At 72.1% G+C, this 57,671-nt stretch carries 51 protein-coding genes (1 of these 51 running past the window's edge); 32 read left to right on the top strand and 19 right to left on the bottom strand.

Translation table 11 applies throughout. The features are described from left to right. Positions 1-142: the 5' portion of an RNA-binding S4 domain-containing protein gene (locus tag H0H10_RS11605; protein WP_223179738.1), read on the bottom strand. It extends 518 nt beyond the left edge of the window; only the first 142 of its 660 coding nucleotides appear in the window; its start codon is at positions 140-142; its stop codon lies beyond the left edge, outside the window. A gap of 106 nt (positions 143-248) precedes the next feature. Between H0H10_RS11605 and H0H10_RS11600 the strand changes: the two genes are divergently transcribed. Both H0H10_RS11600 and pip read left to right on the top strand, forming a co-directional pair. Then, a complete protein-coding gene (locus tag H0H10_RS11600; protein WP_188180816.1) occupies positions 249-977 on the top strand; it encodes a uracil-DNA glycosylase in 729 nt (242 codons plus the stop codon). Positions 978-986: 9 nt separating this feature from the next. After that, positions 987-1,964, top strand: a complete 978-nt coding sequence (pip, locus tag H0H10_RS11595; RefSeq protein WP_188180815.1) for a prolyl aminopeptidase — start codon at positions 987-989, stop codon at positions 1,962-1,964. A gap of 27 nt (positions 1,965-1,991) precedes the next feature. On the opposite strand, the gene H0H10_RS11590 is transcribed toward pip, so the two are convergent. Continuing rightward, positions 1,992-2,486 carry a GNAT family N-acetyltransferase gene (locus tag H0H10_RS11590; protein ID WP_309141773.1) on the bottom strand — a complete coding sequence of 165 codons (495 nt, stop codon included), beginning with the start codon at positions 2,484-2,486 and terminating at the stop codon, positions 1,992-1,994. A gap of 639 nt (positions 2,487-3,125) precedes the next feature. Here H0H10_RS11590 and H0H10_RS11585 point away from each other — a divergent pair. From H0H10_RS11585 to H0H10_RS11565, 5 genes are all read left to right on the top strand, one after another. After that, a complete protein-coding gene (locus H0H10_RS11585) occupies positions 3,126-3,902 on the top strand; it encodes a nucleotidyltransferase domain-containing protein (protein WP_188180813.1) in 777 nt (258 codons plus the stop codon). Positions 3,903-4,120: 218 nt separating this feature from the next. Then, a complete protein-coding gene (locus H0H10_RS11580) occupies positions 4,121-6,001 on the top strand; it encodes an FUSC family protein (protein WP_188180812.1) in 1,881 nt (626 codons plus the stop codon). A 37-nt stretch (positions 6,002-6,038) separates the two neighbouring features. Continuing rightward, complete coding sequence (locus H0H10_RS11575; RefSeq protein ID WP_188180811.1) at positions 6,039-7,388, top strand: amidohydrolase; 1,350 nt, start codon at positions 6,039-6,041, stop codon at positions 7,386-7,388. Positions 7,389-7,496: 108 nt separating this feature from the next. Continuing rightward, complete coding sequence (locus tag H0H10_RS11570; RefSeq protein ID WP_188180810.1) at positions 7,497-8,186, top strand: DUF899 domain-containing protein; 690 nt, start codon at positions 7,497-7,499, stop codon at positions 8,184-8,186. A 155-nt stretch (positions 8,187-8,341) separates the two neighbouring features. After that, on the top strand, positions 8,342-8,527 hold the full coding sequence (locus H0H10_RS11565; protein ID WP_188180809.1) for a DUF8839 family protein: 186 nt from the start codon (positions 8,342-8,344) through the stop codon (positions 8,525-8,527). 21 nt (positions 8,528-8,548) lie between these two features. Here the strand turns inward: H0H10_RS11565 and H0H10_RS11560 are convergent, their stop codons facing one another. The 3 genes from H0H10_RS11560 to H0H10_RS11550 form a co-directional block, all read right to left on the bottom strand. Beyond that, complete coding sequence (locus H0H10_RS11560) at positions 8,549-10,477, bottom strand: ABC transporter ATP-binding protein (protein ID WP_188180808.1); 1,929 nt, start codon at positions 10,475-10,477, stop codon at positions 8,549-8,551. A 622-nt stretch (positions 10,478-11,099) separates the two neighbouring features. Then, positions 11,100-11,540, bottom strand: coding sequence for a hypothetical protein (locus H0H10_RS11555; RefSeq protein WP_188180807.1), 441 nt, complete (start codon positions 11,538-11,540; stop codon positions 11,100-11,102). Beyond that, a complete protein-coding gene (locus tag H0H10_RS11550) occupies positions 11,531-12,166 on the bottom strand; it encodes an ATP-binding protein (RefSeq protein ID WP_188180806.1) in 636 nt (211 codons plus the stop codon). Before H0H10_RS11550 ends, H0H10_RS11555 begins: the two co-directional genes overlap by 10 nt. 241 nt (positions 12,167-12,407) lie before the next feature. Between H0H10_RS11550 and H0H10_RS11545 the strand changes: the two genes are divergently transcribed. The 3 genes from H0H10_RS11545 to H0H10_RS11535 all read left to right on the top strand — a co-directional run bounded on the left by H0H10_RS11545 (position 12,408) and on the right by H0H10_RS11535 (position 14,482). Further along, positions 12,408-13,268, top strand: coding sequence for a Sco1979 family transcriptional regulator (locus H0H10_RS11545; protein WP_188180805.1), 861 nt, complete (start codon positions 12,408-12,410; stop codon positions 13,266-13,268). After that, positions 13,269-13,544, top strand: coding sequence for a DUF397 domain-containing protein (locus H0H10_RS11540; RefSeq protein WP_188180804.1), 276 nt, complete (start codon positions 13,269-13,271; stop codon positions 13,542-13,544). It begins immediately after the preceding gene. Positions 13,545-13,678: 134 nt separating this feature from the next. Further along, entirely contained in the window at positions 13,679-14,482 is an 804-nt protein-coding gene (locus H0H10_RS11535; protein WP_188180803.1) for an SAM-dependent methyltransferase, read from the top strand. A 144-nt stretch (positions 14,483-14,626) separates the two neighbouring features. Here H0H10_RS11535 and H0H10_RS11530 read toward each other — a convergent pair whose 3' ends face one another. Both H0H10_RS11530 and H0H10_RS11525 read right to left on the bottom strand, forming a co-directional pair. After that, on the bottom strand, positions 14,627-16,162 hold the full coding sequence (locus H0H10_RS11530) for a glutamate synthase subunit beta (RefSeq protein ID WP_188180802.1): 1,536 nt from the start codon (positions 16,160-16,162) through the stop codon (positions 14,627-14,629). Between the two features lie 175 nt (positions 16,163-16,337). Further along, positions 16,338-16,817, bottom strand: coding sequence for an anthrone oxygenase family protein (locus H0H10_RS11525; RefSeq protein ID WP_188180801.1), 480 nt, complete (start codon positions 16,815-16,817; stop codon positions 16,338-16,340). 192 nt (positions 16,818-17,009) lie between these two features. Here H0H10_RS11525 and H0H10_RS11520 point away from each other — a divergent pair, with 192 nt between their 5' ends. Beyond that, on the top strand, positions 17,010-17,642 hold the full coding sequence (locus H0H10_RS11520; protein ID WP_188180800.1) for a nucleoside/nucleotide kinase family protein: 633 nt from the start codon (positions 17,010-17,012) through the stop codon (positions 17,640-17,642). A gap of 139 nt (positions 17,643-17,781) precedes the next feature. Here H0H10_RS11520 and H0H10_RS11515 read toward each other — a convergent pair whose 3' ends face one another. From H0H10_RS11515 to H0H10_RS11505, 3 genes are all read right to left on the bottom strand, one after another. After that, on the bottom strand, positions 17,782-18,909 hold the full coding sequence (locus tag H0H10_RS11515) for a magnesium and cobalt transport protein CorA (protein WP_188180799.1): 1,128 nt from the start codon (positions 18,907-18,909) through the stop codon (positions 17,782-17,784). 217 nt (positions 18,910-19,126) lie between these two features. Then, positions 19,127-20,041, bottom strand: a complete 915-nt coding sequence (locus H0H10_RS11510; protein ID WP_188180798.1) for a carbohydrate kinase family protein — start codon at positions 20,039-20,041, stop codon at positions 19,127-19,129. Beyond that, the gene (locus H0H10_RS11505; protein WP_188180797.1) at positions 20,038-20,946 is read right to left on the bottom strand and encodes a pseudouridine-5'-phosphate glycosidase; all 909 of its coding nucleotides are present in this window, start codon (positions 20,944-20,946) and stop codon (positions 20,038-20,040) included. Before H0H10_RS11505 ends, H0H10_RS11510 begins: the two co-directional genes overlap by 4 nt. 100 nt (positions 20,947-21,046) lie before the next feature. Between H0H10_RS11505 and H0H10_RS11500 the strand changes: the two genes are divergently transcribed. Continuing rightward, complete coding sequence (locus H0H10_RS11500) at positions 21,047-21,475, top strand: VOC family protein (RefSeq protein WP_188180796.1); 429 nt, start codon at positions 21,047-21,049, stop codon at positions 21,473-21,475. 52 nt (positions 21,476-21,527) lie between these two features. Here H0H10_RS11500 and H0H10_RS11495 read toward each other — a convergent pair whose 3' ends face one another. Both H0H10_RS11495 and H0H10_RS11490 read right to left on the bottom strand, forming a co-directional pair. Beyond that, entirely contained in the window at positions 21,528-22,082 is a 555-nt protein-coding gene (locus H0H10_RS11495) for a methylated-DNA--[protein]-cysteine S-methyltransferase (protein WP_188180795.1), read from the bottom strand. A 75-nt stretch (positions 22,083-22,157) separates the two neighbouring features. Further along, positions 22,158-23,042: a glycerophosphodiester phosphodiesterase gene (locus H0H10_RS11490; RefSeq protein ID WP_188180794.1), complete on the bottom strand. Its 885-nt coding sequence runs from the start codon at positions 23,040-23,042 to the stop codon at positions 22,158-22,160. Positions 23,043-23,322: 280 nt separating this feature from the next. Here H0H10_RS11490 and H0H10_RS11485 point away from each other — a divergent pair, with 280 nt between their 5' ends. From H0H10_RS11485 to H0H10_RS11460, 6 genes are all read left to right on the top strand, one after another. Continuing rightward, positions 23,323-24,204, top strand: coding sequence for an MHYT domain-containing protein (locus H0H10_RS11485; RefSeq protein WP_188180793.1), 882 nt, complete (start codon positions 23,323-23,325; stop codon positions 24,202-24,204). 40 nt (positions 24,205-24,244) lie between these two features. Beyond that, positions 24,245-26,398: an excinuclease ABC subunit UvrB gene (gene uvrB / locus H0H10_RS11480; protein WP_188180792.1), complete on the top strand. Its 2,154-nt coding sequence runs from the start codon at positions 24,245-24,247 to the stop codon at positions 26,396-26,398. A gap of 142 nt (positions 26,399-26,540) precedes the next feature. Next, positions 26,541-27,119: a TerD family protein gene (locus H0H10_RS11475; RefSeq protein ID WP_188180791.1), complete on the top strand. Its 579-nt coding sequence runs from the start codon at positions 26,541-26,543 to the stop codon at positions 27,117-27,119. An 82-nt stretch (positions 27,120-27,201) separates the two neighbouring features. After that, positions 27,202-29,220 (top strand): TerD family protein, encoded by a 2,019-nt coding sequence (locus tag H0H10_RS11470; protein WP_188180790.1) that lies wholly within the window; start codon positions 27,202-27,204, stop codon positions 29,218-29,220. Between the two features lie 286 nt (positions 29,221-29,506). After that, the gene (locus tag H0H10_RS11465) at positions 29,507-30,505 is read left to right on the top strand and encodes a TerC family protein (protein ID WP_188180789.1); all 999 of its coding nucleotides are present in this window, start codon (positions 29,507-29,509) and stop codon (positions 30,503-30,505) included. A gap of 155 nt (positions 30,506-30,660) precedes the next feature. Beyond that, entirely contained in the window at positions 30,661-31,761 is a 1,101-nt protein-coding gene (locus H0H10_RS11460) for a calcium:cation antiporter (RefSeq protein ID WP_188180788.1), read from the top strand. Between the two features lie 36 nt (positions 31,762-31,797). Here H0H10_RS11460 and H0H10_RS11455 read toward each other — a convergent pair whose 3' ends face one another. Together H0H10_RS11455 and H0H10_RS11450 are read right to left on the bottom strand one after the other, a co-directional pair. Next, positions 31,798-33,069 (bottom strand): MFS transporter, encoded by a 1,272-nt coding sequence (locus H0H10_RS11455; protein ID WP_188180787.1) that lies wholly within the window; start codon positions 33,067-33,069, stop codon positions 31,798-31,800. A 90-nt stretch (positions 33,070-33,159) separates the two neighbouring features. Next, on the bottom strand, positions 33,160-34,203 hold the full coding sequence (locus H0H10_RS11450) for a S66 family peptidase (RefSeq protein ID WP_188180786.1): 1,044 nt from the start codon (positions 34,201-34,203) through the stop codon (positions 33,160-33,162). Positions 34,204-34,306: 103 nt separating this feature from the next. Between H0H10_RS11450 and aroQ the strand changes: the two genes are divergently transcribed. Continuing rightward, a complete protein-coding gene (gene aroQ / locus H0H10_RS11445) occupies positions 34,307-34,780 on the top strand; it encodes a type II 3-dehydroquinate dehydratase (RefSeq protein WP_188180785.1) in 474 nt (157 codons plus the stop codon). Positions 34,781-35,064: 284 nt separating this feature from the next. On the opposite strand, the gene H0H10_RS11440 is transcribed toward aroQ, so the two are convergent. Continuing rightward, positions 35,065-35,721 carry an MBL fold metallo-hydrolase gene (locus tag H0H10_RS11440; protein WP_188180784.1) on the bottom strand — a complete coding sequence of 219 codons (657 nt, stop codon included), beginning with the start codon at positions 35,719-35,721 and terminating at the stop codon, positions 35,065-35,067. 47 nt (positions 35,722-35,768) lie between these two features. Beyond that, positions 35,769-36,458, bottom strand: a complete 690-nt coding sequence (locus H0H10_RS11435) for a maleylpyruvate isomerase family mycothiol-dependent enzyme (protein ID WP_188180783.1) — start codon at positions 36,456-36,458, stop codon at positions 35,769-35,771. A gap of 223 nt (positions 36,459-36,681) precedes the next feature. On the opposite strand from H0H10_RS11435, the gene uvrA reads away from it, so the two are divergent. Further along, a complete protein-coding gene (uvrA, locus tag H0H10_RS11430) occupies positions 36,682-39,723 on the top strand; it encodes an excinuclease ABC subunit UvrA (RefSeq protein WP_188180782.1) in 3,042 nt (1,013 codons plus the stop codon). A gap of 332 nt (positions 39,724-40,055) precedes the next feature. Here the strand turns inward: uvrA and H0H10_RS11425 are convergent, their stop codons facing one another. Both H0H10_RS11425 and H0H10_RS11420 read right to left on the bottom strand, forming a co-directional pair. Next, positions 40,056-40,964: a carbohydrate kinase family protein gene (locus H0H10_RS11425; RefSeq protein WP_188180781.1), complete on the bottom strand. Its 909-nt coding sequence runs from the start codon at positions 40,962-40,964 to the stop codon at positions 40,056-40,058. Next, positions 40,961-42,013 (bottom strand): LacI family DNA-binding transcriptional regulator, encoded by a 1,053-nt coding sequence (locus H0H10_RS11420; protein ID WP_188180780.1) that lies wholly within the window; start codon positions 42,011-42,013, stop codon positions 40,961-40,963. The genes H0H10_RS11425 and H0H10_RS11420 overlap by 4 nt, the downstream gene beginning before the upstream one ends. 182 nt (positions 42,014-42,195) lie before the next feature. Between H0H10_RS11420 and H0H10_RS11415 the strand changes: the two genes are divergently transcribed. Beyond that, on the top strand, positions 42,196-42,621 hold the full coding sequence (locus H0H10_RS11415) for a Rieske (2Fe-2S) protein (protein WP_188180779.1): 426 nt from the start codon (positions 42,196-42,198) through the stop codon (positions 42,619-42,621). A gap of 263 nt (positions 42,622-42,884) precedes the next feature. Here H0H10_RS11415 and H0H10_RS11410 read toward each other — a convergent pair whose 3' ends face one another. Further along, a complete protein-coding gene (locus tag H0H10_RS11410) occupies positions 42,885-43,829 on the bottom strand; it encodes a hypothetical protein (protein WP_188180778.1) in 945 nt (314 codons plus the stop codon). Between the two features lie 327 nt (positions 43,830-44,156). Here H0H10_RS11410 and uvrC point away from each other — a divergent pair, with 327 nt between their 5' ends. The 11 genes from uvrC to H0H10_RS11355 all read left to right on the top strand — a co-directional run. Further along, complete coding sequence (gene uvrC / locus H0H10_RS11405) at positions 44,157-46,250, top strand: excinuclease ABC subunit UvrC (protein ID WP_188180777.1); 2,094 nt, start codon at positions 44,157-44,159, stop codon at positions 46,248-46,250. Further along, entirely contained in the window at positions 46,247-47,263 is a 1,017-nt protein-coding gene (rapZ, locus tag H0H10_RS11400) for an RNase adapter RapZ (RefSeq protein WP_188180776.1), read from the top strand. The genes uvrC and rapZ overlap by 4 nt, the downstream gene beginning before the upstream one ends. Continuing rightward, complete coding sequence (locus tag H0H10_RS11395; protein ID WP_188180775.1) at positions 47,260-48,351, top strand: gluconeogenesis factor YvcK family protein; 1,092 nt, start codon at positions 47,260-47,262, stop codon at positions 48,349-48,351. The genes rapZ and H0H10_RS11395 overlap by 4 nt, the downstream gene beginning before the upstream one ends. Further along, entirely contained in the window at positions 48,342-49,331 is a 990-nt protein-coding gene (gene whiA / locus H0H10_RS11390; RefSeq protein WP_188180774.1) for a DNA-binding protein WhiA, read from the top strand. The genes H0H10_RS11395 and whiA overlap by 10 nt, the downstream gene beginning before the upstream one ends. A gap of 150 nt (positions 49,332-49,481) precedes the next feature. Then, positions 49,482-52,436 (top strand): M14 family metallopeptidase, encoded by a 2,955-nt coding sequence (locus H0H10_RS11385; RefSeq protein ID WP_188180773.1) that lies wholly within the window; start codon positions 49,482-49,484, stop codon positions 52,434-52,436. 227 nt (positions 52,437-52,663) lie between these two features. Beyond that, a complete protein-coding gene (gene gap, locus H0H10_RS11380; protein WP_188180772.1) occupies positions 52,664-53,671 on the top strand; it encodes a type I glyceraldehyde-3-phosphate dehydrogenase in 1,008 nt (335 codons plus the stop codon). 135 nt (positions 53,672-53,806) lie between these two features. Continuing rightward, on the top strand, positions 53,807-55,018 hold the full coding sequence (locus H0H10_RS11375) for a phosphoglycerate kinase (RefSeq protein ID WP_188180771.1): 1,212 nt from the start codon (positions 53,807-53,809) through the stop codon (positions 55,016-55,018). Between the two features lie 6 nt (positions 55,019-55,024). Continuing rightward, a complete protein-coding gene (gene tpiA / locus H0H10_RS11370) occupies positions 55,025-55,801 on the top strand; it encodes a triose-phosphate isomerase (RefSeq protein WP_188180770.1) in 777 nt (258 codons plus the stop codon). A gap of 106 nt (positions 55,802-55,907) precedes the next feature. After that, on the top strand, positions 55,908-56,144 hold the full coding sequence (secG, locus tag H0H10_RS11365; RefSeq protein WP_188180769.1) for a preprotein translocase subunit SecG: 237 nt from the start codon (positions 55,908-55,910) through the stop codon (positions 56,142-56,144). A 214-nt stretch (positions 56,145-56,358) separates the two neighbouring features. Beyond that, positions 56,359-56,694 (top strand): RNA polymerase-binding protein RbpA, encoded by a 336-nt coding sequence (locus H0H10_RS11360; protein ID WP_003976875.1) that lies wholly within the window; start codon positions 56,359-56,361, stop codon positions 56,692-56,694. 132 nt (positions 56,695-56,826) lie between these two features. Beyond that, on the top strand, positions 56,827-57,671 hold an 845-nt coding region (locus H0H10_RS11355; protein ID WP_507227369.1), incomplete at its 3' end, for a phosphoglucose isomerase-related protein.

Genomic DNA, 57,671 nt, shown 5'->3' with positions numbered 1-57,671 from the left:
TCGGGTCCGTGGCCTGAGGAGCGGCCTGCCCGGCGGCCGTCTCAGCGGCCTGCTCGGCGGGGTTCGACCCGGCCGCCCCGGCCGCGGAACCCCGTGGGCCGCTCACCCGGTCGTCCCTGTCCTGGTCATGCTCGGAAGCCATGCCCCCGACCTTAGCTCCCCGGTCTCCTCAGGCGCGCCGGATGGCCGAGGGAAGAGGCAGCCGACGGCCCGGTCGGTGGTCTTACGGTTGGTCTTACGGTGGAGGAATGGACACCAGCGGCCTCCCCGGACTCGACCAGCGGATCGCGGGGTGCCGGGCCTGCCCGCGGCTGGTCGCCTGGCGGGAGGAGGTGGCCGCCACCAAACGGGCGGCCTTCGCCGACTGGACCTACTGGGGCCGGCCGGTGCCGGGCTTCGGCCCACCGGACGCCCGCCTGCTGATCGTCGGCCTCGCTCCCGCGGCCCACGGCGGGAACCGCACCGGCCGCATGTTCACCGGCGACCGCTCCGGGGACGTGCTGTACCAGGCGCTGTACGACGTGGGCCTCGCATCGCAGCCCACCGCGGTCTGCGCCGACGACGGCCTGGAACTGTACGGCGTGCGCGTCACCGCGCCGGTGCACTGTGCGCCGCCCGCCAACAAGCCCACGCCCGAGGAGCGCGACACCTGCCGGCCGTGGCTCGTCCAGGAGCTCAAGCTGCTGCGGCCGACGCTGCGCGCCGTGGTCGTCCTCGGCGCCTTCGGCTGGCAGGCCGCGCTGCCCGCGTTCGCGGCGGCCGGATGGCGCCTGCCGAGACCCCGGCCGGCCTTCGCGCACGGCACCCGGGTCCGCCTCGACGGACTCGACCTCTTCGGCTGCTTCCACGTCAGCCAGCGCAACACCTTCACCGGCCGGCTCACGCCCGCGATGCTCCGGGAGGTGCTGGGCGAGGCGGCACGGACGGCCGGCCTGCCGGCCGAAAACGGGGGGACGGCACCGCAGCAGGGCCGTTAGCGTGCCCGGATGAGCCTGTATCCCGAGATCGAACCGTACGACCGCGGCATGCTCGACGTCGGAGACGGCAACCGGATCCACTGGGAGACCTGCGGCAATCCGTCCGGCAAGCCCGCGGTGGTGCTCCACGGAGGGCCCGGGTCCGGCGCGAGCGCGAACTTCCGGCGCTACTTCGACCCCGCCGCGTACCGGATCGTGCTGCTCGACCAGCGCGGCTGCGGCCGCTCGACACCGCACGCGAGCGCCTACGACACCGACATGAGCGTCAACACCACGGCTCACGTCATGGCCGACCTGGAGCTGCTGCGCCGGCACCTGCGCATCGAGCGGTGGCTGGTGTGGGGCGTGTCCTGGGGATCGGTGCTCGGGCTGCGTTACGCCCAGACCCACCCCCACGCCGTGACGGAGCTGGTGCTGACGGCGGTCGCGACCGGCTCGAACCCCGAGGTCACGCTCATGACCAAGGGGCTCGGGAAGCTCTTCCCGGAGGCGTTCGCACAGTTCCTGGCCCCGCTCCCCGAGGACGAACGGGACGGGAACCTCGCCGCCGCCTACAACCGTCTGCTGGAGTCCCCCGATCCCCGGGTGCGGGAGAGGGCGGCGCGCGCCTGGACGGACTGGGAGACGGCCATCGCGTCGGCCCCGCCCCGCTCGGTGCCACGCTACGAGGACCCGGTGTTCCGCATGGGCTTCGCGCGCATGGTGACGCACTACTGGGGCAACGACCACTTCCTGGGAGAGGGCAACGACGAGGGTGTCGTGCTGCGCGACGCCCCGCTGCTGAAGGACATCCCCGGCACCCTGGTCCAGGGCGGACTCGACCCGGGGAACCTCCTCGGCACCGTCTGGCGGCTCCACCACGGCTGGCCCGGCAGCGAGTTGCTGATCGTGGACGAGGCCGGGCACAGCGCGAGCGCGCCGGGTGTGACGGAGCTGCTCGTCGCGGCGACGGACAAGTACGCCGCACGCCGGGGAGACGTGGGCTGAGCCGAGCCACCAAGGGCGGGCGCCGGATCAGGGACGCCAGACGTACCGCACGTCCGGCTCCCGTTCCTCGTTGCCACGCCCGTCCGTCCACTCCACGGCGACGAATCCGTGCCGCTCGTAGAAGCGGTGGGCGGGCCTGTTCACCTGGAAGGTCCACAGGCTCAGCCCCCGAGGGCGGCGCTCCTTGGCGAGCCGGACGAACCGGTCGCCGATGCCGCGCCCGCGCCGGCCGGGATCCAGATACAGCTGCGAGAGCACGTCGCCGTCGAGCACCATCACCCCGACGATCCCGTCCCCGTCCCGGTTCCTGTCCCCGTCGCCGTCCGCCTCCGCCGCATCCGCGACCCAGGTCTCCCGCGACGGCACCACGACGTCCCGGAAGTACGCGCGTACCTCGTCGTCCGAGCGTGGCCTGACGACCGTGGGCAGCGCGGCGGCGAAGGAGCGCAGCCAGACGTCGGCCGCGGCACGGGCATCGGCGGCCGTGGCCCGCCGCAGGACGACCGGTACCTCCCGGCTCACGGACGCACCTCCTGGGGCACGACGACGAGACCGGGAACGGTGACACGCGGGATCAAGGCGGCTCCTGGGACGGTGGGGACGGCGAGCGGCCGACGCCCCGATCGTCCGCTCCTCCACCGACCACCGCATCCGAATTTCCCGACGGCCCATCCGCCTGCCCTCCTGCCTGCGGCGGGACTCCTCCCTCGGACCGGGCTCCTTTCTGCGCCGGGATCCGAGCCGACAGCACCCGCCGTCTGCGCCGAGCGGTCGCGTCGGCCGCCGCGGACCGGCGTGCGGCAGCCGCCGACGCGGCCCGGAACGCGGCGTCGCGCTCCGCCGCCTCCACCCGCTCGACGGCATACAGACGAGTCGGCGGGCCAGAGCCGCCGTACGGGCGGGTACGCAGCAGATCGGGTTCACCGAGCAGCCGGCGCACCAGCCCGGCGGTCCAGCCCCTGGCCCGCAGCCCGGCCGCCGAGATGTACTCGCGCCCCTGCCTGCCATGGCTCTCCGGTGCCGTCATCACGACCTCCCCCTGTCCAACCGTGGCTACGCTCCGTGACTGCTTCATTGATAACGCCCGCCACTGACAATCACCCCTCACGGGGCCTGCGTAGGCTTGCGTGGCCAGCCCCCGACCGCCAGGAGCCCGCAGCCGTGCCCTCCCTCTCGGACCAGGTCTTCCTCGACACGACCGCCGACCGTCTCGCCGCCCTGCCCACCGTCCGCGCGGTCACTCTCGGCGGCTCCCGGGCCCAGGGCACCCACCGTCCCGACAGCGACTGGGACCTGGCGATCTACTACCGGGGCGCCTTCGACCCGGCCGACCTCCGTGCGGTCGGCTGGCCGGGCGAGGTCTCCGAGATCGGCGCGTGGGGCGGCGGCGTCTTCAACGGCGGTGCCTGGCTGACGATCGACGAACGCCGGGTCGACGTGCACTACCGCGACCTCGACGTCGTGGAACACGAGGTGACGGAGGCTCAGGCGGGACGGTTCGGCGTCGAGCCGCTGATGTTCCACCTCGCGGGCATCCCGACGTACCTGGTCGTCGCGGAACTCGCGATCAACGAGGTCCTGCGCGGCGACTTGCCCCGCCCCGCCTACCCGGACGCCCTGCGCGCCACCGCCCCCGAACGCTGGCACGGCACGGCCGTGGCCACCCTTGCCTACGCCAAGGCCGGCCACGCCCCCAAGGGCGCCCTCACCCAGGTCGCCGGCGCGATCGCCCTCGCCACGACACAGGCGGCCCACGCGGTGCTGGCGGCACGCGGTGAGTGGGTCACCAATGAGAAGCGCATGGTCGAACGCGCTGGCCTGGGCGCCGTCGACACCCTGATGGCGAATCTGACACCGGAGCCCGAGGCGCTGACCCGGGCGATCACGGAGACCGAGGGGATGCTCGGCGCGGCCGTGGAGGCGGCCAGGCAGCCGTAGGCGCCCCGAGCCGGACGCGTCCGTGCCGGAGCCCCCGTGGCGGACGCGCCCATGAGGAGCGCCCACACATCTCCGGCCCGGCGTCACACCCCGGAAACACGCCCGTTCCCTCCCCTCCAAGAACGCCCGTTACGGTGGACACCGTCCACACCACAGCCCGGCCACCGTCGCCCGATGGCTCACCCCGCCCTCGACGAGACGACAGGAGGCCGAGCCCCGTGTCCCGCCTCGCGCGTGCCGTGTCCCTCCCGCTTCCGCCCTGGCTCGCCCACGCCCTGCGTGCCCAACGCGGGCCCGTCCCCTGGAACGCGGTCACGCGGGGTGCGCTGGCCGCCGGGCCGCTGCTGGTCGCCGCCCTGGTCGCGGGGCGGGCCTCCCTCGGTGTCGTCGCCGCCATCGCCGCGATGCTGGCCGGGATCAACGACCGGCCGGGCAGCAGGCGGGCCTCCGTCAAGCGGATCGGCGTGCCCGCGCTGGCGGGGGCGGCCGGGCTGCTCGTCGGGACGTACGCGGGGCAGCACCTGGGAGCCCTGGCGCTGACCCTCGTCCTCACCGCGATCGGTCTGCCGGCCGGTGCCGTCAGCGCGGCCGGGCCCGTGGCCTCCGCGACCGGCACGCAGTTGCTGGTCGCCACCGCCGTCGGGGCCGGGATGCCGCTGCCCGACCCCGGGTGGCAGCGTGTTCTGGCCTTCCTCGCCGGCGCCGGATGGCTGCTCGCGCTGCGGCTGGCCCTGCCCACGCCCGGCTCGCTGACCGGCGACCTGCGGCTCGGCTTCCGGTTCGACGGGGAGCGGGCGGCCGTCGCCGACGTGTACGACGCCGTCGCCGCGCTCCTCGACGCGGCCGGCACGGAGCACGCCGTCACCCGCCGGGCCGCGCTCACCGCCGCCCTCGACCACGCCCAGGACGCGTTGTCCGGACCCCGGCTGCGGCGCCACGCCTCGTCCGCGGCCGAACGGCGGCTGCACGCCCAGTACGCCGCCGCGCTGCCCCTCGCCGAGGCCGCGACCGCGCTCGCCTGGGCGGGGGAGCCCGTGCCCGCACGGGCCGGTGCGGGGCCCCGCCGGCTCGCCGCCGCCGTACGCGGCGGCACCCACACCGGGCCGCTGCCCGCGCCCGACCGCTCGGCCCCGGGCCTGCGCGCCCTCGACGACGCCCTGCTGCACGCCGCCGTGGCCTTCGACCAGGGCGGGGGCGGCGACCTGCACACCCGCAGGCGGTCGCCGCGCGCCGTGCTGCGCACGGTCCTGGGGGCCGGCGGGCGGGAGTACGGACTGCGCGTGGGCCTCTGCTTCGGGGCCAGTGCCGCCGTCGCCCAGGCCCTGCACCACGGTCACTGGTACGGGCAGCACCAGCACTGGTACTGGCTGCCCGCCACCGCCGTCTTCCTCGTCAAGCCCGACCTCGGGCCGCTCGCGTCCCGGGTGCTGTGCCGGGCGGCCGGCACCGTGCTCGGGGCGCTGGTCTTCGCCGGGTTCGCCGCCGTGCTGCCACGGCCGGAAGGGCTCGTCGCGCTCGTCGCCGTCAGCGGCGCCCTCCTCCCCGTCGCCGCCCGGCACTTCGCCGCGCAGACCGCCGTCGTCACCGTCCTCGTCCTCGCCCTGGTCATGGTCGGCGGAGAGCCCCAGGCCTCGGCCGGCCGCATCGGCGAGACCCTGCTGGCCTGCGCGATCGTGCTGCTCGTCGGGCACCTGCCGATGCCGGGGCAGCGCGGCGGCGGCGTCCGCGCCCGGCTCGCCGCCGCTGGCGGTGCCGCGCACGCCTACCTCACCCACGTACTGGACGGGGCCGACGACCGGGCCACCCGCTGGACGCTGCGCAGGGAGGCCTACCGCGCGCTCGCCGAGGCCCGCTCCGCCATCGCCCTCGCCGCCGCCGAACTTCCCTCCCTGGCCCGGCACTCCACGGGCGCCGACGAGGTCGCGGCCGTCCTCGAACGTCTCGTCGACACCACCACCGCCTGCGCCGTGCACCTCGACGACACCGGCCGGCTCACGCCCCGGCACGTGAGGCGGCTGGCCGAACTGCGGGACGAACTCGCCGAGCGGCGCGAGCGGCTGGGGCGGCCGCGCCTGCCCGGGCAGCCGCTCGCCGGATAGCCGGCCGGGGCGGTTCGCGCTGCCGTACGTTGGCGGCATGACGCACCCCGCCGATCTCGTCATCACCGGCTGCACCGTGCTCGTCCACGACGACCGGGAAGGCATCGGCTTCTCCGAGGACGCGGCCGTCGTCGTACGGAACGGGGTCGTCGACTCCGTGACGACCGCCGCCGCCGTCGACGGACTCCCCGCCGCCGAACGCATCGACGCACGCGGACAGGCCGCCCTGCCCGGACTGATCAACTGCCACACGCACGCGCCGATGGCCGCCCTGCGCGGCCTCGCGGAGGACCTGCCCACCGAGGAGTGGTTCAACGACGTCGTCTGGCCCGTCGAGTCCAACCTCACCGAGCGGGACGTGGAGCTGGGCGCCCGGCTCGCGTGCGCCGAGATGATCCGCGGGGGCGTGACCTGCTTCGCGGACCACTACTTCGCCATGGACGCCGTCGCCGCGGTCGTCGCCGAGTGCGGGATGCGGGCGCTGCTGGGCCAGGCGTACTTCTCCTCCCAGGGAGCACAAGGCCGGGAGCAGTCCCTGGAGTTCGCGCTGCGGCACCGCGGCACGGCAGGCGGGCGCATCACGACCGCCCTCGCCCCGCACGCCCCCTACACCGTGGACGAGGCCGACCTCGCCGCCACCGCCGCCCTCGCCCGCGACCACGGCCTGCCGGTGCACCTGCACGCCGCCGAGAACCGCGACCAGACCGACACCAGCCTCGCCCGGCACGGGGTCACCCCGATCGAGGTCCTGGAGCGCACCGGGATCCTCGACACCGACGTGCTCATCGCGCACGGCACCGGCATCGTCGAGTCCGACCTGCCCCTCCTCGCGCGCGCGGGAGGCCGTACGGCCGTCGCGACCGCACCGCGCGGCTACCTGAAGTTCGCCTGGCCCACCACCACACCCGTGCGCGCCCTGCGGGACATCGGGATCCCCGTCGGACTCGCCACGGACGGCGCCGCCTCGAACAACTCCCTCGACGTGTGGGAGTCCATGGCCCTCACCTCCCTGATCCAGAAGTCCACCGAGGGCGACCCGCGCTGGCTGACCTCCCGTCAGGCCCTCCACCACGCCACCCTGCAGAGCGCCCGGGCGGTCGGGCTGGGTGACACGGTCGGCAGCATCGCGCCGGGGCGGCGGGCCGACATCGTCCTCGTCGACCTCACCGGCCCGCACACCCAGCCCGTGCACGACCTCGCCGCCACCCTCGTGCACAGTGCGCGCTCCGCCGACGTGCGCACGACGATCGTCGACGGACGGGTCCTCATGCGGGACCGGCAGCTGCTCACCCTCGACGTCCCGGCCGTGGTGGAGGAACTGGGGGAGCGGCTGCCCGCCCTGGTCGACCGCGGCCACGGCCGCCGGATCCAGGCGTACGACACCTGATCCGGCACCGTCCCGGAGACGCCGGAAAAAAATCTTGCCGAACCGCCGATGAGTTCCGCTCCTGCCGTCGGTCACCACCCCCGACGGACCGTTGCACAGGAGGAGCCCATGTCGCTTCCCGAGATCGTCTCGCGCGCGGAGTGGCGCGCGGCACGCGAGGCCTTACTGGCCAAGGAGAAAGCGGCCACACGCGCGCGTGACGCCCTCAACGCCGAGCGGCGCAGGCTGCCCATGGTGGAGATCGACAAGGAGTACGTCTTCGAGGGCGGAGACGGGAAGGCCACGCTGCTCGACCTCTTCGAGGGGCGGGACCAGCTGGTCGTCTACCACTTCATGTTCGCCCCCGAGTGGGACGCGGGCTGCCGCAGCTGCTCGGCGTTCCTCGACCAGATCGGGCACCTGGTGCACCTTAAGGCACGGGGCACGTCGTTCGCCGCGGTGTCCCGGGCGCCGTATCCGAAGATCCTGCCGTTCAAGGCCCGGATGGGCTGGACGCTGCCCTGGTACTCGTCCTACGTCAGCGACTTCAACACCGACTTCGAGGTGACCCTCGAACGCGAGGGCGAACTCGTCGAGCGGCCGGGCCTCAGCTGCTTCCTGCGGGACCGCGATCGCGTCTTCCACACCTACTCGACGTACGAGCGCGGCCTCGACGGACTCGGCTCGACCACCAGCCTCCTGGACCTGACCGCGCTGGGCCGGCAGGAGGCGTGGGAAGAACCCGAGGGGCGCGCGTCGGCTCTCGGGGCGCCCGCGGGAAGTGAGAGAGTCCGGTATCACGACGAGTACGACTTCTGACACCCCGAGTGACCCGAGGGCCCGAACGGCTGAGGCGCCGCTCACACTTTGCGGTGAACGGGTGTCAACTACGTCTCAGTGGCGTCACTTCCCGAGGCGTTCGCCCCATGGTTGGCGTTTAACTCTACGAGTACAGCGCTACATGGAGGTGCAGGGTGAACGGGCGAACGGTGCTCGAACGCTTTCCCGCCGGCGGGCCGCGCGGGTCCTGGCCGGCGGAGGAGTTCGCCCATGCGCGGCGTCTGGAGGGCCTGCCCGCCGAGGTCGTCATGGACCTCGCCACGGACATGTTCCTCGTCGTCGTCCGCAGTAGCGAGACTGCCGGGGACGCGGCTGCGTGAGGCGCGGGGCGAGCGGCGGGGTCAGCCCGCCTTCGGGGCGGGCACCGGCGCCTTGGTGAACTGCTCCGCCTGGAGGGAGTACAGCTCCGCGTAGAGCCCGCCGGTGGCGAGCAGCTCGTCCGGTGTCCCCGACTCCACGAGCCGGCCCTGGTCGAGAACGTGTACCAGGTCCGCGTGGCGCACCGACGCCAGCCGGTGCGTGATGAGGACGACCGTCTGGCCGCTGCCGGCCAGGGCGCGGATCTTGTCGAAGACCTCCAGCTCGGCGCGGGCGTCCAGGGCCGCCGTCGGCTCGTCCACGATGAGGATGCGGCCACGCCGGTACGCCGCCCGGGCGATCCCGATCCGCTGCCACTGGCCGCCGGACAGCTCGTGGCCGCCGCTGAAACTGCGGGCCAGCAGGGTGTCCAGGCCGCGCGGCAGATCCGCGACCAGGTCCTCGGCCCCGGCCTCGGCGACCGCCTCGGCCACGCGTTCGTCGCCGAGCGGCGCCGAGGAGCGGCCCACGGCCACGTTCACGCGCGCGGTGAACGGCCAGCGCTTGAAGTCCTGCGCCACCATCGCGATGCGCTCGGCGAGCGCGCGCCGGTCCGCCGTCGCCGCGTCGACGCCGTCCCACATGATGCGGCCCCGGTCCGGCGTGTACAGCCCGGCTAGCAGCTTGACCAGCGTCGTCTTGCCGGAGCCGTTCTCCCCGACGAGCGCCACGATCCGCCCCAGCGGGAGGGTGAGGGTGACGTCGTCGAGGGCGGGACGGGTGGATTCGCCCGGGTAGCGGAACGTGACGTTCTCGAAGCGGATCTCCTTGGGGTCGTCCGGCAGTGCGGCGCCGCCCGCCGGGATGGCCCGGCCGGCCGCTTCCACGTGCAGCCGCTCCAGATCACCGACGAACAGGGCCTCCTCGTGCAGGGCGTTGACCTCCACGACGAGGGTGCCGAGGCTCTGCGACCCGGTGCGGATCGCGATCACGGCCGTGCCCGCCACCGACAGGGCCATCGCGCCGCCCAGCAGCAGCCCGCCGAGCGTCGCGTACGTCGCCGCCGTCGCGAGCCCCGTCCACGCCGCCGCGACCAGTCCCGTACGGGCCGCCAGCCGGGCGAGCCGGGCCTGCTCCGCCTCGGCGGTCTCCGACATCGCGCGGAAGTGCCGCAACAGGAAGGGGCCCACGCCGTGCACCCGGATCTCGGGCGCCGCGGCCGGTTCGATGAGCAGGCTCGCCAGCAGGCGCCCCGCCCGCTCGTGCTGCACCCACGCGTGGAAGGACTCGTACCGGCGCCGGGCGAGGGTCAGCGCGCTCCAGGCGCTCGGCAGCGTCATGGTCACCAGCAGCGGCAGCAGCGCGGGGTGCAGCACGGTCAGGACGCCGGCCGCCGCGATCAGCGAGATCATCGCGTTCACCACGCGCGTGCCGTACTGGATCATGCGCCGGGCGGATGCGGCGCCGTACTGGGCGGTGTCCAGCAGCTTGTGGAAGGCGTGGTCCTCGATCGCGGCCAGCTCCACGGCCGCCGCCCGCTCCAGGTACTGCTCGGTGGCCACCCGCTCCACCTTGGGCTCCAGCCGCCCGGTGGCGTAGGTCGAAGCAGCCCGCAGCAGTGCCGCGACCATCATCACGGCGGCCACGGTGACCAGCGCGGGGACGGTTCCGCGCAGCCGTTCCTCGATCGGGCCGGTGGCCGTCAGCCCGCCCAGCACGCTGTTCACCGCCAGCAGGCTCACCGCCTGTGCCACGCCCCGGCCCACCTCGGCCGCCAGCACGGTGCGCGCGGCCCGGGCGTCGGCCTGCCGGGCGAGCCGCAGGCTGGACGCCAGCAGGGACGGCAGCCGGGTCACCATGGCCCGGAAGCCCAGCTCCAGGAACGCCTCCGCATGCTGGTTCCAGCCCGTGTCGTAGCGCAGCGGCCCGCCGAAGAGCAGCCGCTCCGACTCCGACACCCCGACCGGTTCCATGCCGCGCTTCCTGCGCACCGTCGGCCTCCCGCGAACGTGGACGAACGGCCACTATCGCGGGGGCGGGCGGCGTCCGGGCAGGGCGCGGGCGGGGGAGGCCGAAGCGCGCGGGCGCACGCCTGGCCGGGGCGGGCCGTAAGGGGCGTGCGGGGTGGAAGGTGGGGCGGGAGCGCCCGGAGGGAGCGCCTGGAGGGAGCGACCGAGGCGCGCGGCCGCCGTCGGGGACCTCTACGGGCAGGCTTGTGTGGATCGCCTGTGGCGATCGCGGGTGCCGGTCGCGGGGTGTCGGTCGGGGGGTGTCGTGTCGGTCGCTTGAGCAGGCCGCTTGATGCGGTCGCCGGTGTCGGGCGCCCGCCCCAGGGGCCTGCCTGTGCCGGTCGTCTGGGCCGTGGGTGCGCCTGTGGTGGTACGTCGGGGGCCGCTGTCAGGTCTGTGGTGGTACGTCGGGGGCTGCGGTCTGTCGGTGGCGGTACGTCCGGGGCCGCGCGGTCAGGTCTGCGGCGGTACGCCTGGGCGGCGTCCGGTCTGTGGCGGTACGCCCGGGCGGGTGCGCCCGCGCCGGCGGGCCCCTGTCGGCGGACCCGTGCCGGTGGGCCGGTCCCGGTGCGCCTGCTCCGTATCGCTACGCGCTCACCGGCCTCGACCACGTCGGCGTCGTGCCCGTCAGCCGGCACAGGGCCAGGTACAGCGGGATGGGCGGGGTGTACGGCACCGTGCCGTCGGGGCGGTGGATCAGGCCGGGGACGCCGGGGGCGTCCGGGACGACCGCGCCGGTGGCGTACCGCGCGGGCGCGGGCCACTCCAGCGCGTAGTCGGAGTCGGAGGGAACGATCCACCACCAGTGCGCCTCGTCGGCGTACACGCACCCGACGCGCGGCAGCCGCGGCATCACCAGCGGGCCGAAGCGGGCGGGCACCGCCACCGCGTCGCAGCCGAGCGGGGCCGTCATGCCGTCCGGCACGGGCAGCCTGTGGAGGGTTCCCGCACCCCGCAGTCCGCGCTGCAGGCGGACCAGCGTGTCCAGGGCGAGCGGGCGGGTGCCGGAGACGGCCCTCACAGCCATGCGGACCCCGTTCCGCGATGCACCTCTCGGTGGCTTCCCGGTGTCTCGTCCTCGCCCGTACCGTCAGAGGGGCCGGGCTTCGGGCGGGCGCCCCAGCCCAGGTCGTCGCGGGGCTCGGACGGACCGCGTGGCACATCGGCCCCGCGCGGCAGCTCGGCCCAGACCAGCAGTCCGGGACCGTGCTCATGGGCGCCCCAGGCATCGCACAGGGCGTCGACGAGGAGCAGGCCCCTGCCGTGCTCGTCCTCGGGCTGCTGCCCGGCCGTGGGGTGGGGCTGACCGGGCGCGCATCCCTCGTCACGCACGGCTATGCGCACCAGGTCGTCACCGTCGTGCAACTCGCACACTATGTGCCGGCTCGCGGTGTGCACGATCGCGTTGGTCACCAGCTCGGAGACCACCAGGGCGGCGGTGTCGCAGGTGTCCTCGCACACCGACCAGCCGGTCAGGCGGGCCCGTGTCAGGCGTCTGGCCTGTGCTGGAGAGCCCGGATGTGCGGCCAGCTCGAAACGGAACCGGCGCTCGGCGGGGACCCCCGAGGTGCCGGCTCCCATCGCGGCACCCAGACCCAGCGGGCCCGCGGTGGCGTCTGTTCCTAAGGGCGCGGACGGAATCACGCTTGCCACTATCGCCCCGCCGCGAACAACTTGGCAAGTGTCACTCTGAAAAATGCAGAGTGCTGTGTGACGGTCTGGGCGGGCGTGGCACACTGCTCGCAACAGCACGTCGAGCGGCGCCACTTCAGATCACCGCAAGGTCTGCCCAGGCTTTCGGACGGTCTTCGAATGGCGCCGCCGGGCTGTCCGCACACCGTCGCGGCCGGCCGCCCGGCGTGATCGGATCCAGGACTCTTCAGGAGGTGGAGCGTTGAGCGAACCGCGGTCCGCGCCGACGGTCGGCCAGGTCGTCCTCGGCCGGCGCTTGCTGGACCTGCGGGAACGCGCCGGGCTCAAACGCGAGGAAGCCGCCCGCATCCTGCGCGTCGCCCCGGCCACGGTCCGCCGCATGGAGACGGCCGAGGTCGCGCTCAAGATCCCGTACCTCCAGTTGCTGCTGAAGGCCTACGGCGTCGGCGACGAGGAGGCCGAAGCCTTCGTCCGGCTGGCCGAGGACGCCAACAAGCCCGGGTGGTGGCAGCGTTTCCACGACATCCTGCCGGGCTGGTTCTCCATGTACGTCAGCCTGGAGGGCGCGGCCAGCCTGATCCGCTCCTACGAGCCCCACTTCGTCCCCGGCCTGCTGCAGACCGAGGACTACGCGCGCGGGGTGCTGCGTTCGGGCGCCATCGGCCAGACCCGGCCCGACGACATCGAGCGCCATGTCGACCTGCGGATGCGACGCCAGGAACTGCTCACCCGCGAGGACGCGCCCCGGCTGTGGGTCGTGATGGACGAGACCGCACTGCGCCGCCAGGTCGGCGGTCCGGAGGTGATGCGTGCCCAGATCGACAAACTGCTCGACGCCACGAAGCTGCCCAACGTCACGCTGCAGGTCGCCCCGTTCGCAAGCGGGCCGCACCCCGGCACGTACGGGCCCTTCGTGCTGTTCCGATTCGCCATGCCGGAACTCCCGGACATGGTCTACAGCGAGTACCTGACCGGCGCCGTCTACCTCGACGCGCGCGCCGAGGTGGCGACCCACCTCGAGGTCATGGACCGCATGGCGGCGCAGGCCGCTACGGCACATCGCACGAAGGAGATCCTCCGGGATCTCCGCAAGGAGCTGTGAATGGAACGCATCACGTCCCAGCCCAAACCGCGGACCCGCGGCGAGCGGATCTACAACGGCATGCCGGCCCGTGAACTCGGCAGCGAGGGCTGGCACAAGCCATGGAGCGGCGGCAACGGGGGCAACTGCCTGGAGGCGATGAAACTCGCCGACGGCCGGATCGCCGTACGGCAGTCCACCGACCCCGACGGCCCGGCGCTGATCTACACATCCGCCGAGATGACGGCCTTCATAGAAGGAGCGAAGGCGGGAGAGGCGGACTTCCTGCTGTCCTGAAACGTGCCACCTGTTGCATCTTGTTTCTAAGCACCGTTCTTTCCGTAACTTCTCTTGTATGGCACCGAATTGACTGAATCGATAACTGAATCGATCACCCTCTGCCGCGGGCACTTGACCCCCTGGAGTCGCTTATGAGCGGGCAGCACCCCGTCGAGATCGACACGAGCAGGCCGCACCCCGCGCGGATGTACGACTGGTATCTCGGCGGCAAGGACAACTACCCGGTCGACGAGGAGATGGGCCGTCAGATGCTCTCCCTCGACCCGAGGGTGCCGGTGATGGCGCGGGTCAACCGCGCGTTCATGCACCGGGCCACGCGCTGGCTGGCAGGGCATGGCGTACGGCAGTTCCTCGATGTCGGCACCGGCATACCGACCGAGCCCAACCTCCACCAGGTCGCCCAGCAGGTCGCGCCCGACGCCCGCGTCGTCTACTGCGACAACGACCCCATCGTGCTGGCCCACGCGGCGGCCCTGCTGCGCGGCACGCCCGAGGGGGCGACCGAATACCTCCAGGCCGACGTGCGGGACCCGGACGCCATCCTGGACGGCGCCAGGAAGGTCCTGGACTTCGGCCGGCCCGTGGCGCTGTCGCTGGTCGCGCTGCTGCACTTCGTCTCCGACGAGGACGGCGCGCACGACCTGGTGGGCCGGCTGCTGTCCGAACTGCCCTCCGGCAGCCACTTGGTGGTGACCCACGCGACGGCCGACTTCACGCCCGAGGAGTCGGCGGCGGCCACCGAGAAGCTCAAGGCCGCCGGCGTCACGCTCGCCCTGCGCTCGCGCGAGGAGTTCGCCCGCTTCTTCGACGGACTCGACCTCGTCGAACCCGGCATCGCGGTACCCCACCAGTGGCACCCCGAGCTGGGCGAGCCGGTTCCCGGGCAGGAGGACGGGATCATTCCGGGATACGGCGCGGTGGCGCGCAAGCCCTGACCGGTGGATTCCGAGCGATGCCCGTGGGCCGGCTCCGGCGGCCCACGGGCATCACTTTTGTCCGACGGCGGCCGTGGCACCGCGTGCGGCCGGCCGCCTCGTGAGTCGACTACCTCATTTCGACTACCTCATCGATCGACTACCTCATCGGCCGGCCGCCTCATCGGCCGGCCTGTCGGCCGCCCGGGCATCGGCGGTCATCGGCCGGTCGTACGGGCCGATCGGCGCCGGCAGACGGCTGCTGCCGCCCGACAGGCGGCGGTCGACGGCCGCCGCCACCGCCCGGCCCTCCGCGATCGCCCACACGATCAGTGACTGGCCGCGAGCCGCGTCCCCCGCGGCGAACACGCCGGGGACGTTGGTCGAGAAGTCCGCGGCCCGGGCGATCGTGCCGCGCGGCCCCAGCTCCAGCCCCAGCTGATCGATGAGCCCGTCCCCCCGGTCGGGGCCCGAGAAGCCGAGGGCGAGCAGGACGAGATCGGCGGGGAGCGTCCGCTCGGTGCCGGGAAGCGGACGCCGCCCGGCGTCCACCCCGACCAGGTGCAGCGAGCGCACATGCCCGGCCGCGTCACCGGTGAAGCGGAGCGTGGACGCCGCGAACAGGCGCGCGTCCGCATCCGCCGCCGGCGCGGACCGCAGCTGCCGCGCCTCCTCGTGCGCGGCCGACAGCCGGTACAGCCTCGGATACGTGGGCCACGGGTCGGTCTCCTCGTCGCGCTCCGCACCGGGCTGGGCGTAGATGTCCAGCTGGGTCACGGAGGCCGCACCCTCCCGTACCGCGGTGCCCAGGCAGTCCGCGCCCGTGTCGCCGCCGCCGACGATGACGACGTGCTTCCCGGCGGCGGACAGCGGGGAGGCCTCCAGGTCGCCCTCGCACACCCGGTTGGCGAGCGGCAGATACTCCATGGCCTGATGGACGCCGGCCAAGTCGCGGCCCGGAACGGGAAGTTCACGCCAGGCCGTCGCCCCCGTGGCGATCACCACCGCGTCGTAGCGTGCCCGCAGCTCGGCGGCGTCGACGTCCCGCCCGACCGACGTCGAGGTACGGAATTTCGTCCCCTCGGCCCGCATCTGGTCGATCCGCCGCTCCAGATGCCGCTTCTCCATCTTGAACTCGGGGATGCCGTACCGCATCAGCCCGCCAATCCGGTCGTCCCGCTCGTAGACGGCGACCGTGTGGCCGGCCCGGGTCAGCTGCTGCGCCGCCGCCAGCCCCGTGGGCCCCGACCCGATCACCGCCACCGTCCTGCCGGACAGCCGCTCCGGCGGGCGCGGCGGAGTGAAACCCTCCTCCCAGGCCATGTCGGCAATGGCGCACTCGACGTTCTTGATGGTGACGGCGGGCTGGTTGATCGCGAGGACGCACCCCGCCTCGCAGGGCGCCGGGCACAACCGGCCCGTGAACTCGGGGAAGTTGTTCGTCGCGTGCAGCCGGTCGCTCGCCGCCCGCCAGTCCTCCCGGGAGACCAGGTCGTTCCAGTCGGGGATCAGGTTTCCGAGCGGGCAGGCGTGGTGGCAGAAGGGGATGCCGCAGTCCATGCAGCGATCGGCCTGCCTGCTGATGATCGGCAGCAGCGCCCCCGGGACGTAGACCTCGCTCCAGTCCCGGACCCGCTCCCCGACCGGCCTGCGCGGCCAGTCCTCGCGGGGCGTGGTCATGAATCCCTTGGGATCGGCCATGGCCGTCTTCCTTGCGTGCTTCGGCTGGACGGGCCGTGCGTCGCCGGGCGGCGCGGCGCCCTTCCGGTCACGATACGTCCGCTCGGCCCCGTACGCAGAGCGCCGTACACCGCCTTTTCCCCGGGCTTCCGCCGGCTCCCCCCGGCCTGCCGCCGCGGGCCGGGCGGGGTCCGGCTCAGGCGAGGGCCAGCACGTACGCCACCGCCGCCGCGGCCGACGCGACCGTGCGGACGTGGTTCCACGCAGTCCACTCGCGTATGTACGTGGGCCAGTGGGCCGCCGCCTGCGCCGAGCCCGGCTCCAGACGGAGCAGCGCCGTGTTGCGCGGCACGTTGGCGGCCGCGGTGACCCCGAACGACCCGAACAGGTGGAGCGCGCTGCCGAGCAGCAGCTCCACCGCGCCCTCGTCCGGCCACCGCACGAACGTCACCACGGCGATCACCGCGGCCAGCACCGCCGTCCCCAGGAACAGGATCATGAAGGCCGGCGTCACCGCGGCCGTGTTGATCGCGTTCATCGCGGCCACGCCCTGCGCGGGCGGCAGCGCGGCCAGCCCCCGCATGACGAACGTCGAGAAGCCGCAGAAGACCCCGGCCACCAGACCGGTCCCGAGCACGCCCAGCACCGTGAGGATGAAGTACGGCCCATCGATCATGTCGCGTCAGCTCCCACCCGCCGAGCCGGGGGCTGCCCGGCACCGTCCACCGTCGATCACGCAAGTCAACTCCCGCACGGACGCGGTGGCCATGGCCGAGGAGCGCGGCACCATGCGCGAGCGTCCACCGCGCACATCACCCACGGGCGGCCTGCCTCCGCCCTTCCTCGGCCGCTGACGCATCATGGCCCTGTGCGACTGGAGGCAATCACCTGGGACCGGCTCGGCGACCTGCTCGCCGAGCGCCTGCTCGACCTGGAGCCGGCCGACGGCGGCGCCTGGCCGCGCGTCGCCTTCGACGGAGCCCCGGCCGCCCGCCCGGGCGACCTCGCCGAACGGGTCTCCGAGGCGCTGCGCGTACGCGGCCGCCCCTCCCTGGTCGTGGCGACGGAGGGCTTCCTGCGTCCCGCTTCGGTCCGGCTGGAGTACGGACGCCAGGACGTGGAGTCCTACTACCAGGGCTGGTACGACACCGCCGCCCTGTGGCGAGAGGTCTTCGGTCCCCTCGAACCCGGCGGGGACGGACGCGTCCTGCCCGATCTGTGGGACCCGGCCACCGACCGCGCCACCCGAAGTTCCTATGTCCCCCTTCCGCCGGGCGGTGTGCTGCTGATGCACGGCCCCTTCCTCCTGCGCCACTGGTTCCCCTTCGACCTCAGCGTGCACGTCCTGCTCTCCCCGGGCGCGCTGCGCCGCCGCACCCCCGACGCGGAGCACTGGACCCTGCCCGCCTTCGAGCGCTACCAGAAGGAGACCGACCCCTCCGGCACCGCGGACGTCCTGGTGCGGTCCGACGACCCGCGTCATCCGGCGTGGAACGGCTGATGCGCGCACTCTCCGGCGTCCGTCGGATCGCCACGTTCCCGGCCTGAGCGGTTCGCGGGCGGGGCGTCCCGGGCCGGCCGGCGTCTTCGGGCTGCCTCGTCGCCGGGGGCCGTCTCGTCGTCGCGGGGGCGCCGGCCCGTCAGAGCCAGCCGTTGCGCCGGAAGCCCCGGTACAGCGCCAGGCAGGCGAGCGAGATCACGCCTATGACCAGCCCGTAGCCGTACCGCCACCGCAGCTCCGGCATGTGGTCGAAGTTCATGCCGTACACACCGCAGACCATCGTCGGTACGGCGACGATCGCGGCCCAGGCCGTGATCTTCCGCATGTCCTCGTTCTGCGCGACCGTGACCTGGGCGAGGTGCGCCTGGAGGATGGAGTTGAGCAGTTCGTCGAACGCGGCGATCTGCTCCGTCGCCCGCAGCAGGTGGTCGGCGACGTCGCGGAAGTACGCCTGTATCTCCGGGTCGACCGCCCGGACCGGACGGGTGGCCAGCTCCTCGAGCGGCCGGCCGAGCGGCACCACCGCCCGCTTCAGTTCGAGGAGTTCGCGCTTGAGCTGGTAGATTCGCCCCGGGTCCACCCGCGCGCCGTTCTCCGCGAACACGTCCGTCTCGACCTGGTCGATGTTCTCCTGCACCGCGTCGATGACGGTCAGGAAGTCGTCGACCACGTGGTCCGCGATCGCGTGGAGCACCGCCGACGGTCCCTTGGCGAGCTGTTCGGGGTCGGACTCCAGCTCCTCGCGCAACGGGCCCAGGGAGCCGTGCCGGCCGTGCCGCACGGTGACCACGAAGTCGGGGCCGAGGAACACCATGATCTCGCCGGTGTTCACCACCTCGCTCGTCGCGGTGAGCTCCTCGTGTTCGACGTAGCAGACCGTCTTGAAGACCGCGAAGAGCGTCTCGCCGTACCGCTCGGCCTTCGGACGCTGGTGGGCCTCGATCGCGTCCTCCACCGCCAGCGGGTGCAGGTCGAACAGCTCCGCGATGCCCGCGAACTCCTGGTCCGTCGGCTCGTGCAGACCGAGCCAGACGAAGCCCGTACCGCGCTTGCGCATCCGCTCCACGGCGTCGACCGGATCGCCGCCCGCGGAAGTACGGACACCGTCCCGGTAGGTCACGCAGTTCACCACCGAGGAGCCGAGCGGGGAGCGCGCGGGGTGACTCAGGTCGACGCGCGGGCGCCGGCGGGCCAGCCGTGCCACCTTGCGGAGGCCGCCGACCCTGCCGAGGCCCGTGACCTTCCGCAGATTCCCTGCCATGGACATCCGGATCTCCTTGCGTGGGTCCCCTCGCGCCGCGCTTCCCGCGCCCTGGCGCGCCAGTCTGCCAGCTCGACGTGAGCGGCGGACAAGCCTGTGGAAACGCGGGGTTCCGCTTAGTTCCCGGCTGTGGACGGGCAGTTCCAAGTTCCTGGAGCCGGCGGCAGCCGACCGCGCCCACTGCCGCCTCCTCTGCGTCGGCCAGGGCAGCAGCCCCTAGAGGTCAACTGCCCTGAGGAGGTCTGCCCCCCACCAGGCCGACCGCCAGTGCCCCCGCCCGGCACCCGTTCTCCGCCGCGGCCTCCGGTGTCGCGCCCGCGAGCAGGGCGGCGAGGAAGGCACCGGTGAAGGCGTCGCCGGCACCCGTGCTGTCCAGGGGCACCGCCGGGGCGGCCGGGACACGTGCGCACATGGTGCCGGAGCGGGCCACCAACGCCCCCTCGGCGCCTTGCTTGGCGACCACCAGCGGAACGTGCCGACTCAGTTTCGCCGCGGCGTCCGCCGTATCGGGCAGTCCGGTGAGCAGACACGCCTCGTCACGGCTGGGCAGCAGGACGTCCACCCCTTCGACGAGGGACAGGAAGCGGTCGACGCCGAGCTTCGTCAGGAACCCCGCCGAGGCCGGGTCCAGGCTCACCGGCACTCCCCGCGCGCGTGCCGCCCCCAGCGCGGTCGCCACCAGGGCCCGGCTCGGCTCGGAGAACAGCAGGTAGCCCGAGAGGTGCAGCCAAGCCACCCCGTCGAGCAGCCCGTCCGACCAGTCGCCGGGGTCGAGACACAGCGATGCCCCGCTGTCGGTGAGGAACGTCCGCTCGGCCGAGTCGCCGGCGTCGACCAGGCAGATCACCGTCCCCGTCGGCGCCGCCGCGTCGACGGCGAGGAGGGGGCGCACCCCGTGGGCCGTCAGCTCGCTCTCGTGCCAGGCCGCCGCGTCCGTACCGACCCTCCCGAGCAGCCGCACGTCCGCGCACCCCTCGTGCGCCGCCCAGCAGGCCACGTTCGCGCCCGCCCCGCCGGGCAGCCGACGGATCGAGGCGGCCGTGTCGGTGCCTGCCGCGAGCGGCCCCCGGTGGCGGGCGACGACGTCCGTGACGACGTCGCCGGCCACCAGCAGCGCGCCGCACGGTTCCGTGGTCACGCCCGAGTCCAGGCCGCCGCGATGCGTGCGGCCAGCCGTACGTTGCCGCGCACCGCCGCCAGGTTGGCGCTCAGCGAGGCGCCGTCGGTGTGCCGGACCAGATGGTCGAGCAGGAACGGAGTGACCGCCTGGCCCGTCACCCCCTGCTCCTCGCACGCCCGCAGCGCGTCGGCGAGCACGCGCGCGTGCAGCGCGGGATCGAGCTGCTCCTCCCGCGGCACGGGGTTGGCGACGACCAGTGCCGACGCGGGTCCGCCGAGCGCGTCCTGGGCCCGCATGACCGACGCGACCTGCTCCGGTGTGTGCAGTGTCCAGTCGACCGGAAGTCCCGAGTCGGACAGGTAGAAGCCGGGGAACCGGTCCGTGCCGTAACCGGCCACCGCGACGCCCAGCGTCTCCAGCCGCTGCAGCGTGGCCGGCACGTCCAGGATGGACTTCACGCCCGCGCACACCACCGTGATCCGGGTGCGGGCCAGCAGCCCCAGGTCGGCCGACTCGTCCTGCGTCACCGTCCACTCCCGGTGCACCCCGCCGAGCCCGCCGGTCGCGAACACGCGAAGCCCGGCCAGGGAGGCCAGCAGGGCGGTCGCCGACACGGTGGTCGCCCCGCTCGCCCCGGAGGCCACCGAGAGCGGCAGGTCGCGGTGCCCCAGTTTGCGGATGCCGTCCTCGTTCGCGACCCGCTCCAGCTGCTCCTTGTCGAGGCCGACGTGCGGCCGCCCGTCCAGTACGGCGATCGTGGCCGGTACGGCGCCCTCCTGCCGTACCGCATCTTCCAGCTCCCGGGCCACCAGCAGATTGCGCGGGCGTGGCAACCCGTGCGCGATGATCGTGGACTCCAGGGCCACCACGGGACGGCGCGCGTCGATCGCCTCCCGCACCTCTTCCGACACCACCAGCACCACGCGCCTGCCTCCTGTCCGTCGGCTTCTTCCTCATCTCTGGCGGGCGGGACACCGGACCAAACCCTTGCGGCCCGGGGGAGGGGCCGGGAGCCTGGAGGACATGACGGACAACACGGCACGCCTCGACCACGTCGTCCTCTGGGTGCGCGATCCGGTCGCCGCGGCCGACTTCTACGAGAAGGCCGTGGGGATGGAGCCGCTGAGGGTCACCGAGTACGCCGCGGGCACCGTGACGTTCCCCTCCGTACGCCTGAACGACGAGACCATCCTCGACCTCGCACCGCACTCCCTGGCCGAGCACATGCGGATGGTGCCCGGCGCGGCCGGGAGCGCGGGCCACCCGGTCAACCACATCTGCCTGTCACTGCCACGGCACGACTTCGACGCACTGCGCAGCCGCCTGGAGGAGCGGTCGGTGCCCGTCTCGGACTTCTCGCACGACTCCTACGGCGCCCGGGGCCTGGCCCGGCGCAGCTTCTACTTCACCGACCCGGACGGCAACATCTTCGAGGCGCGGCACTACGACTAGCCGATGACCAGCCGCTGGGGACGGCACCGGACGGCACGGCTGGAACAAACAACTAGAACAACGGCTCGGGCAGCACGCCCTCCAGCGCGAGCAGCTTCCGCTTGGTGTCCACGCCGCCCCCGAACCCGCCGATGCCGCCGTCGCTCTCCAGGACCCGGTGGCACGGCACGACGACCGGCAACGGATTGGCGCCCATCGCCGCACCCACCGCCTGGGCGGCGCCCGGCTGACCCACCCGTCCGGCGAGATCGCCGTAGCCGACGACCGAGCCGTACGGGACGCCGGAGGCCAGCTCCCGCAGCACCTCCCGGTTGAAGCCCGAGATCAGCGACCAGTCCAGCGGCAGGTCGAACGCGCGGCGCTCACCCGCGAAGTACGACTCCACCTGCCGTATCGCCTCCGCCAGCAACGGGGAGTCCGGGGCCTCGACGGGTTCCCCGCCCAGCCGTGACGCCAGCCGGCCGAGCGCCCGGTCGCGCACCGCCTCCGAGGCGTGGAACACGACGTTGACCAGGCCCTCGCGGGTCGCGGCCAGCAGCAGCGGACCGATGTCCGTGCCGACGACGGTCCACACGATCCGCTGCTCGTACTGCCCATCGCTGTCCATGCGCCCCACCGTACGACCCGCCACTGACAACGCCCGCCGAGGCGGACGCGGCGGCGCCCCGCGGAGGCGACGGAATCACTCGCCGCCGGCGTCCTTGCCGCGCAGGGCGTCCCGCACCACGTCGGGCTTGTTGGTGATGATGCCGTCGACGCCGTACCCGGCGACCCGCCGGGCCGTTTCCGCGTCGTCGACCGTCCAGGTGGAGACCTGCAGGGGCTTGCCGTGCGGCCCGGTGAACGCGTGGACGGAGGAGACGTAACCCAGGGACAGCGTGCCGTAGGAGGGGTTGATCTGGTCGGTGAACTCCGCGTACGCGGGCAGGTCCGACACGGGCGGCGTGCCGAGGAACCCGGTCCTGACGGCCGGCTTCAGTTTGTGGACGTTCCGCACGCTCTGTGCGCTGAAGCTCTGCACGACCAGCCGTCCGGTCACGTGGTGCCGGTCCAGCCAGCCCTCGTTGGACAGGACCTTCAGGGTCTGCTGCTCGATGCCGGGGTACAGCTCGGGATTCTTGATCTCCAGCAGGAGTTTCTGGTCGTGGCGCTCGACGCGCTCGACGTACTGCTCCAGCGTCGGCACGCGCGCGCCCGCGTAGGCGGAGCCGAACCAGCTCCCCGCGTCCAGCCGCGCGATCTCGGCGGCGGTGAAGTCCTTCACCAGCCAGGGCGCCCGGTCGGGATAGACCTCCTCGACGTCGGTCGTACGCCGGAGGCTGTCGTCGTGCAGCACGACGAGTTCGCCGTCCCGGGTCCGCTGGACGTCGTTCTCCACCCAGCGGATGCCCAGCTCGGCGGCCTTGTCGACGGCGGCCAGCGTGTTCTCCGGCGCGTACGCGGAGGCCCCCCGGTGGGCGATGACCGCGGGCCGATCGTCGCCGACGTCGGTCCGGGCATGAGAGGCGGGGGTCAGGAGGGCAGCCATCAGCGCGGTGGTCGTGACGGCAACTGTGCGCGCGTGCATGCGTACTCCTCGCGTCGAACGATCACGGACAGCACCACTGTGACAGCAGTGAGTCAACGGGAGAGGGGTACAGAATGGCCACAGACTGAATGGAGTCGCTCAACTCCGCTCACCGGGGCCGCACAACTGCGTCAGGGCCGTGATTCTTTGCCGGAGAATCGTTCGACCATTCCGGTGGCAGTCATACTCTCTGCCTCAACCCTGACCGCACTCCGCGGTCCTGGGAGGGGGCGCACATCAGGACACTCCAGGACGCAACAGGGCGGAAGGGTAGCCGCGCATGCAAGGCACGGTCGACGGATTCAGCTACGGACTCGTCACACCGCTGGTGGCCTACCTCATGGCCTGCCTGGGCGGTGCCCTCGGCCTGCGCTGCACCACGAGGTCCATGCTGGTCGCCCGGTCCTGGCGTCCCGGGTGGCTCGCCCTCGGCTCCGCGGCGATCGGCTCCGGCATCTGGACCATGCACTTCATCGCGATGATGGGCTTCACGGTCGAACACACGCCGATCCGCTACGACGGGCCGATGACGTTCGCGAGCCTGGCCCTCGCGATCGTGATGGTGGGCGTGGGGATCTTCATCGTCGGCTACCGGGGCGCCCGCGGAGCGGCCCTGTTCACCGGCGGCACGATCACCGGCCTGGGCATCGCGTCCATGCACTACCTGGGCATGGCCGGCATGAGCCTGGACGGAGAACTGGAGTACAACACGTTCACCGTGGCCGTGTCCGTGGTCATAGCCATGGCCGCGGCCACCGCGGCCCTGTGGGCCGCCGGACAGGTCCGCGGCTTCCTGTGGAGCGTGGGCGCGAGCCTGGTGATGGGGCTCGCCGTCACCGGCATGCACTACACGGGCATGGCGGCCCTGGACGTCCACGTCCACGGCACGTCCGAGCCGGCCACCGGCCAGTCGCCCGCCGAACTCCTCGCCCCGATGCTCATCGGCCCGCTCGCCTTCCTCCTCGTCGCCGGCGTCGTCGTGATCTTCGATCCGCTGCTGGTGGCGGGGAAGCCGGCCCTGGCACCCGTCGAGGACAAGCCGGGCATCCCCGCCCACACCGTCGTGCCGCGCCCGGCCCGCCGGCCGGCGGTGCACCAGTCCCCGCTCCGCCCGCGCCGCAGGCTCGCCCGCCGGCGTCCGCGCACCCCGCAGAACCGCTGACCCGGACCGGTTGTCAGTGCGGGGTCGTACGGTGGAACCCATGCGGCCCGTTTCCCAGATCGAACGCACGGTGGCGCCCTTCGAGGTCGTCAGCCCCTACCAGCCGAGCGGCGACCAGCCGGCGGCCATCGCCGAGCTCGCCCGGCGCATCGAAGCAGGCGAGAAGGACGTCGTCCTGCTCGGTGCCACCGGCACCGGCAAGTCCGCCACCACCGCGTGGATGATCGAGAAGCTCCAGCGCCCCACGCTCGTGATGGCGCCGAACAAGACGCTGGCCGCCCAGCTGGCCAACGAGTTCCGCGAGCTGCTGCCGAACAACGCCGTGGAGTACTTCGTCTCGTACTACGACTACTACCAGCCCGAGGCGTACGTCCCGCAGTCGGACACCTACATCGAGAAGGACTCCTCGATCAACGAGGAGGTGGAGCGGCTGCGCCACTCCGCGACCAACTCGCTCCTCACCCGCCGAGACGTCGTCGTGGTCGCCTCCGTCTCCTGCATCTACGGCCTCGGCACCCCGCAGGAGTACGTGGACCGCATGGTCCCCCTCCGGGTCGGCGACGAGATCGACCGGGACGAGCTGCTGCGCCGCTTCGTCGACATCCAGTACACGCGCAACGACATGGCCTTCGCCCGCGGCACCTTCCGGGTCCGCGGCGACACCATCGAGATCTTCCCGGTCTACGAGGAGCTGGCCGTCCGCATCGAGATGTTCGGCGACGAGATCGAGGCCCTGTCCACGCTCCACCCCCTCACCGGCGAGATCATCAGCGACGACCAGCAGCTGTACGTCTTCCCGGCCTCCCACTACGTCGCGGGCCCCGAGCGCATGGAGCGGGCCGTCAACGACATCGAGAAGGAGCTGGCCGAGCGCCTGGCCGAGCTGGAGAAGCAGGGCAAGCTCCTGGAGGCCCAGCGCCTGCGGATGCGCACGACGTACGACATCGAGATGCTCCGCCAGATCGGCACCTGCTCCGGAGTCGAGAACTACTCGATGCACTTCGACGGCCGCTCGCCCGGCTCCCCGCCGAACACGCTGCTGGACTACTTCCCGGACGACTTCCTGCTCGTCATCGACGAGTCGCACGTCACCGTGCCGCAGATCGGCGCCATGTACGAGGGCGACGCCTCCCGCAAGCGGACCCTGGTCGACCACGGCTTCCGGCTGCCCTCCGCGCTCGACAACCGCCCGCTGAAGTGGGAGGAGTTCCAGGAGCGCATCGGGCAGACCGTGTACCTGTCGGCGACCCCCGGCACCTACGAGCTGTCCCGCTCCGACGGAGCCGTCGAGCAGATCATCCGCCCCACCGGCCTCGTCGATCCGGAGGTCGTGGTCAAGCCCACCGAGGGCCAGATCGACGACCTGGTGCACGAGATCCGCAAGCGGACCGAGAAGGACGAGCGCGTCCTGGTCACCACGCTCACCAAGAAGATGGCCGAGGACCTCACCGACTACTTCCTGGAACTCGGCATCCAGGTCCGCTACCTCCACAGCGACGTCGACACGCTGCGCCGCGTCGAACTGCTGAGGGAGCTGCGCGCCGGTGAGTACGACGTCCTGGTCGGCATCAACCTGCTCAGGGAGGGCCTCGACCTCCCCGAGGTCTCCCTGGTGGCGATCCTCGACGCCGACAAGGAGGGCTTCCTGCGCTCCGGCACGTCCCTGATCCAGACCATCGGCCGCGCGGCGCGCAACGTCTCCGGCCAGGTCCACATGTACGCCGACAAGATCACCCCGGCGATGGAGAAGGCCATCGAGGAGACCAACCGCCGCCGCGAGAAGCAGATCGCGTTCAACAAGGCAAACGGCATCGACCCGCAGCCGCTCCGCAAGAAGATCAACGACATCGTGGCGCAGATCGCCCGCGAGGACGTGGACACCGAGCAGCTGCTCGGCTCCGGCTACCGCCAGTCCAAGGACGGCAAGGGCGCCAAGGCCCCCGTGCCCGCCCTCGGCGGCAAGGCGGCGGGCGGCAAGGCGGCCAAGGGAGCCAAGGGAGCCAAGGGCAAGGCCGCGGAGAAGATGCCGACCGACCGCCCCGCCGCCGAACTCGCCGAGCAGATCGAGGAACTCACCGCACGCATGCGGGCGGCCGCCGCGGACCTGCAGTTCGAGATCGCGGCCCGGCTGCGCGACGAGGTCTCCGAGATGAAGAAGGAACTGCGCCAGATGAAGGAGGCCGGCCTGGCCTGACGGCCCGGGCGGGCACGCGCTGTGTTGCAAGACCGACACAAAGTACGGCCCTGGGTACGGCACTGTCGGTGCCCCTGCGTAGTGTTCGGGTCAACCGCGGGCGCCGCGGCAACAGGGGACAGTTCGAGAGGGGAATCAGCGCGTGACCGTCAACATGACCAAGGGTCAGGCCATCAGTCTGCAGAAGAACGACGGCGGCAGCCTGACGTCGGTGCGCATGGGTCTCGGCTGGCAGGCGGCTCCCCGGCGCGGCCTGTTCGGTTCCCGGACCCGAGAGATCGACCTCGACGCCTCCGCCGTCCTGTTCGCGGACAAGCGGCCGGTCGACGTCGTCTTCTTCCGCCACCTGGTGAGCGACGACGGCTCGGTGCGCCACACCGGCGACAACCTCGTCGGCGGTGTCGGCCAGGGCGGCGACGACGAGGCGATCCTCGTCGACCTGCAGCGCGTCCCGGTCCACATCGACCAGATCGTCTTCACCGTGAACTCCTTCACGGGCCAGACCTTCCAGGAGGTGCAGAACGCCTTCTGCCGTCTGGTCGACGAGACCAACGGCCAGGAGCTCGCCCGCTACACGCTGGCCGGCGGCGGCGCCTTCACGGCGCAGGTCATGGCCAAGGTGCACCGCGCGGGCCAGGGCTGGTCGATGACCGCGCTCGGCACCCCGGCCAACGGCCGCACCTTCGAGGACCTGATGCCGGCGATCCTCCCGGTCCTGTAGGACGGCACGGACCGGCCGGTCCCCCGGGCGGGGACCGGCACGCGGCACACGAGACGACACGAGTGACACAGGGGGACAGGCGATGACGGCGGAGCTGGTGCGGGGGCAGAACCACCCGCTTCCCCAGGCCCGTCTGGAGATCCGGGTCTCGGCCGGCACGCCGGTCGTCGCCGGAGCCACGCTCGGCGACGAGAACGGCAAGGTCCATGGCGTGGAGTGGGTGGCCCACCCGGGCGCACCCGTCCTGCCGGGCCTGGAGGTCTCCAAGCAGGCCGCCGCCGACCATCGCCTCGCGGTGGACCTGGAGGCCGTGCCGGACGCCGTGCACCGCGTCAGCGTGCTGCTGGCCCTGCCCGCCGCCGACGGGAGGGGCCCGGTCCGCTTCGGCGCCGTCGCCGCCCCGTTCGTCGCCGTCACCGGCCTCGACGGCACCGAGGTCGCCAGCTACACCATCACCGGCCTGGAGGCCGAGTCCGCCGTCGTCGCCCTGGAGCTCTACCGCCGCCAGGGCGCCTGGAAGGTGCGCGCCGTCGGACAGGGATACGCGGGCGGCCTCGCCGAACTCCTCGCCGACCAGGACCTGCCCCAGGCCCACCAGCTCGCCGGCAGCATTCACGAAGCGGTGGCCCGGGGCCTGGCCCGTTCGGTGCCCGCGCCCCCGCAGCGCACGGCAGACGGCGACCGCTCCCCGCAGCCGGCCGCCCCCGCGCCCGGCCCGGACCACGGCGCCACCGCACCCCAGGGCGCCCCCGGCCCCGTGCCGCCGGCATCCCCGTACGATCCCCACGGCGCGGCCGGGCCCGGCCCCCAGTCCGAGTACCCGGGCGGCCCCGGTGCGGCCGACCCCGCCTCCCAGCCGTCCCCGGCCGGCTCCGGCGGGCCGATCGACTACAGCCACCCCCGCCGGCAGAACGCGGCTCCGCCGCCGCCTCCGCCCACCGCGCCCCCCGCCGAGCCCGGGCAGCCCGCACGGCCCGTCGCGGGCGACGCGACCGGCTGGTCCATGGACGAGCGGCTCTACAACCAGGTGTGGGGCATGTTCGAGGACCTCGCCCGCACCACGGCCGCGTACCGCAGCGCCGTGGACTTCGCCGAGTCCCGGATGGAGAAGGAGCTGGACCAGGTCCTGTCCGACCCGCGCAGCCGGATCGGCGGACAGGGCGACGCCGCCCGCGAGGCCGCCCGCGCCCGGCACGGTCAGCTCGTGGCCCGGGCGAGGGAGGCGTTCGACCGGGACCTCGCCCAGCTCATCGCCGAGGCCGACGTCGTCGAACCCGCCCTGCCGCCCGCCTACGCGCGCTGGGACAACCCCGCGTGGCACGCCTACCGGGTGCCCATGGAGATCCCCATGGCGCTGCGGCTGGGTGACCTGCACCTGCCCGAGGCCGACCGGATACGCATCCCCATGCTGGTCCGGCTGCCGCTGGAGCGCGGTCTGTGGATCGACAGCGGGCGTTCCGGCTCGCCCGGCGATACGTTCGCCGACTCCCACGACATGCGGCGCCTCGCTCTGGAGACCGCGGTCGCGCACGCGGCCCGGCTGCTCGCCGTCTACCCGGCGGGCGAGTTCACGGTGCACGTCATCGACCCGGCCGGATCGGGAGCGCAGGCACTCGCGCCGCTGGTGCAGACCGGAGTGCTGGCCGCCCCGCCCGCTCTCGGCGCCGCGGGGACGGCGGACGTCCTCGCCCGGCTCACCCAGCGCGTCGACCTGGTCCAGATGGCGCTGCGCGGCGGCGCCGCCGACTCGCTCCCGCCCGGCCTCGACACGGCCCAGCAGCTCCTGGTCGTCAACGACTTCCCGCACGGATTCGACGACCGGGCCGTGAACCAGCTGCGCTACCTCGCGGACGAGGGTCCGGCCGTCGGCGTCCATCTGATGATGGTCGCCGACCGTGAGGAGTCCGCCGGGTACGGTCCGCTGCTCGACCCGCTGTGGCGCTCGCTGCTGCGGCTCACCCCGGTGGCCGACGACCATCTCGCCGACCCGTGGGTCGGGCACGCCTGGACGTACGAGCCGCCGCTCGTGCCGCCCGGCAGTCAGGTGCTCCAGCAGGTGCTCACCCAGGTCGCCGCGGCCCGCCGCTCGTGGGACCGGTGACCGCCGCGCGCTTTTGCCAAGCGTGTGTAAAGCGCCACTGACCAGCGGCTTTGGTTCGTCCTTTACCCTCCCCTTTACCGTTCCTTGGTGATTGGGGTACTGTCTTCCGTACGGAGGGGAGTACTCCCTGTCTGCTGCGGCGTACCCGTCAATACGGATCAGGCCAGATCCCGGGGCGTCGGCCCGCGGATTCCGGACGTGCCGAGCACGCCGGATGCGCGGGTGGAAGAGACCTCCGGCAGCGACGACGCTGACATCTGCCGTGTGACGTACTGCCGGAGGCGTAGTGGAAGTTTCCTCGACCCTGTGGGTCCTGACCATCCTGGGGCTCGCCGCCCTCATCGCGGTCGATTTCTTCATCGGCCGCAAGCCGCACGACGTATCGATCAAGGAAGCCGGAATCTGGACCGGCGTCTGGATCCTCCTCGCCTGTCTCTTCGGTTTCGGCCTGCTCGTCTTCGGCGGCGGCCAGCCCGCCGGCGAGTTCTTCGCGGGCTTCATCACCGAGAAGTCCCTCAGTGTGGACAACCTCTTCGTCTTCGTCCTGATCATGGCGAAGTTCGCGGTTCCCTCGCAGTACCAGCAGCGAGTGCTCCTCATCGGTGTGCTGATAGCCCTGGTCCTGCGGGCCGTCTTCATCGCCGCCGGTGCCGCGATCCTCGCCAGCTTCTCCTGGGTGTTCTACCTCTTCGGCGCCTTCCTGATCTGGACCGCCTGGAAGCTCATCCAGGAGGCCCGGGCCGAGGAGCAGGACGAGGAGTGGGAGGAGAACAAGCTCCTCAAGACCGCCGAGCGCCGCTTCGGCGTCGCCGACCGCTACCACGGCACCAAGCTGTGGATCGAGGAGAACGGCAAGCGGGTCATGACCCCGATGCTGGTGGTCATGCTCGCGATCGGCACCACCGACGTGCTCTTCGCGCTCGACTCGATCCCGGCGATCTTCGGCCTGACCCAGGACCCGTACATCGTGTTCACGGCCAACGCGTTCGCCCTGATGGGTCTGCGTCAGCTGTACTTCCTCATCGGCGGCCTGCTGAAGAAGCTGGTCCACCTGTCCTACGGCCTGTCGGTCATCCTGGGCTTCATCGGTGTGAAGCTGGTGCTGCACGCGCTGCACGAGTCCGGGGTCCACGTGCCCGAGATCAGCATCCCCGTCTCGCTCGGCGTGATCTGCTCCGTCCTAATCGTCACCACGATCACCAGCCTCCGGGCCACCCGGAAGCAGGCCGAGGCGGAAGCGGCGGCCGGCGGCGAGGGCGCCTCGAAGGACAGCGTCGAGGCCTGATCCCGACCGGTACGACCCGAGCCGGGAACACAAGCCCACCGGGAGCGGCGAGCGGCACATGGACCGCCCGCCGCTCCCGGCGCGCGTGCTCCGGGCGTGCTCCCGGCCGCCCGTGACGGAGTGCGAGCTCCGGTCACCTCTGCGAACATCGCTGCATGATCACTCGGTCGAGGGCGCTCCTGGCGCAGTGGACGACCGTCATGCCCGTGGTCGCGGTCGTGCTCCTGGTCCTCACCTGGGGGCGGGATCTGCCCGGGGCGGTCGTCGTGCTGATGACGGTCGTCCTCGCGGTGGCCGTACTGGCGGCCGTGCACCACGCCGAGGTGGTCGCACACCGGGTCGGCGAACCGTTCGGCTCCCTGGTCCTCGCCGTCGCCGTCACGGTCATCGAGGTCGCCCTCATCGTGACCCTGATGGTGGACGGCGGCGACAAGAGCGCGACCCTGGCCAGGGACACGGTGTTCGCAGCCGTGATGATCACCTGCAACGGCGTGGTCGGACTCAGCCTCCTCGTCGCCTCGCTGCGGCACGGCACGGCCGTCTTCAATCCGGAGGGCACCGGCGCCGCCCTGGCGACGGTCGCGACCCTGTCGACGCTCAGCCTCGTCCTGCCGACGTTCACCACCAGCAAGCCGGGCCCGGAGTTCTCGACCATACAGCTGACCTTCGCCGCGCTCTCCTCGCTGATCCTCTACGGCCTGTTCATCGCGACCCTGACCGTGCGGCACCGCGACTACTTCCTGCCGATCACCCGGCAGGGCCAGGTGATCTCCGTGGAGACCCACGCCGAAGCCCCGTCCCTGCGTACGGCCCTCATCAGTCTTGTACTGCTGGCCCTGGCCCTGATCGGCGTGGTGGGCCTCGCGAAGGGGGTGTCGCCCACCATCGAGGACGGAGTGGACGCCGCCGGGCTGCACCACGCCGTCGTCGGTGTGATCATCGCCCTGCTGGTGCTGCTTCCCGAGACCATCGCCGCGCTGCGCTCTGCCCGCCGCGACCGCGTGCAGACCAGCCTGAACCTCGCGCTCGGCTCGGCGATGGCCAGCATCGGCCTGACCATCCCGGCGGTCGCCCTGGCCTCCGTCTGGCTCTCCGGGCCACTGGTCCTCGGCCTCGGCTCCACCCACATGGTGCTGCTCGCCCTGACCGTGGTGGTCGCCTCCCTGACGGTCGTGCCCGGCCGGGCCACGCCCCTGCAGGGAGGCGTCCACCTGGTGCTGTTCGCGGCCTACCTGGAACTCGCCATCAATCCCTGACCCGCCGCCGACCCCCGGCCGCGCCCATGCCGCCCCTCATCCCGAGGCGGGCTCCGCCGCCGCGACCGGAACCGGACGGGTCTCCGGCAGCAGCGCGAAGCATCCGAGGCTGAGCAGTCCCACCGCCGTCAGATAGGCGGCCACGCCCCAGGGCACCCTGCCGCCCTGCTCGGCCAGAGCCGTCGCGGCGATCGGCGTCAGCGCGCCCCCGACGACCCCGCCGAGGTTGTAGCCGACCGCCGCGCCCGTGCAGCGCACCCGGGGCTCGTACAGCTCGGGGAGGTAGGCGGCGATCACCGCGAACATGGTGATGAACGCGATCATCGCGCCCAGGAAGCCGAGGAACATCGGCAGGGGCTCACCGGTCGCCAGGAGCGCGACCATCGGGAACATCCACAGGACGGCCGCCGCGCACCCGGCCAGGCACAGCGGCCGCCGGCCGTAGCGGTCGCCGAGCAGCGCCGCAAGCGGGGTGAGCGCGCCCTTCACCACCACCGCGGCCATGATGCAGGAGAGCATCACACCCCGGTCCACCCCGAGCCGTTCCGTGCCGTACGCCAGGGACCAGGTCGACACCGCGTAGAAGATCGCGTACCCGATGGCCAGCGCCCCGGCGGTCAGCAGGACCAGCCGCCAGTGGTCGCGCACCACCTCGGCCAACGGCACGCGCGCGTGGTCGTCGATCTCCAGGAAGCGGGGGCTCTCGGTGAGCGACGACCGCAGCCACAGCCCCGCCAGCGCCAGCACCCCAGCCATCCAGAACGGCACCCGCCAGCCCCACTGCGCGAACTGCGCCTCGGACAGCGACGCCGACAGGGCGAGCACCACACCGTTGGCGAGCAGGAAGCCGACGGAGGGACCGATCTGCGGGAAGCTCGACCACAGCCCGCGACGGCCGGCGGGCGCGTGCTCCGCGGTCAGCAGCACGGCCCCGCCCCACTCGCCGCCGAGCCCCAGCCCCTGGAGGAAGCGCAGGGCGACGAGCAGCAGGGGAGCGGCCACGCCGATGGAGTCGTAGGTCGGTACGCAGCCGACCGCGACCGTCGACGCGCCGGTCAGCAGCAGCGAGGCGACGAGGACCGGACGGCGTCCGTGCCGGTCCCCGATGTGGCCGAAGAGCACCGACCCGAGGGGGCGGGCCACGAAGCCGACGCCGAAGGTGCCGAAGGCCGCCAGCGTCCCGGCCACCGGCGAGAACGTCGGGAAGAACAGCGGCCCCAGCACCAGCGCCGCCGCGGTGCCGTAGACGAAGAAGTCGTAGAACTCGATCGCCGTCCCGGCGAGTGAGGCGGCAGCGAGCCGCAGCATGGAGGGCGCCCTTACAGCGCGTACATCGTGCACGCAGGGTCAACTACCCACAGTGACAGCTCGTTACGGGGGCGTGCGGAGGTGAGCGGGTCAGTACGTGACGGTGATGCGCCGGGCGGGGCCGTCCACGCGGACCGTCCCCCCGTAGGGGATGACGACCTGGGGATCGGTGTGGCCGAAGTCCACATCGAAGACGATCGTCGTGTCCGGAGCGTAGGTCCGCATGGCACGGAGCACCGCCTCACGCTGCTCCGCCGCGTAACGGGCGCCCTCCTCGGGACCGTTGGGGCGATCGAACGACCAGGTCTTCGGACGGCCCGTCAACAGCGCGGAGAAACGGCGCAGCAGCCCGCGCTCGCCCATGTTGCGCAGGGTGCGGAAGACCTCCGCGGCGCTCGGCATCTCCTCGGAGGTCTCCAGGAGCAGCACACCGCCGTCGTACTCCGCCGGATCGGCGATCTCGCGGTCGGCCATCAGCAGCCAGCCGAGGATCTCCAGACAGCCGCCCCAGCCGCGGCCTTCGACCACGCGGTCGGGGTTGACCCAGGTCCAGCCATTGCCGGGCCGGGTCTCGGGCTCCGCGTCGAAGGTCGCCGGGTCGGCCCAGTCCCGGTCGACGTCACGCCAGCGCTCGGCGGGCGCCAGTTCGTACGGACCGGAGCTGAACAGCGCCGCGCGCAGGGAGTCCGCGGTCTGTGGGTGCATGGCGCCCGGGCGGCCCAGTTCACACATCACGGTCGCGCCGTGGTACCCGACGATCCCGGTGTTGTACAGGTAGGCGAGAAGGCTGGTGTTGTCGCTCATGCCGAAGAAGGGCTTCGGGTTCGCCCGGATCAACTCCCGGTCCAGGTGCGGCAGTACGGTGAGCTGGTCGTCACCGCCGATCGTCGCGATCACCGCGCGGACGTCCGGGTCGGCGAAGGCCGCGTGGATGTCGTCGGCGCGCTCGCGCGGCGTCGCCCCCATCTTCCGGGTCGCCGGGTACTCGACCGGCTCCAGCCCGTACTCCTTGCGCAGTCGCTCCAGGCCCAGCTCGTAGGGGAGCGGGAACAGCCCGGGCAGGCCGGAGGAGGGCGAGATCACCGCTATGCGGTCGCCGGGGGAGGGCTTGGGAGGGTACGAGATCGTCGTCATGCCGGGAGGGTAGGGCCCGAAGGGCTGCCGTCGCACCGTGATAAACCGGGTGCCAGCAGCGGTCGCTCGCGGACCGCCCCACGCCGAACGGACCGGAGGAACCGTGCCCCGCACCCTCGCCAACGCCCCCATCATGATCCTCAACGGCCCCAACCTGAACCTGCTCGGCCAGCGCCAGCCGGAGATCTACGGCTCCGACACCCTCGCCGACATCGAGGCCCTGTGCGTGAAGGCGGCGGCGGCGCACGGCGGCACGGTGGACTTCCGCCAGTCCAACCACGAGGGCGAACTCGTCGACTGGATCCACGAGGCACGGCTGAACCACTGCGGCATCGTGATCAACCCCGCTGCCTACTCGCACACCTCCGTCGCGATCCTGGATGCGCTCAACACCTGTGACGGTCTTCCGGTGGTGGAGGTCCACATCTCCAACATCCACCGACGTGAGCCGTTCCGGCACCACTCCTACGTGTCGCAGCGCGCCGACGGGGTCATCGCGGGGTGCGGTGTGCAGGGGTACGTGTTCGGCGTGGAAAGGATCGCGGCGCTGGCCGGAGCCGGACGGGCCGGCGCCTGAGCAAGGCCGGGGGCCGCCGGCCGAGGGCGGGGATCGAAGACCGGCGGCCCGTACCGCGCAGGTTCCCTGGCCCCGCGCGGGCGCACTCCAGTTGACCGCGTCGCCAGGAGTGCCGGGAGCGCGTGTGCGAGGCCGGTGCGTGTGAACGCATCACACGGGGCGCGCGCGACGGGACGCCCGCGGCCCGCCGCCCGTCGTCCGCCCCGGCATCCGGGCAGGCGGGGCCCGGCGCCCCCGCGCCACCCGGTCACGACGGCCGGATCACCGGCGGTGTCCGGCCGCGGTCACCAGCCCCGCGCGTGCCACTCCGGCAGATGCGGCCGCTCCGCGCCCAGGGTGGTGTCGTTGCCGTGCCCGGGGTAGACCCATGTCTCGTCCGGGAGGACGTCGAAGATCTTCGTCTCGACGTCGTGGATCAGGCTCGCGAACGCCTCCGGATCCTTGTGCGTGTTGCCCACGCCGCCGGGGAAGAGACAGTCCCCGGTGAACACGTGGGGGTGGCCGTGCGGGTCGTCGTAGACGAGGACGATCGAGCCCGGGGTGTGCCCGACCAGGTGGCGCGCGGTGAGCTCCACGTTCCCGACCCGGATGGTGTCGCCGTCGTCCACCAGGACGTCGGTCCGCACGGGGATGCCCTCGGCGTCGAACCGGCCCGCGTACGTGCGGGCGCCGGTGGCCGCGACGACCTCGGCGAGCGCCTGCCAGTGGTCGCCGTGCCGGTGCGTGGTGACGACGGACGCGATGCCGTCGTCACCGATCGTGCCGAGCAGCGCCTCGGCGTCGTTGGCGGCGTCGATCAGCAGCTGCTCGTCGGTGGCCCGGCAGCGCAGCAGATAGGCGTTGTTGTCCATCGGGCCGACCGCGACCTTGGTGATCATCAGATCCTTGAGCTCGTGCACGTCGGCGGGTCCGCCGACCCTCACCTCTCCGCTGTACGTCATGGCGGCCAGCCTAGCGCCGGGAAGGGTCCGCAGGCGGCGGCCGACGGCTACAACGGCGGCAGCGCCGGCAGCGTGCCGCCCGTCACGGTGAGCGCGGATCCGTCGCGCCGTCCCGCGAGCCAGCCGAGCAGGTCCGCGGCCGTTCCCCCGACCTCGACCGGACCCCCTCCGGCACCGCCACCGGTGGTCCAGGACCGGCCGTCGGCGGTGGCCAGGCGGGTCGGCGGTACGGTCGCGTGCCCGCGGAACCGCTCCGCGAGGAAGTCGATCTCGCGTTCCGTGAACCGAGCCGGAAGATCCTCCAGCTCGTACCCGATCCCCAGGTCCACGTGGTGCAGCTCGACCTCGACCCACCGCCGGAAGGGCACCCGGGACGCCGAGTCGGTGACCCCGTTGCGCAGCTCCACCGTGCGCGACCAGTCCGCCGGGGCGGCCCCCGTCGCCTGGAAGCGGGCGGCGCTCTCGCGCAGGTCGGAGAGGTGGACGTCGAGGGGGCGCGGCGCGTCCCGCTCGATGTCGGCGTCGCGGGCCTCGCCGGAGACGTACATGGGACGGCCTTCGAGGACGTTCACGAGCGCGTCCGCGTTGCGGGCGAGATGGGCGAGGACGTGACCGCGGGTCCAGCCGGGAAGCCGTGACGGGTGGGTCACGGAGACGTTGTCCAGTTTGCCGACCGCGGTGAGCAGTCGGTCGGTCGCCTCACGTACAGACGCCAGGTCATGGGCGTGATCAATCATGGTGCCGACCCTAGACCGCGCCACACGTTCGGGTGAAGAAGGCGGACCGCGACCGTAAATCGAATGCACGTGCTATATGGTCGGGTGCGGCGTCGGGCATGCTGGAAAGCCGGGGTTTGTTGACAACCGGTGAATCCGACCGGCGTTGTCAGTGGCTCCCCCTAGTCTGAGAAAGACGGGGGCCCCGCCCCTGTCACTTCTCTCAAGAAAGGTGCGGACCGGCGTGGCCGACCGTCTCATCGTCCGTGGCGCGCGCGAGCACAACCTGAAGAACGTCTCGCTCGACCTGCCTCGTGACGCGCTCATCGTCTTCACGGGCCTGTCCGGGTCGGGCAAGTCCTCCCTGGCCTTCGACACGATCTTCGCCGAGGGCCAGCGGCGCTACGTGGAGTCGCTCTCCTCGTACGCCCGGCAGTTCCTCGGCCAGATGGACAAGCCGGACGTCGACTTCATCGAGGGCCTCTCCCCGGCGGTCTCCATCGACCAGAAGTCGACCTCGCGCAACCCGCGCTCCACGGTCGGCACCATCACCGAGGTCTACGACTACCTCCGTCTGCTCTTCGCGCGCATCGGCAAGCCCCACTGCCCCGAGTGCGGCCGCCCGATCTCGCGCCAGTCCCCGCAGGCCATCGTCGACAAGGTCCTGGAGCTGCCGGAGGGCAGCCGCTTCCAGGTGCTGTCGCCGCTGGTGCGCGAGCGCAAGGGCGAGTTCGTGGACCTCTTCGCCGACCTCCAGACCAAGGGCTACTCCCGCGCGCGTGTGGACGGCGAGACGATCCAGCTCTCCACCCCGCCGACCCTGAAGAAGCAGGAGAAGCACACCATCGAGGTGGTCGTCGACCGCCTCACGGTGAAGGACTCCGCCAAGCGCCGGCTCACCGACTCCGTGGAGACCGCGCTCGGCCTGTCCGGCGGCATGGTCGTGCTCGACTTCGTCGACCTCCCCGAGGACGACCCCGAGCGCGAGCGCATGTACTCGGAGCACCTGTACTGCCCGTACGACGACCTGTCCTTCGAGGAGCTGGAGCCCCGCTCCTTCTCCTTCAACTCGCCCTTCGGCGCCTGCCCCGACTGCACCGGTATCGGCACGCGCATGGAGGTCGACCCGGAGCTGATCGTCCCGGACGAGGAGAGGTCCCTCGACGAGGGCGCCATCCACCCCTGGTCGCACGGCCACACCAAGGACTACTTCGGCCGCCTGATCGGCGCCCTCGCGGACGCGCTGGGCTTCCGGACGGACATCCCCTTCGCGGGCCTGCCGCAGCGCGCCAAGAAGGCCCTGCTCCACGGCCACAAGACCCAGGTCGAGGTCCGCTACCGCAACCGGTACGGGCGCGAGCGCCGGTACACCACGGCCTTCGAGGGCGCCGTGCCCTTCGTCAAGCGCCGGCACAGCGAGGCCGAGAGCGACGCCAGCCGCGAGCGCTTCGAGGGCTACATGCGCGAGGTGCCCTGCCCCAGCTGTTCGGGCACCCGGCTCAAGCCGATCGTCCTGGCCGTCACGATCATGGGCAAGTCGATCGCCGAGGTCTCCGCGATGTCCATCAGCGACTGCGCGGACTTCCTGGGCGAGCTGAAGCTCACCGCCCGCGACAAGAAGATCGCCGAGCGCGTGCTGAAGGAGGTCAACGAGCGGCTGCGGTTCCTGGTCGACGTCGGCCTGGACTACCTCTCGCTCAACCGCGCGGCCGGCACGCTCTCCGGCGGCGAGGCCCAGCGCATCCGGCTGGCCACCCAGATCGGCTCCGGACTCGTCGGCGTCCTGTACGTCCTCGACGAGCCGTCCATCGGCCTGCACCAGCGCGACAACCACCGGCTGATCGAGACCCTGGTCCGGCTCCGCGACATGGGCAACACGCTCATCGTCGTCGAGCACGACGAGGACACCATCAAGACCGCCGACTGGATCGTCGACATCGGCCCCGGCGCCGGCGAGCACGGCGGCAAGGTGGTGCACAGCGGCTCCCTCAAGGAGCTGCTCGACAACGCCGAGTCGCAGACCGGCCTGTACCTGTCGGGCAGGAAGGCCATCCCGCTGCCCGACATCCGGCGCCCGCGCGACCCGTCCCGGCAGCTCACGGTGCACGGCGCCCGGGAGAACAACCTGAAGGACATCGACGTGTCCTTCCCGCTGGGCGTGTTCACGGCCGTCACCGGCGTGTCCGGCTCCGGCAAGTCGACGCTGGTCAACGACATCCTGTACACGCACCTGGCCCGCGAGCTGAACGGCGCGCGGAACGTCCCCGGACGGCACACGCGCGTGGACGGCGACGACCTCGTCGACAAGGTCGTCCACGTCGACCAGTCGCCCATCGGCCGCACCCCGCGGTCGAACCCGGCGACGTACACCGGCGTCTTCGACCACATCCGCAAGCTCTTCGCCGAGACCACCGAGGCCAAGGTCCGCGGCTACATGCCGGGCCGCTTCTCCTTCAACGTCAAGGGCGGCCGCTGCGAGAACTGCGCGGGCGACGGCACGATCAAGATCGAGATGAACTTCCTCCCGGACGTCTACGTCCCGTGCGAGGTCTGCCACGGCGCCCGGTACAACCGGGAGACCCTGGAGGTCCACTACAAGGGCAAGTCCATCGCCGACGTCCTGAACATGCCGATCGAGGAGGCGACGGAGTTCTTCGAGGCGGTCCCGGCGATCTCCCGGCACCTGAAGACGCTCAAGGACGTCGGCCTCGGCTACGTCCGGCTCGGGCAGTCCGCGACCACCCTGTCCGGCGGTGAGGCCCAGCGCGTGAAGCTCGCCAGCGAGCTGCAGCGCCGCTCCACCGGACGCACGGTCTACGTCCTGGACGAGCCGACCACCGGTCTGCACTTCGAGGACATCAGCAAGCTGCTGACGGTCCTGGGCGGCCTGGTCGACAAGGGCAACACGGTCATCGTCATCGAGCACAACCTCGACGTGATCAAGACCGCCGACTGGGTCGTCGACATGGGGCCCGAGGGCGGCGCGGGCGGCGGCCTGGTCGTCGCCGAGGGCACCCCGGAGGAGGTCGCCGGTGTTCCGGCCAGCCACACAGGCAAGTTCCTGCGGGAGATCCTCGGAGCCGACCGGATCAGCGACGCGGTGGCGGTGAAGGCCCCGCGCAAGGCGGCGGCGAAGAAGGCGGCCAAGACGGTGGCCGCCAGGTCCACGGCCAAGAAGACCGCCACCGAGAAGGTCACCGGCACGGCGGCCGGCAAGACCGCCGCGAAGGCGGCCAAGGCCACGAAGTCCGCCGCGAAGAAGACGACGCGGGCGCGGCAGTCCTGACCCAGCCGGGCGGCCGCTCGCGGCCGCCCGCGCTGCGGCGGCCGGCTTCGGACGCCGCCGCCCCCATCGGCACCGCCCGGCGGCACACGGAGGCGCCGTGTCCCACAAGACCCGTGGGACACGGCGCCTCCGTGTCGTCGCCCGCCGAGCCACCCTGCGCTCAGGCGTCCGCCGGCTCCACGAACCGCATGTCGAGCTGGATCTTCGCCACCTCGCCGCCGACGCGTTCAACCTGTCCCTGAAGGACCGGATGCTGCTGCGCCGCCTGACCGAGAGGCCCCGGCGCCCTGCGGGCCGTACGACCCGCCGGCTGATCCCTGGGCCGAGCGGCGTCAGCCGGCCAGCTCGTGGGCGTACGGCGGTTCCGCGCCGGCCCGCGAGCAGGTGACCGCCGCCGCACGGGCCGCGAAACGCAGCAGCCCCGTCCAGCCGTCCGCGCCCAGGGCCGTCAGCGCCGGCTCGCTCAGCGCGTCACGCACGGCGAGGCCGTGCAGCAGGGCCGCGTTCACCGTGTCGCCCGCGCCGATCGTGTCGACCACGTCGACGCGCTCGCCCGGCACGGAGTACTCGCCGCCGTCGCGGGTGAAGGCGGTCAGTCCCTCGCCGCCCCGGGTCACCACGACCGCGGCCGGGCCGGACGCCAGCCACTCCCGGGGCGTGCCGCCGAGCCACTCGGCGTCCTCCGCGGACAGCTTCAGCAGCGACACCGACGGCAGCCAGCTCTTGAACCGGGCCCGGTAGGCGTCCGGGTCCGGGATCAAACCGGGCCGGATGTTCGGGTCCAGCGCCGTGAACACGCCCCGCGCGGACGTCTCGCGCATCAGCTCCTCGTACGCGCTCGCCCCCGGCTCCAGCACCAGCGAGCAGGTGCCGAAGGAGACCGCCCCGGTGCCCGGCGGCAGCGCCGCGGGCGGCGCGAACAGCCGGTCCGCCGTCCCCTCCACGTAGAAGGAGTACGCGGCCGAGCCGTCCGCGCCGACACTCGCCACGGCGAGCGTCGTCGGCTCGGTCCCGCGCTGCACCGGCGAGACGTCCACGCCGGTCTCCCGCAGCCGGTCCAGCAGGGCCTCGCCGAAGGCGTCGGACGAGACCCGGGAGCAGAAGGCGGTCGGGGAGCCGAGCCGGCCCAGTGCCACGGCCGTGTTGTACGGGCCGCCGCCGAGCGCCGGGCGCAGCGCGGCGAGGGCGCCCGTGCCCTGCGGTACCAGGTCGATCAGTGCCTCACCGGCGACGACGATCACGGGAGGGTCCTTTCGTGGGCGGGCTGTTCGGACGTTTCGGGGCAGCCGCACGAGGTGCGGTGGGCGAAGACGCAGGGCAGTCGCACGGTCCGGGCCGGCCGGTCCGGCGAGGCGAGGCGTTCCAGCAGCAGCCGGACGGCCTCGGCGCCGAGCTCCTTGCTGGGCTGCGCGACCGCCGTCAGGCGCGGCGAGAAGAGGTCGGCCCAGGGGAAGTCGTCGAAGCAGCACAGCGCGATGTCGCCGGGTACGGACAGGTCCCGGTCCCGCAGGGTGCGCAGCGCGCCGATGGTCATCGCGTTGTTGGCGGTGATCAGCGCGGTGGGCGGTGCGGCCAGGGACAGCAGGGCCGCCGTGGCGCGTGCGCCGCCGGCCGCCTCCGAGTCGCCGTGCGCCACGAGCCGTTCGTCGTACGGCAGCCCGGCGGCCGCGAGGCCGTGCCGGTACCCGGTGATCCGCTCGTGTGTCGTGCTGAGCCCCGGCCGGCCCGCGACCAGCCCGATCCGGCGGTGGCCGAGCCCGGCGAGATGCGTGACCAGCGCGGTGGTCGGTCCGGTGCTCTCGGCGCAGACCTGGTCGAAGCGCGGGCCGCCGTCCTCCGGGCCGTCGACGACCCGGTCGAGGAACACCGCCGGTACGCGATGGCGCTCCAGGTAGGCGACGAGCGCCCGCGGGTCGGCGGAGGGCGCGACGATCATGCCGTCCACGCGCCGCTCGTGCAGCAGCTGGACGACCCTGCGTTCGTGGGCGGGATCGTCGTGCGGGTCGGCGATGAGCAGGCCGTAACCGTGCGCCACGGCGCCGGCCTCGACGCCCTGGAGGATCTCCGTGAAGTAGGGGTTGCTGATCGCGGACACGGCGAGCCCGATCGACCGGGTGCGGGACGTCACCAGCGAGCGGGCGAGGCCGTTCGGCGTGTAGCCGAGCTCCTCCACGGCGTCCAGCACCGCCCGGCGGGTCTCGGGCAGCACCGGCCGGGTGTTGTTGAGCACGTGCGAGACGGTCGCCACGGAGACGCCGGCGCTCCGCGCCACATCGGCCATCGTCGCCAACGGATGCCCCTCTCCCTGCCTCGCGCTCCCGGCCTGCGGGGGCGTCCGGCCGGGACCGTATCCCATCCGGAGGCGGGCGTAAACGCTTGCGCAAGCGTTTACGTCTCACCGACCCACCCCGCCGGCCGGGCCCCGCCGCCGGATATCGTCGCCCTGCACACCCCCTGACCAGTGGAGACCCTATGCCCGGCCGTTCCGCCCCGAGCCGTCGTACCGTCCTTCGCTCGACGGCCCTCACCCCCGTCGCCGGACTCGGGCTGGCCGCCTGCTCGCCGGGCGACGACGGCGCGGCGCCCGCCAGGCCGACGGCGCCCGTCGACCTCGGCGCGGACAGCGAGGTCGCCAAGGGCGCGGCAAAGCTCTACCGCGACCAGAACGTGGTGGTCAGCCGGGCGGAGGACGGCTCCCTGAAGGCGTTCAGCACGGTCTGCACGCACGCGCGGTGCCCCATCAACAAGCTGGAGGGGACGAAGCTCGTGTGCCCCTGTCACGGCAGCGAGTTCGACGCCCGCACCGGTGAGGTGCTGCACGCCCCGGCGAGCGTGCCTCTCATCGAACTGCCGGTCGAGGTGAAGCAGGGCCGCATCGTCGCCGGCCCCGGCGTCTGACCGACCCGCGCGACCGCCCTCCGGGCCGTGCGTGCCGTCTTCCGTGGTCCGGTTCCGCCGGGGCCACGCGCGCCCCTCCGGGCCGTGCGTGGTGTCCCGGCGTTTCCCCCCGGCGCCGTCCCGGCGTCTCATCCCCCGTGGTCCCGGGCGTCGTACTCGCGGCGGTCACGGGCGTGGCATTCCCCTCCGCCGGGACCGCGCGTCTCGTCCCCGGGAGCAGACCCGCCCTGGCCCGCCCGGTCCGCTCCGTCAGGCGCGCCCGCTCACTCCCACTCCCACGCGATCCCCACGATCCCGGACCGCACCCGCGGCTCCACGAGGTGCACCGAGTGGTGCAGCGTGCTCAGGGGCAGCTCCTGCCGGCCGCCGCGCGGCGCCGCCACGGAGTGCTGTGTGAACCGGTGACAGCGCGCCGGCAGGGCGGCCTCGAAGCACACCTGGAGCGCGTACTGCCCGCCCGCCGACCCGAACCCCCGCACGTACTCGCGCGACGTGCCGGCGGTGCCGTCCTCGACGCCGTAGCGGAAGAGGTACGTCTCGCCGGCCCGCAGCCGTCGGTCGAAGAGCAGCTCGGCCACGAGCACACCGGTGTCGTGGTGCATGCGGACGCGGCCCGTACGGCAGTTCTCCAGAGCCTCGACGGCCATCCGCGCGGGCGCGCAGCCGGGATCGCCGTGGTGGACGGCGACGAAGCGGTCGACGCCGTCCCGGTGTGCGCGGACGATGTGCTGCGACTCGCGCCCCGCCAGCTCGCGGTGCGCCCCGATCCGGACCCGTTCGTGGAGCCCGAGGGTGTGCAGCCCGCCGTCCGCCGGGTGACCCAGCTCGGCCAGCAGCCGGTCCAGAGCGCCCGAGGCCTCCATGCAGGAGCGGTAGGTGCGGGCCGCGGGCCGCTGCGCCGACGGATGGCCGTCAGCCTCGGTGAGCAGGCGGATCAGCGACTCCTCGGGGAGCCGGAGGATCTCCTCCAGGGCCCGTACGGCACGCAGCGACTCCGGGCGCCGGGGGCGACGGGCGCCCTGCTGCCAGTAGCTGAGACTCGTGACGCCCACCTTCACCCCATGGCGCGACAGATGGTGCTGCACACGCTGCAACGGCAGTCCGCGAGCGGCGATCGCGGCGCGCAGGGCGACGTGGAAGGGGCCACCGCGCAGGGCCGAGTCCAGGTCCGCGGTGGCGACGTCCGCGTGCTGTGTGGCGAGCGGCATGCAGGGGCCTTTCTCTGAGGGGTCACGACGGCTGGTCAGACCGTCGGCGCGGATCCGTCGGGGCCGCCCCGGATGCGGCGCAGGCGCGTCTTCACATCCGTACGCCGCGGTTCAGGCCCCGAGTTCCCCCGCATTGAAGCGTGTTGACCAAGCCCCGACAACACCTCGCGCCCGGCGGTGACGCGGTACTGGCCGAGAACGCACCGGGCTGTCTCCGGGAGGGGCACGGAAGGTGATCCACGGGTCGGCGTGCGGTCGTCCACAGGCTTGCGGCCGGTCGTCCACAGCCTCGCCGGAGTGTCGGTCCTCGCCAGTAGGGTGTGAGTCATGGCCGACCCCTCCAGCTACCGCCCCAGGCCGGGTGAGATCCCGGACTCCCCGGGGGTGTACAGGTTCCGTGACGAGCACCGCCGGGTGATCTACGTCGGAAAGGCGAAGAGCCTGCGCCAGCGCCTGGCGAACTACTTCCAGGACCTGGCGAACCTCCACCCCCGCACCCGCACGATGGTCACCACGGCCGCGTCCGTGGAGTGGACCGTGGTGTCCACGGAGGTCGAGGCGCTGCAGCTGGAGTACTCCTGGATCAAGGAGTACGACCCCCGGTTCAACGTGAAGTACCGCGACGACAAGAGCTACCCCTACCTCGCGGTGACGATGAACGAGCAGTTCCCGCGCGTCCAGGTGATGCGCGGCCACAAGAAGAAGGGCGTGCGCTACTTCGGGCCGTACGGGCACGCGTGGGCGATCCGCGACACGGTCGACCTGCTGCTGCGCGTGTTCCCGGTGCGCACCTGCTCGGCCGGCGTCTTCAAGAACGCCGCCCGCACCGGCCGCCCCTGCCTGCTCGGCTACATCGGCAAGTGCTCGGCGCCCTGCGTTGAGCGGGTCTCCGCCGAGGAGCACCGGGAGCTGGCGGAGGAGTTCTGCGACTTCATGGCCGGCCGCACGGGCACCTACCTGCGCCGCCTGGAGAAGCGGATGACCGAGGCGGCCGAGGAGATGGAGTACGAGCGGGCGGCCCGGCTGCGCGACGACATCGAGGCCCTGAAGAAGGCCATGGAGAAGAACGCGGTCGTGCTCGCCGACGCGACCGACGCCGATCTGATCGCCGTCGCCGAGGACGAGCTGGAAGCGGCCGTCCAGATCTTCCACGTGCGCGGCGGCCGGGTGCGCGGCCAGCGCGGCTGGGTCACCGACAAGGTGGAGGAGATCACCACCGGTGCCCTCGTCGAGCACGCCCTCCAGCAGCTGTACGGCGAGGAGACCGGCGACGCCGTCCCCAAGGAGGTCCTCGTCCCCGCCCTGCCCGACCCGGTGGAGCCCGTCCAGCAGTGGCTGACCGGCCGCCGCGGCTCGGCCGTCTCGCTGCGCATCCCGCAGCGCGGCGACAAGCGGGCCCTCATGGAGACCGTGCAGCGCAACGCCCAGCAGGCGCTGGCCCTGCACAAGACCAAGCGCGCCTCCGACCTGACCACGCGCTCGCGCGCGCTGGAGGAGATCGCCGACGCCCTGGAGTTGGACAGCGCCCCGCTCAGGATCGAGTGCTACGACATCTCCCACCTCCAGGGCGACGACGTCGTCGCCTCCATGGTGGTCTTCGAGGACGGGCTGGCCCGTAAGAGCGAATACCGACGCTTCCAGATCAAGGGTTTCCGGGGTCAGGACGACGTCCGTTCCATGCACGAGGTGATCACCCGCCGCTTCCGGCGCTATCTCGCCGAGAAGGAGAGGACCGGCGAGTGGGCGGACGGCGAGGAGCCGGGGCACGCGCAGCAGCCGGCGGACGCGCGGCAGCCGGTGGACGTCCCGGCGCTCAAGGACGACGACGGCCGCCCCAAGAGGTTCGCGTACCCGCCGCAGCTCGTCGTCGTCGACGGCGGGCAGCCGCAGGTGGCCGCGGCCCGGCGGGCCCTGGACGAGCTGGGCATCGACGACATAGCGGTGTGCGGTCTCGCCAAGCGCCTGGAGGAGGTGTGGCTGCCCGGCGAGGACGACCCGGTGGTCCTGCCGCGCACCAGCGAGGGCCTGTACCTGCTGCAGCGTGTCCGTGACGAGGCCCACCGCTTCGCGATCACCTACCAGCGCACCAAGCGGGCCAAGCGGTTCCGGTCGAGTCCCCTGGACGACGTTCCCGGACTGGGGGAGACCCGCAAGCAGGCGCTGATCAAGCACTTCGGTTCGGTGAAGAAGCTGCGGTCGGCGACGATCGACCAGATCTGCGAGGTACCCGGCATAGGCCGCAAGACGGCCGAGACCATCGCCGCGGCCCTCGCCCAGGCGGCCCCGGCCGCGCCCGCCGTGAACACGGCGACCGGAGAGATCATGGAAGACGAGGACGGGGCGCCCGAGACGACGGCGGACGCCCCGGGGGAGCCCGTGTCCGCGGGCGCCCCGGAAGAACGACGGGGGCAGGAGAGATGACCGACCACGAAACACGACCCACAGCGGCACGAGATCAGGCAGGCGGCACGGCCGGCGAGGGCACGGGCCCGCAGAGCGCGGTCCCCGACGGGCGCAAGGACGACGGAGCACAGGTGAGTACGCCCAAGGAAGCAGCCGGGGTGCCCGACACGGCCATCCCCGAGCTGGTGATCATCTCCGGCATGTCCGGGGCCGGCCGCTCGACGGCCGCGAAGTGTCTGGAGGACCTCGGCTGGTTCGTCGTCGACAACCTCCCTCCCGCGCTGATCCCCACCATGGTGGAGCTCGGCGCCCGCTCGCAGGGCAACGTCGCCCGGATCGCGGTCGTCGTCGACGTCCGCGGCCGGCGCTTTTTCGATAATCTGCGCGAATCCCTCGCCGACCTCGACGCCCGCGGCGTCACCCGGCGCATCGTCTTCCTGGAGTCCTCCGACGAGGCCCTGGTGCGCCGCTTCGAGTCGGTCCGCCGCCCGCACCCCCTGCAGGGCGACGGACGCATCGTCGACGGCATCGCCGCCGAGCGCGAACTGCTGCGCGAGCTGAGGGGCGACGCCGACCTGGTGATCGACACCTCCAGCCTCAACGTGCACGAGCTGCGCGCCAAGATGGACGCCCAGTTCGCCGGCGAGGAGGAGCCCGAGCTGCGGGCCACCGTCATGTCCTTCGGCTTCAAGTACGGCCTCCCGGTCGACGCCGACCTGGTCGTGGACATGCGCTTCCTGCCCAACCCCCACTGGGTCCCGGAGCTGCGGCCGTTCACCGGCCTGAACGACGAGGTGGCGGCGTACGTCTTCAACCAGCCCGGTGCGAAGGAGTTCCTCGACCGCTATGCCGAGCTGCTGCAGCTGATTGCCGCGGGCTACCGTCGTGAGGGCAAACGCTATGTGACCATCGCCGTCGGCTGCACCGGCGGCAAGCATCGCTCCGTCGCCATGTCGGAGAAGCTCGCCGCCCGGCTCGCCGCCGAGGGTGTGGAGACGGTGGTCGTCCACCGGGACATGGGACGGGAATGACACGACGTACTCCGCGGCTGAGCAGGCTGCGCCGGGTGGTGCCCGAGGGGCGGGGCGGCAGATCCGCCGACCTCCGCACGGGCCGGCCCGAACAGGCGCGCGGTGGCAGGCCGCGCCGCCGGGGCACCCAGCCCAAGGTCGTCGCGCTGGGCGGCGGCATGGGCCTGTCCGCCTCGCTCGCCGCACTGCGCCGGATCACCGGCGACCTCACCGCCGTCGTCACCGTGGCCGACGACGGCGGCTCCAGCGGGCGCCTGCGCGACGAGCTGGGCGTCCTGCCGCCCGGCGACCTGCGCAAGGCGCTGGCCGCGCTGTGCGGCGACGACGACTGGGGCCAGACCTGGGCCCGCGTCATCCAGCACCGCTTCCAGTCCAAGGGCGACCTGCACGAACACGCGGTCGGCAACCTGCTGATCGTCGCCCTGTGGGAGCAGCTCGGCGACCACGTCCAGGCCCTGGACCTGGTCGGCAAGCTGCTCGGCGCGCACGGGCGCGTGCTGCCCATGTCCGCCGTACCGCTGGAGCTCCAGGCCCTGGTCAAGGGCCATGACCCGGACCGGCCGGAGGACGTCGACACCGTCCGCGGCCAGGCGACCGTCGCGCTCACCCCCGGCGAGGTGCAGTCCGTGCACCTCGTGCCGAACGACCCGCCCGCCGTCCCCGAGGCGGTCGACGCGGTCCTGGACGCCGACTGGGTGGTGCTCGGCCCCGGCTCCTGGTTCTCCTCGGTGATCCCGCACCTGCTCGTGCCCGACCTGCTGGACGCGCTCATGGAGACGAAGGCCCGCCGGGTGCTCTCCCTGAACCTCGCCCCACAACCCGGAGAAACCGAGGGCTTCTCCCCGCAGCGTCATTTGGAGGTTTTGGGACGACACGCCCCTAAACTCGCCCTGGACGTGGTGCTGGCCGACGAGGCCGCCGTGCCCGACCGTGACTCGCTCACCGACGCCGCGAAGCGGTTCGGGGCCGCGGTCGAGCTGGCTCCGGTGGCCCGGACCGACGGGACCCCGAGACACGACCCGGAGCTGCTGGCCGCCGCGTACGACCGTATTTTTCGGATGCATGGAAGGATCGGCCCATGGCGATGACGGCAGCGGTGAAGGATGAGATCTCCCGGCTCCCCGTCACCCGGACCTGCTGCAGGAAGGCGGAGGTCTCGGCCGTCCTGCGGTTCGCCGGCGGCCTCCACCTGGTGAGCGGGCGCATCGTGATCGAGGCGGAGCTGGACACCGCGATGGCGGCCCGCCGCCTCAAGCGGGACATCCTGGAGATCTTCGGCCACAGCTCCGAACTGATCGTGATGGCGCCGGGCGGCCTGCGCCGCGGCTCGCGTTACGTCGTCCGGGTGGTCGCGGGCGGTGACCAGCTGGCCCGCCAGACCGGCCTGGTCGACGGCCGGGGCCGGCCGATCCGCGGGCTGCCGCCGCAGGTGGTCTCGGGGGCCACGTGCGACGCCGAGGCGGCCTGGCGCGGGGCCTTCCTGGCGCACGGATCGCTCACCGAGCCGGGCCGCTCCTCCTCCCTGGAGGTGACCTGCCCGGGCCCGGAGGCCGCGCTCGCCCTGGTCGGCGCCGCCCGCCGGCTGTCGATCGCCGCCAAGGCCCGCGAGGTGCGGGGCGTGGACCGGGTCGTCGTCCGCGACGGCGACGCGATCGGCGCGCTGCTCACCCGGCTCGGTGCCCACGAGTCCGTGCTGGCCTGGGAGGAGCGGCGGATGCGGCGCGAGGTCCGCGCCACCGCCAACCGCCTCGCCAACTTCGACGACGCCAATCTGCGCCGTTCGGCCCGCGCGGCCGTGGCCGCCGGTGCCCGGGTGCAGCGCGCGCTGGAGATCCTCGGCGACGACGTCCCCGAGCACCTCGCCGCCGCCGGCCGGCTGCGCATGGAGCACAAGCAGGCCTCGCTGGAGGAGCTGGGCGCGCTCGCCGACCCGCCGCTGACCAAGGACGCCGTGGCCGGCCGGATCCGCCGGCTGCTGGCCATGGCCGACAAGCGCGCCTCCGACCTCGGCATCCCCGGCACGGAGGCCAACCTCAGCGAGGAGCTGGCCGACAACCTCGCCGGCTGACCGCACACGGCCAAAGCGCCGGTGCCGGCGCCCACTTGGGTGACCGGCACCGGCCTTTTCGTGTCGTTGCCGCGCTCTTGACTCGATCTTGGAGTGTCATGAGCCTGGCAACCTGTTCGCTGCTGTGGCGAACCACCTCAAGGGGGGTTCATGAGACATAGAGCGAGATCGATCCTCGCCGTCGGCGCGCTCCTGATCGGCGGAGCGAGTCTGGTCCCCGTCGCCCAGGCACAACCCGCGGTCCCCGCCGCCGCGGACCCGGACGAAGTGAAGGTCTTCCGCGCCGAGGTCACCCGGGAGCAGGTACCCCTGCTGCTGGCCGCGGGCCAGGACGGCCACGAACTCGGCGAGCAGGTGCCCGACAAGGGCACCGCCACCGTCGAGGTCTACCTCACCGACCAGCAGGCGCGGAAGCTGGAGAAGCGGGGCGTCGACCTCACCGAGCACACCCTCTCCGGCACGGCCGAGCGGCGCGCCGCAGCGGCCGCCGAGGGCGTGTTCCGCCCGTACAGCGGCAGCGGCGGCCTCAAGGAGGAGATCGTCCGCACCGCGCAGGAGAACCCCGGCCTCACCAAGGTCGTCTCCATCGGCAAGACGGTCCGGGGCCAGGACATCCTGGCGCTGAAGCTCACCAAGAACGCCAAGAAGACCCGGGACGGTTCACGGCCCGCCGTCCTCTACATGTCCAACCAGCACGCACGCGAGTGGATCACGCCGGAGATGACGAGGCGTCTGCTCCACCACTACCTGGACAACTACGGCAAGGACCGGCGGATCAAGAAGATCGTCGACTCCACCGAGCTGTGGTTCGTCCTGTCGGCCAACCCCGACGGCTACGACTACACGTTCGAGAGCACCGACAACCGCCTGTGGCGCAAGAACCTGCGCGACGTCAACGGCGACGGCGCCATCAGCACCGGCGACGGCGTCGACCTCAACCGCAACTTCGCCTACAAGTGGGGCTACGACGACGAGGGCTCGTCCCCCAACCCCACCAGCCAGACCTACCGCGGCTCGGGCCCGAACTCCGAGCCCGAGACCAAGGCCCTGGACGCCTTCCAGAAGCGCATCGGCTTCCAGTACGGCATCAACTACCACTCCGCCGCCGAACTCATCCTCTACGGCGTCGGCTGGCAGGTCGCCACGGACACCCCGGACGACGTCCTCTACAAGGCGCTCGCCGGCACCCCGGACAACCCGGCGATCCCCGGGTACCACCCGCAGGTCTCCTCGGAGCTGTACACCACCAACGGCGAGGCGGACGGCCACGCGGCCAACGTCAACGGCATGGCCATGTTCACGCCCGAGATGTCGACCTGTCAGACCGCCTCCGACGTGGACCCGGACGACGCCTGGAACGCCTCCGACTGCCTGTCGATCTTCACCTTCCCGGACGACGAGAAACTGATCCAGCAGGAGTTCGCCAAGAACGTCCCCTTCGCGCTCTCCGTCGCCGAGTCCGCCGCCCACCCCGACCGGCCGTCCTCCGCGGTCGGCCTGGAGGCCGCCGACTTCACCCCGGCGGCGTTCGACACGTCGTACGCGCGCGGCGCCGACCAGGAGGTCTCGGTCGTCGTACGCAAGTCCGTGCGCGACAAGGAGCTGAAGTACCGCGTCGACGGCGGCCGTACGCACGGCACGGAGCTCAGGGCCTGGCGGGGCGGCGAGACGTACGGCGGCGACGACAACCTCCACTTCGACGAGTACCGGGCGAAGGTCGAGGACGCCGGTCCGGGCGACGAGGTCGAGGTCTGGTTCACCGGCAGGACGAAGGACGGCAAGCGGACCGAGAGCGAGCACTTCACCTACACGGTCGCCGAGCGGCCCCGCGCGGACGTCCTCGTCGTCGCCGAGGAGGGCGCAGAGGCCACCCACGCGCAGACGTACGTGGACACGCTGAGGGCGAGCGGCAGGAGGGCCGCCGTGTGGGACGTCGCCGCACAGGGCGCCCCCGACGCACTCGGCGTCCTCGGCCACTTCGACACCGTCGTCCACTACACCGGCGCCGCCACCCCCGGCAACGCCACCCAGCTCCAGCTCCGCGCCTACCTCAACGAGGGCGGCAAGCTGATCGAGGCGGGCGAGCAGGCCGGCGGCAGCGTCGACCTCGGCGGCGGCAACCCGTCCGACGACTTCAGCCAGTACTACCTCGGCGCCTACACCCGCACGTCGACCCCCGGAGCCACCGCCTTCACCGGCTCCGGCCGCCTCGGCGGCGTCGGCGGCGCGCTCGGCGACGCCCCCGGCAACCCGCTGGACAAGGCCGGCACCTACAGCGTGACCTCGGACCAGCTGCCCGTCGACACCTACCCGCAGTTCGCGAGCGCGGGCGCCGGCCGGTTCGCCGGGACGGTCAACCCGTACGGGCCCTACGCCGGCTCGTACATGGCCGCCGCCGTCCACACCGACGACGCCTACAAGCGGCTCACCCGCACCGTCGACCTCACCGGCGTCAGCGCCTCGGACCGGCCCACGCTGCGCACACGGCTGCTGTGGGACACCGAGCGCGGCTACGACCACGCGCTGGTCGAGGCGCACACCACCGGCGCGGACGACTGGACCACGCTCCCCGAGGCGGGCGGCGCGACCGGCACCGCCGTGCCCGCCGAGTGCGGGGCCGGCTACTACGTGGGCGAGCACCCCTGGCTGAAGCACTACCTGACCCTGTCCGACGACGGCTGCACCGCCACCGGCACCACCGGGAAGTGGAACAGCCTCACCGGCTCCTCCGGCGGCTGGCGGCAGGTCGAGTTCGACCTGAGCGCCTACGCCGGCAAGTCCGTCGAGGTGTCGATCGCCTACGTCACCGACCCCGGCAGCGGCGGACGCGGTGTCCTCGCCGACGAGGCCTCGCTCGTCGTCGCCGGCACGGAGACGGGGACCGAGGGCTTCGAGACGTCGCTGGGCGCCTGGCGGGCGTCCGGGCCGCCCCCGGGCAGCCCGGCCGTGCTGAAGGACTGGACGCGCACCGGCACCCTCTTCCAGACGTACGGAGCCGTCACCACGGACGACACCGTGCTGCTCGGTTTCGGACTGGAACACCTCACCGCGCCGGCCGACCGGACGGCGCTGATGAAGCAGGCGCTGAACGCCCTGAACGGGTGACGTCCCCGGTCAAAAGGGGCTGATGCGCCGTAGCGAAATCGGGTGATCGGTCCCCGTGGCCCGGGCGGTCCGTACCCCTACTGGCGGGTACGGACCGCCGTGCCGGGTATGGGGCGTCTCGATGTCACCCCCGACGCCTCGGAGAGGTAGGGTCGGGGGTGGTCGGGGACATCCCAAATACAGCTCGCCGGCACATCGGGCCGGCGTACCAACGAGGAGATCGGTTCGTGACGATCCGCGTAGGCATCAACGGCTTTGGCCGCATCGGTCGTAACTACTTCCGCGCGCTGCTGGAGCAGGGTGCAGACATCGAGATCGTGGCTGTCAACGACCTGGGTGACACCGCGACCACCGCGCATCTGCTGAAGTACGACACCATCCTCGGCCGCCTCAAGCAGGAGGTCTCGCACACCGAGGACACCATCACCGTCGGCGACAAGACCATCAAGGTCCTCTCCGAGCGCAACCCGGCCGAGATCCCCTGGGGCGAGCTGGGCGTCGACATCGTGATCGAGTCGACCGGCATCTTCACGAAGAAGGAAGACGCCGAGAAGCACATCGCCGGCGGCGCGAAGAAGGTCATCATCTCCGCCCCGGCGAAGAACGAGGACGTCACCATCGTCATGGGTGTCAACCAGGACACCTACGACCCGGCGAACCACAACGTCATCTCGAACGCCTCCTGCACCACCAACTGCGTGGCGCCGATGGCGAAGGTCCTCGACGAGAACTTCGGCATCGTCAAGGGCCTGATGACGACGGTGCACGCGTACACGAACGACCAGCGCATCCTGGACTTCCCGCACAAGGACCTGCGCCGCGCCCGCGCCGCCGCCGAGAACATCATCCCGACCACCACCGGTGCCGCCAAGGCCACCGCCCTGGTGCTGCCGCAGCTCAAGGGCAAGCTGGACGGCATGGCCATGCGCGTCCCGGTCCCCACCGGCTCCGTCACCGACCTGGTGGTCGAGCTCTCCCGCGAGGTCACCAAGGAAGAGGTCAACGCCGCCTTCCAGAAGGCCGCCGAGGGCGAGCTGAAGGGCATCCTGGAGTACACCGAGGACGCGATCGTCTCCTCGGACATCGTCAACGCCCCGGCGTCCTGCACTTTCGACTCCTCCCTGACCATGGTCCAGGAGGGCAAGAACGTGAAGGTCATCGGCTGGTACGACAACGAGTGGGGCTACTCCAACCGCCTCGTCGACCTGACGGTCTTCGTCGGCAACCAGCTCTGATCGACTGGAGCAGGCACCTCGATGCGGTGACAGGGCTCGGACGGCGTACGGTCACGCCGTCCGAGCCCTGACTCGCGTCCAGCACCACCAGCCCTCGTAGGATCACGAGCGATCAACAGCCCCTGGAGCCCCTGCATGAAGACGATCGACGAACTCCTCTCCGAAGGCGTCGCGGGTAAGCGTGTCTTCGTCCGCGCCGACCTGAACGTGCCGCTGGACGGCACCACCATCACCGACGACGGCCGCATCCGCGCGGTAGTGCCCACCGTCAAGGCCCTGGCCGACGCGGGCGCGCGCGTGATCGTCGCCTCGCACCTCGGGCGTCCCAAGGGCGCCCCCGACCCGGCCTTCTCGCTCGCCCCGGCCGCCGCCCGGCTCGGCGAACTCCTCGGCGCCGAGGTCGCCTTCGCCGGCGACACGGTCGGCGAGTCCGCCACGTCCACGGTCGCCGGCCTCGCCGACGGCCGGGTCGCGGTCATCGAGAACCTGCGCTTCAACGCCGGCGAGACGTCCAAGGACGACGCCGAGCGCGCCGCCTTCGCGGACCGGCTCGCCGCTCTCGCCGACGTCTACGTCGGCGACGGCTTCGGCGCCGTGCACCGCAAGCACGCCTCGGTCTTCGACCTGCCGAAGCGCCTGCCGCACTACGCCGGGTACCTCATCGCCACCGAGGTCGGCGTCCTGAAGAAGCTCACCGAGGACGTCCAGCGCCCCTACGTGGTCGCCCTCGGCGGCGCCAAGGTCTCCGACAAGCTCGCCGTCATCGACCAGCTGCTCGGCAAGGCCGACCGGCTCCTCATCGGCGGCGGCATGGCCTACACCTTCCTCAAGGCCAAGGGCTACGAGGTCGGCATCTCCCTCCTCCAGGAGGACCAGATCCCGGCCGTCACCGAGTACATGGAGCGCGCGGAGAAGAACGGCGTCGAGCTGGTCCTCCCCGTCGACGTCCTGGTGTCGGACGAGTTCCCGGACCTGAAGACGAAGGCTCCGGCCAACCCCGCCACCGTCGCCGCGGACGCCATCCCGGCCGACCAGGAGGGTCTGGACATCGGTCCCGAGACCCGCAAGCTGTACGCCTCGAAGCTCGCCGACGCGGCCACCGTCTTCTGGAACGGCCCCATGGGCGTCTTCGAGCACCCCGACTACGCCGAGGGCACCAAGGCGGTCGCCCAGGCCCTCGTCGACGCCCCGGGCTTCACCGTGGTCGGCGGCGGCGACTCCGCCGCGGCCGTGCGTACGCTCGGCTTCGACGAAAAGGCATTCGGCCACATCTCGACCGGCGGCGGCGCCTCCCTCGAATACCTCGAGGGCAAGACGCTCCCCGGCCTCGCCGCACTGGAGGACTGACCCCGCATGACCACTCGCACGCCGCTGATGGCGGGCAACTGGAAGATGAACCTCAACCACCTGGAGGCCATCGCCCACGTCCAGAAGCTCGCCTTCGCCCTCGCGGACAAGGACTACGAGGCCGTCGAGGTCGCCGTCCTGCCGCCCTTCACCGACCTGCGCTCCGTGCAGACGCTGGTCGACGGGGACAAGCTCAAGATCAAGTACGGTGCCCAGGACATCTCCGCCCACGACGGCGGTGCCTACACCGGCGAGATCTCCGGCCCGATGCTGGCCAAGCTGAAGTGCACGTTCGTCGCGATCGGGCACTCCGAGCGCCGGCAGTACCACGGCGAGACCGACGAGCTGGTCAACGCCAAGGTCAAGGCGGCCTACAAGCACGGCCTGACCCCGATCCTGTGCGTCGGCGAGGAACTGGACGTCCGCGAGGCGGGCAACCACGTGACCCACACCCTCGCCCAGGTCGAGGGCGGTCTGAAGGACCTCCCGGCCGAGCAGGCCGAGACGATCGTGATCGCCTACGAGCCGGTGTGGGCCATCGGCACCGGCAAGGTCTGCGGCGCCGAGGACGCCCAGGAGGTCTGCGCCGCCATCCGCGGCAAGATCGCCGAGCTGTACTCCCAGGAGCTCGCCGACAAGGTCCGCATCCAGTACGGCGGCTCCGTGAAGGCGGGCAACGTCGCCGAGATCATGGCGCAGGCCGACATCGACGGCGCCCTGGTCGGCGGTGCCTCGCTGGACGCCGACGAGTTCGTCAAGATCGTGCGCTTCCGCGACCAGTAGATCGATCAGTGAGTATGCGGTAGCGGCGATACGTCGTACCCTTGCGGGGTCCAGCACTTTCGCTGGACCCCGTCGTCCATCGGAATCCGAGGAAGTTGGTCCAGCCGTGGTTTTGGGGTTCTCGATCGCCCTGATCGTCTTCAGCCTGCTGCTGATGCTCCTGGTGCTGATGCACAAGGGGAAGGGCGGCGGCCTCTCCGACATGTTCGGTGGCGGCATGCAGTCCTCCGTCGGCGGCTCCTCGGTCGCCGAGCGCAACCTCGACCGGATCACCGTGGTGATCGGTCTGCTGTGGTTCGCGTGCATCATCGTGCTCGCTCTGCTGATGAAGGCGAACAACTGATCGGCGTCGCCCGTCGGCACGCACGTGCGCACGTAAGGCCCCATGTTCGGTACGCGTCTGTGAGCGCGGCCTATCATGGGGCTTGCGTCTGAGTGCGGGGGGTTGTAACTCCAACCACTGGACGCGCGTTGGGCCTTACGTAGACTGAGGCGCTCTCGCAGCGAAGCGAAACGCCGACTCGCTTTGCGGCACCATCACGCAGGGAGTTACGACCGTGGCAAGTGGCAACGCGATCCGGGGAAGCCGGGTCGGGGCGGGGCCGATGGGCGAGGCCGAGCGCGGCGAGTCCGCGCCGCGTCTGCGCATCTCCTTCTGGTGCTCCAACGGACACGAGACGCAGCCGAGCTTCGCCAGCGACGCGCAGGTCCCCGAAACCTGGGACTGCCCGCGCTGCGGCTTCCCCGCCGGGCAGGACCGGGACAATCCGCCGGACCCGCCGCGCACCGAGCCCTACAAGACGCATCTGGCGTATGTGCGCGAGCGCCGCAGCGACGCGGACGGCGAGGCGATCCTCGCCGAGGCGCTGGCCAAACTGCGGGGCGAAATCTAGATGTCGACGGTCCGGCCGGGCACCGAAGGGTGCCTGGCCGGAGCGGTTTCGACCGCCTTCTTCACCGCTGATCAATTAGGTTGGGACAGCCGGGACAGCTGGGACACCTAAGGAAGAAGGCTGAAGTCCGACATGAACGCAGACGGCCGTACCAGGCTCAACCAGATGCCCGAATGGACCGCGCTGGCCAAGCACCGTGAGGAGCTCGGCCAGGTGCGGCTGCGCGAGCTGTTCGCCGCCGACCCGGAGCGCGGCACCGGCTACGCGCTGCGCGTGGGCGACCTGTACGTCGACTACTCCAAGAACCTCGTCACCGACGAGACCCTGCGGCTGCTGCGGGAGCTGGCCGCGGCCACCGACGTCTTCGGGCTGCGCGACGCCATGTTCCGCGGCGAGAAGATCAACAACACCGAGGACCGGGCCGTGCTGCACACCGCGCTGCGCGCCCCGCGGGACGCGGTGATCGAGGTCGACGGGGAGAACGTCGTGCCCGCGGTGCACGCCGTGCTCGACAAGATGGCCGCCTTCGCCGAGCGGGTCCGGTCGGGGGAGTGGAAGGGCCACACCGGCAAGCGCATCAGGAACGTCGTCAACGTCGGCATCGGCGGCTCCGACCTCGGCCCCGCCATGGCCTACGAGGTGCTGCGCAGCTACACCGACCGCGACCTGACGGTCCGTTTCGTCTCCAACGTCGACGGCGCCGACCTGCACGAGGCCACCCGCGACCTGGACCCGGCCGAGACGCTGTTCATCATCGCGTCGAAGACGTTCACGACGATCGAGACCATCACCAACGCCACCTCGGCCCGCTCCTGGCTGCTGGACGCCCTCGGCGACGAGGCGGCCGTCGCCAAGCACTTCGTCGCCCTGTCGACCAACGCCGGGAAGGTCGCCGAGTTCGGCATCGACACGGCCAACATGTTCGAGTTCTGGGACTGGGTCGGCGGCCGGTACTCGTACGACTCGGCGATCGGCCT

This window comes from Streptomyces griseicoloratus, assembly GCF_014534645.1.
Taxonomy (GTDB): Bacteria; Actinomycetota; Actinomycetes; order Streptomycetales; family Streptomycetaceae; genus Streptomyces; species Streptomyces griseicoloratus.
Note: the sequence above shows the minus strand (reverse complement) of the source record. Positions and strands in the feature narration are given on the sequence as shown.

Coding starts and splice junctions, on each gene's coding strand:
- tpiA (WP_188180770.1), top strand. CDS start 55,025: ATGACCACTCGCACGCCGCTGATGGCGGGCAACTGGAAGATGAACCTC.
- H0H10_RS11535 (WP_188180803.1), top strand. CDS start 13,679: ATGAGCGGGCAGCACCCCGTCGAGATCGACACGAGCAGGCCGCACCCC.
- H0H10_RS11435 (WP_188180783.1), bottom strand. CDS start 36,458: ATGATTGATCACGCCCATGACCTGGCGTCTGTACGTGAGGCGACCGAC.
- H0H10_RS11555 (WP_188180807.1), bottom strand. CDS start 11,540: ATGGCTGTGAGGGCCGTCTCCGGCACCCGCCCGCTCGCCCTGGACACG.
- H0H10_RS11490 (WP_188180794.1), bottom strand. CDS start 23,042: ATGCACGCGCGCACAGTTGCCGTCACGACCACCGCGCTGATGGCTGCC.
- H0H10_RS11495 (WP_188180795.1), bottom strand. CDS start 22,082: ATGGACAGCGATGGGCAGTACGAGCAGCGGATCGTGTGGACCGTCGTC.
- H0H10_RS11540 (WP_188180804.1), top strand. CDS start 13,269: ATGGAACGCATCACGTCCCAGCCCAAACCGCGGACCCGCGGCGAGCGG.
- H0H10_RS11515 (WP_188180799.1), bottom strand. CDS start 18,909: ATGTCCATGGCAGGGAATCTGCGGAAGGTCACGGGCCTCGGCAGGGTC.
- H0H10_RS11415 (WP_188180779.1), top strand. CDS start 42,196: ATGCCCGGCCGTTCCGCCCCGAGCCGTCGTACCGTCCTTCGCTCGACG.
- H0H10_RS11460 (WP_188180788.1), top strand. CDS start 30,661: ATGATCACTCGGTCGAGGGCGCTCCTGGCGCAGTGGACGACCGTCATG.
- pip (WP_188180815.1), top strand. CDS start 987: ATGAGCCTGTATCCCGAGATCGAACCGTACGACCGCGGCATGCTCGAC.
- H0H10_RS11385 (WP_188180773.1), top strand. CDS start 49,482: ATGAGACATAGAGCGAGATCGATCCTCGCCGTCGGCGCGCTCCTGATC.
- uvrC (WP_188180777.1), top strand. CDS start 44,157: ATGGCCGACCCCTCCAGCTACCGCCCCAGGCCGGGTGAGATCCCGGAC.
- H0H10_RS11455 (WP_188180787.1), bottom strand. CDS start 33,069: ATGCTGCGGCTCGCTGCCGCCTCACTCGCCGGGACGGCGATCGAGTTC.
- H0H10_RS11570 (WP_188180810.1), top strand. CDS start 7,497: ATGTCGCTTCCCGAGATCGTCTCGCGCGCGGAGTGGCGCGCGGCACGC.
- rapZ (WP_188180776.1), top strand. CDS start 46,247: ATGACCGACCACGAAACACGACCCACAGCGGCACGAGATCAGGCAGGC.
- H0H10_RS11500 (WP_188180796.1), top strand. CDS start 21,047: ATGACGGACAACACGGCACGCCTCGACCACGTCGTCCTCTGGGTGCGC.
- H0H10_RS11450 (WP_188180786.1), bottom strand. CDS start 34,203: ATGACGACGATCTCGTACCCTCCCAAGCCCTCCCCCGGCGACCGCATA.
- H0H10_RS11600 (WP_188180816.1), top strand. CDS start 249: ATGGACACCAGCGGCCTCCCCGGACTCGACCAGCGGATCGCGGGGTGC.
- H0H10_RS11375 (WP_188180771.1), top strand. CDS start 53,807: ATGAAGACGATCGACGAACTCCTCTCCGAAGGCGTCGCGGGTAAGCGT.
- H0H10_RS11410 (WP_188180778.1), bottom strand. CDS start 43,829: ATGCCGCTCGCCACACAGCACGCGGACGTCGCCACCGCGGACCTGGAC.
- whiA (WP_188180774.1), top strand. CDS start 48,342: ATGGCGATGACGGCAGCGGTGAAGGATGAGATCTCCCGGCTCCCCGTC.
- H0H10_RS11485 (WP_188180793.1), top strand. CDS start 23,323: ATGCAAGGCACGGTCGACGGATTCAGCTACGGACTCGTCACACCGCTG.
- H0H10_RS11560 (WP_188180808.1), bottom strand. CDS start 10,477: ATGGAACCGGTCGGGGTGTCGGAGTCGGAGCGGCTGCTCTTCGGCGGG.
- H0H10_RS11440 (WP_188180784.1), bottom strand. CDS start 35,721: ATGACGTACAGCGGAGAGGTGAGGGTCGGCGGACCCGCCGACGTGCAC.
- H0H10_RS11530 (WP_188180802.1), bottom strand. CDS start 16,162: ATGGCCGATCCCAAGGGATTCATGACCACGCCCCGCGAGGACTGGCCG.
- H0H10_RS11575 (WP_188180811.1), top strand. CDS start 6,039: ATGACGCACCCCGCCGATCTCGTCATCACCGGCTGCACCGTGCTCGTC.
- H0H10_RS11470 (WP_188180790.1), top strand. CDS start 27,202: ATGACGGCGGAGCTGGTGCGGGGGCAGAACCACCCGCTTCCCCAGGCC.
- H0H10_RS11525 (WP_188180801.1), bottom strand. CDS start 16,817: ATGATCGATGGGCCGTACTTCATCCTCACGGTGCTGGGCGTGCTCGGG.
- H0H10_RS11395 (WP_188180775.1), top strand. CDS start 47,260: ATGACACGACGTACTCCGCGGCTGAGCAGGCTGCGCCGGGTGGTGCCC.
- uvrB (WP_188180792.1), top strand. CDS start 24,245: ATGCGGCCCGTTTCCCAGATCGAACGCACGGTGGCGCCCTTCGAGGTC.